The following is a 57,671-nucleotide window of genomic DNA, read 5'->3' as shown; positions in this document are numbered from 1 at the left end:
AAGTACTTAGGTCTTACCAGTGTATGGATGAGCTTGATATCCTCCTGGCAGGCATGTCCTGATACGTGAACATCCTGGAAAATAACATCTGCTCCCTTAACCAGCAGATCGTTGATAACATTCGTTACCGCCTTTTCATTACCCGGTATCGGGTGTGATGAAAAGATAATGGTATCACCGGGTCTTATGCTGATCTTCTTATGCTGACCGCTGGCCATACGACTAAGAGCAGCCATACTTTCTCCCTGGCTACCGGTTGTTATGATAACAGTCTTGTTGTCCGGATAGCTCTTAAGCTGTTCCACATCCACAAGAGTATTCTCAGGGATCTGTATACACTCAAGCTTCTGGGCAATATCTATTATATTTACCATACTTCGGCCTTCTACCGCAACTTTTCTTCCGAACTTGTAGGCCGTATTGATGATCTGCTGCACTCTGTCTACGTTAGATGCAAAGGTAGCAACTATTATTCTTGAATTAGCATGCTCTTCGAATAAAGTATCAAATGTTTTTCCAACAGTCCTCTCGGAAGCGGTGAAACCGGGACGCTCTGCGTTGGTGGAATCACACATAAGAGCCAGCACGCCCTTTTTACCTATCTCACCAAATCTCTGAAGATCAATGGGATCTCCGTAAACCGGTGTGTAATCAACCTTGAAGTCTCCGGTGTGCACAACTATACCCGCAGGCGAATAGATCGCAAGTGCCGCAGCATCTACGATTGAGTGGTTTGTTCTGATAAACTCTACTCTGAAATCACCAAGATTGATAGACTGTCCGAATTTTACAACCTTACGTCTTACCTTCTTAACAAGGCCGTGCTCCTCGAGCTTATGCTCAATAATGCCCATAGTAAGTCTGGTTGCATAAATCGGAACATTAAGTTCCTTCAGAACATAAGGAAGTGCACCAATATGGTCCTCATGTCCGTGGGTTATGACAAATCCCTTAACCTTATCTGCATTATTCTTCAGATAGGTAATATCCGGGATTACAAGATCTATTCCCAGCATGTCGTCGTCAGGGAATGACAGACCGCAGTCCACCACAATAATACTGTCCTCGTAACGGAAGGCAGTAATGTTCATTCCAATCTGCTCCAATCCTCCAAGGGGTATCACCTGAAGTCCTGAAGCATCAATATTCGTTTTCTTTTTATTCAATCGGTTTTCCTCCACATTCTTTACAATAACCGTAGAGTTTCACCTCATGATCGATAGCTTTAAAACCTGTTTTCTTCGATATCTTGAGTTCGAGGTTCTCCATCATGTCTTCCTCGAATTCAAATACTCTTCCACAGTTTACACAAATTAAATGATGATGGTGGTGCTTCTGACTGCCATCCTTTGACAGATGTACCAACTCATAGCGTTCTACTCCATCATCAAAGTTAACCCGATCGATAAGCTGAAGCTCTTTCAATACCTGAACTGTTCTATAAATAGTCGCAAGTCCTATCTCAGGATTCGACTTTTTTACCAAATCATAAATTTCTTCCACGGTAAGGTGTGCATCGGGATTGATTCCCAGTGTTTCAAGCACAGCAAGACGCTGCGTAGTCACCTTAAGACCGCGCTTTTTTAATAAAGCTTTAAATTCTTCGGATGTAAGTATCTCTCTTTGTGTCTTATTATTCTTCAAAATCCACCCCCGGATTTATAATAAGAATTAATCAAGGCCGATATCGTCCTCTTCCAAAAGCTTTCTGAAAACAACCGCAACTGCTTCCAGTTCCTTATCATCTTCTACTATGGTGTAGTTCGCTTCCTCATCACCTTTTTCGGAATCATCTCTTAAAATCAGAGCTTCGCCATCACCATCTTCTACGTCCGTAACCAAAATATAGGATTTTGCTCCTATCACGGTCTGTTCCAACACGAAAAAGTCCACGGGCTCCTCACCCTCCGGACGAAATGTAATTTTTTCCATATTTTGTTTTGCCTCTTTCTAGCCTCTGTTGTCCAGATAATCCTGCAATATGATCTGAGCGGCTATCATGTCGACGTACTCCTTGCGATCGGCTTTCTTTATGCCGACTTCATCCATTATGGCGTCTGCTTCCACCGTCGTAAGTCGTTCGTCCCACATAATAACGGGAAGAGATGTTCTTCTCTCAAGCTTCTCCCTAAATTCTTCAGACAATCCTGAGCGCACTGATTCAGACTGATCCATGTTCAGCGGAAGTCCAAGCACTATCGTCTCGACATCATACTCCTGGATCAGTTCTTCTATACGCGCCAGCGTCTTACGAAGCTTATTCTCTTCTTTTCTACGGATAATCTCCTTGGCCTGAGCCGTTAAAAGCAGCTCATCGCTGATAGCGACTCCCACGGTCTTGGAGCCGTAATCCAAACCCATTATTCGCATTATTTTCTGGACCAGTTGTTGTTCTTAATATACTCTGTGAGCATCTCTTCTACGAGCTCATCACGTTCTACCTTCATGATCAGACTTCTGGCACCCATGTGGCTGGTGATGTAAGTAGGATCACCTGACATGATGTAACCAACAATCTGATTTACCGGATTGTAACCCTTCTCAAGAAGTGCCTCATATACTATTGAAAGTACCTTTTTGACACCAGTCTCCGGCTCAACATCAACCTTGAAAAATTGTGTGTTACCTAAATTCTGATCTGCCATTCACCTTTTCCTCTTTTTTCTTTTTATATCCAAATGTACTCTCAGTACATTTAAAGCCCGTGTCACAAAAACACTTATCGCATATTACATAGTTAATTTAATATTAACCCATAAATATTAAATAAGCAATGTATCGTCAGAAAGGAATTCTTTTATCGTTCCCTCTGTGATATCTCCGCTCTTAATATTTTTATCTGCTGCCACCTGCTCAGGTATGGCAACGCGTACATATCTTGAAGTAAAGCCGATAAGGTATTTACGGCCTTTTATCTCTTCAATGTCTTCCCAAAGGATCTTCTCTGTCATACCGATGAAGTTCTGACGATAGCTCTTTGACTGCTCCTTTGTCATGGTCAAAAGAACGTTACTTCTCTCAGTTTTTTCTCTGTCTGTAAGCTGATCCTCCATCTTTGCTGCAACAGTGCCTTTTCTTGCTGAATACTTGAAAACATGCATCTCATAGAAATTGATATTCTCCACAAATGCTCTGCTCTCTTCAAAGGTCTCCTTGGTTTCTCCCGGGAATCCAACGATTACATCTGTAGTGATGGCCGGCTTATCGTAGGCAAGCCTTAGCTGTCTTACACCTTCTGCATATTCCTCAGCAGAATAGTGCCTATTCATCCTCTTTAAGGTATCGTTACTACCGCTTTGGAGCGATAAGTGGAAATGAGGACAAACCTTGGACAGCGACGCCATTTTCTGTGCGGACTCCTGAGTAATGATTCTGGGCTCAAGAGAGCTTAAACGGATTCTCTCGATCCCTTCAATATCATTGAGCTTCGTGAGGAGCTGTAAAAGCTCGCTCTCACCTCTATCAAGGCCATAGGAACTGATATGGATACCTGTAAGAACTATTTCTTTACAGCCATCCTTAGCAAGAAGCTCAACCTCATTGAGAATATCCGCTTCCTGTCTGCTACGGATCCTTCCTCTTGCATAAGGGATTATGCAATAAGAGCAGAACTGATTGCAGCCGTCCTGGATTTTGATGTAAGCCCTTGTGTGTCCGGGCATCCTTGTAAGCTCCATATCCTCATATCTCTGAGAAGGATCGTTGATATCTGTCATGCAAATTCTTCCGGGGAGCTCTTTTGCAGCAGCTTCTTCCTGTTCTTTGAAATACTCATCAAGGATACTTACTATATCGGCCTTTTTATTGTTTCCGACAATGATATCGATGGATTCATCCTCTTTAATCTTGTCCTTGTCGGTCTCAACGTAGCAACCACAGGCAACAACAACGCTGCCGGGGTTCTTTCTTTTTGCCTTATGAAGCATCTGTCTGCTTTTATGATCTGCTATCTGGGTTACGGAACAGGTATTTATAATATAAATATCGGCCAGTTCATCAAATGCTACAATCTTATATCCGTTTTCTTGTAACTTTTGTCCCATCACATCGGTCTCGTACCTATTTACTTTGCATCCGAGGCTATGCAGTGCGACACTTTTCATATTGAACCTCCATTATTTTTGACGTTTCTATCATTGACTTTTAACGTCCTTCCGTTTACTATTAAGGAAAAGAAGGAGGTATTTGCGCAATGAAAACCGTAAAAATTTCTTTAAACTCTATCGATAAGGTTAAGTCTTTTGTAAATGATATTACAAAGTTTGATTATGATTTTGACCTTGTATCCGGTAGATACGTAATTGACGCAAAATCCATCATGGGTATTTTCTCACTCGATCTTTCAAAGCCGATCGACCTTAACATCCATGCTGAAGATGGCGCCGATGAAGTACTGGCAATCTTAAAGCCATACATGATCTAATCAGATCAATTATCTAGAAAGCTACTGAAACCTGTGACTTCCGTCACAGGTTTTTTTAGTGTAATGTTTTAAACTTCTAACTCTATGATCTCATCTGTATCAAGAGCAGTCTGAACTAATTCATCTATCTTTTCAACAAGACGTTTTTCATGTGCTCTGATAACTTCAAGGCGAGGCTTGGTTACAGGGTGCTTTGCAACAAAGATTGTACAGCAGTCCTCGTAAGGAAGGATTGATGTCTCATATGCACCGATCTTAAGGGAGATGTCTACGATGTCCTGCTTGTCGAAGGCGATGACAGGGCGATATACGGGCATGTCCTGGACAACCTCGTTGGTAGCCATAAGTGACTCCATGGTCTGTGATGCCACCTGGCCGATGCTCTCACCTGTAATAAGTCCGATGCACTTATTCTGAGCAGCAATCATGTCTGCAATTCTCATCATATATCTACGCATGATGATAGTAAGCTCATCATGAGGACACTCTTTATAGATATACATCTGAATATCGGTAAAGTTGATTACGTGAAGTCTTACCTTACCTGTGTATTTTGCAATTACCTTCGCAAGGTCAACAACCTTCTGCTTTGCTCTCTCACTTGTATAGGGCGGAGCATTGAAATAAACAGCTTCTATCTCAACACCTCTTTTAGCTATCATATAGCCTGCAACAGGGGAATCGATTCCGCCTGAAAGAAGAAGCATTGCTTTTCCGCTGGTACCGATGGGCATTCCGCCGGGTCCGGGGATGATCTCTGAAAAGATATTTACCTTCTCACGGATCTCAACACTTATAAGAATATCAGGATTTCTGACATCAACCTTCATCTCAGGATAAGCATCGAGAACCTGAGCACCGATCTCAGCTGCTGCCTCCATTGAATCAAGGGGATATGTCTTATCAACACGTCTGCACTTTATTTTGAAGGTCTTGTTCTTGTCAGGATAAACTCCATCTATGAATTTGATGACCTCCTGTGAAAGGCCGTTTATATCAGGAAGCTTGTTATCTCCGTCTCTCTCAATGCAAACTGCGGGGCAGATACCTGTTATTCCAAATACTGTCTGAAGCGCTGCAACGGTCTCATCAAAATCAAAGCCTGCTGCGTTTAGATATATTCTTCCTGAAACTCTGAATATACTAAATTCGCCTTCACATTTTTCAAGGACTCTCTCCATCTGCTTAACAAGAGCTTCCTCGAAGAGATATCTGTTCTTACCCTTGATACCTATCTCTGCATACTTAATTACAAATGCATGGTACTGCATAATTTCTTCCTTCCTAAAATACATACCACAATGCAGTCCTGTGTTCTCAGGAATACATTAAAACTACTAACGTTAACCTGTAAGCTTCTAAACTCATCTTCTTGCAAACTGTCTGAGCATAGGGACTATCTCAGCAAAAGCCTCTACCGTATCATCTATCTCCTGCTGCGTAGTGAACTCTGACATACTAAGTCTAACTGTACTGTCAAGAAGCTCCTTTGGGAGACTTACTGCCTTCAGTGTAGCAGATACGCTTGGATGATTTGTTGCACATGCGCTTCCTGCAGATACATAAATCTCCTTATCCTCCAGAGCATGAAGCAGAACCTCTGCTCTTACGCCCTTGACAGATACGCTTACTATATGTGGAGCAGTCTGCTTTATTGCAGCATCAAGTTCTTCATCAGAAAGTTCTGAAACATTCTTATCTCCGGCAAAAAGTCCGTTTATTCTGATATCCGGAAGCTTTTCTGTAAGTCCCTTAATCAGTCTCTTCTTAAGAGAATAGAGTTTCTCTGACTTTTCATCAAAATCCTTGTATATCATCTCTGATGCAAGGCCAAGTCCTGCTATTCCGGGGACATTCAGCGTACCTGAACGAAGTCCTGCCTGCTGACCTCCACCATAGCTAATGGGAACGAGTCTTACTCCTGATCTTATATATAAAAAGCCTACGCCCTTAGGTCCGTGAATCTTATGTCCGCTTACAGACATCATATCGATTCCGGCCTGTTTAAGGTTAAAACGGTACTTACCATAGCCCTGAACTGCGTCCACATGGAAAAGAATATCCGGATTTTTCTTGTGGATTATCTGGGCAGCCTCCTCAATGGGCTGTCTTGCACCAATTTCGTTATTAACTGCCATTATGGAAACAAGGATGGTATCTTCTCTGATGGCGCTTTCAAGTTCTGCAAGGTCAATTCTGCCATCTTCTCCTACACCGAGGTAAGTCACTTCAAAGCCCTGTTCCTCAAGATATTTCATTGTATTTAAAACCGCAGGATGTTCAATCGCTGTAGTTATAAGGTGCTTTCCAAGCCTGTGCTTAGCCATGGCGCCGCCGATTATCGCGGTATTATCTGACTCTGTTCCGCCGGATGTAAAAAGAATATCCCTGGCATTTATTTTAAGAGTCTTTGCAATCTGCTCAGCTGCCTGTTTTGTATAATTCTCTGCCACAACACCCATGTGATGCATGCTTGATGGATTACCGTAATCCTCTGTCATTGTCTTAACAACAAGATTGGCTACTTCTCCATAAACCCTGGTGGTTGCGGAATTATCTAAATAAATTTCCATTACCGTTTCCTTACTAATGCCGGTTGGCAATCAATTACAATTCAAACTTCAAAAGTATACATTAACCACGCCAGCATTGTAAAGCCCGCAGTTTCAGTTCTGAGGATTCGCTTACCCATAGTGATTGTCTTAAATCCGCTTTCACCGGCAAAGGCCACCTCTTCATCGGAAAAGCCGCCCTCAGGGCCCACAAAGATTCCAACACTCTCCCCGGGCTTAATACTCTCAATAACCTTCCTGGTATAATCCATACCCTCAGCCATCTCATAGGGAAGGAGCTTTACATCTATCTGCTCAGCATACTTAACAGCTTCCTTATAGGACATTGGCATGGTAACCTCAGGAATAACGCCGCGCTTACTCTGCTTTGCCGCAGCCTCTGAAATAGCATTCCATCTTTTCACTTTAGATGCCGCTCTTTTTTCATCAAGCTTCACAACGCATCTTTTCATGGAAACAGGGATTATCTGATAAGCTCCAAGCTCAACTGCCTTCTGAATGATAAGCTCCATCTTATCTCCCTTGGGAAGCCCCTGGAAAAGATAGATCTTTGAAGGAAGCTCTGCGCCGTTTTCTTTTACGAAACGCAGCTCGCCCACAAGCTGTGAATCCTCAATGGATTCTATACCGAATCTATACTCTTTTCTTCCGGAAAACTCATCCTCTGCTCCGGGAATTCCATCTTCATCCCTGATGCTTACGAAAAACTCCTCGCCCACCTTCATTCTAAGGACGTTTACCATGTGATTGAAATCATCACCGTCTATAATTATTTTCTTTCCATCATCTATAAACTGAGCGCTGTCAGCAAAAAAATGGTACATTTCTATTTCCTTCCATTACTTTTTGGAGATTACTGATACCCATTCTCCCTGTCTTGTCACTTCAAGTATCTCAAGGCCTGCATCCTTGTGAGCCTTTACAATAACTTCCTCTTTTGCCTCGATAATTCCTGAAGTGATGTAAATTCCGCCATCCTTAAGGAGTCCCGGAACAATAGGAGTAAGAGGAACCAGTACATAGGGCAGAATATTGGCAACAACGATGTCATACTTACCGTAGCCAACTTCGTCCTGTACCTTTTTATCGTCTATGATATTGCCGATGATAAGATCAAAATCCTTATCCTCTATATCATTCTGCTTCTTATTATCTGCAACCGCAGGCTCAGAGCAGGGGTCAAGGTCTGTTCCCACAGCATGTCCCGCGCCAAACTTAAGAGCCAGGATAGAAAGAACGCCGCTTCCTGTTCCAATATCAAGAATCTCCTCGCCGCCCTTAACATATTTTCTAAGTGCTCTTATGCAAAGCTGTGTGGTCTCGTGCATACCGGTTCCAAAAGCAGTACCGGGATCGATATGAAGGGTGATATTGGCTTTTTCCTTATCCTTCTCGCTGGGCTCCTCCCAAGACGGAATTACAAGAACATCATCCACAAAAAACTTATGGAAATACTGCTTCCAGTTATTTATCCAGTCCACATCCTCTGTTATATCAACAGATATTGTGCCATCTCCTATGTCGGAGAATTCTCTGAGCTCATCAAGAACTTCCTTGATGTTGGCTTTCATTTCATCCGGGGTTCTGAAAACTTCAACCTCATTGCCGTTTTCATCATACTCATGAAGTGTGAGGATATTCTCATCGCTTACTTCCACAAAGAAGTTGAGGTAGGCAACGCCGTCTTCACCGGGAGCAACAACAGCACAGCTGTCAACTCCGGTCTCTTCATCATCAGCATCCTGGAGATCATCAGTAAACATCTGCTCTTTATCGGCAGCGGTAAGGGGCGCATTATCTTCAATCTGGGCACCCTCAAGGCCGATATCCATCATGCTGCTAACAATGATATCCTCCGACTCCTCATTAGTCCTTATTCTAAACCTCATCCATTTCATAGTTTTCTCCCGTCCGCCTTTAACACATGAATATTCCTCTCAGCTGACGCTCTCGCTCGATCTCGCGCGTAGCGGTACTAAGGCGCCATAATACGGCACCTAAGTACCGACGCGCTCAAACGCAGCTTCGTGAAACATTCATGTTCCAAGGCTGGTATGTGATAAATATATAATATAAATTGTTTGTTACTCGATTATATAGAGGCAGCAATGCTCTCGTAAGGTGAATTTTTTGGTAATCTAAATAAATTAAACCAAAGAGCGTTCGGCGTCGCCTCTGCCGAAACCGCCAAATACTGTGGAATAGTATCCGGGGGTTAAGGTGGTCATTTCAAAAGTTGACTCCACTGAATAGGTGGTGCCGGTTTCTGCTGCTATATCGATGCCCTTTAGGACTTCCATGCAGTGGAGGCCGTACTCTTTGCTGCATCTGTTACTTCTGCCTGCGAGAATTGAGTAGGCAAGCTCTGCTACGCCGACGCCTCTGCTTCCGTAGTGGTCGAAGGGCATGGGCTCTGAAACTTTGTTTTCGCCATTATATCCATGGGTAAAGGGAAGTGTTACCCAGTCGTTCTCTGCCAGCAATATCTCTGTCTTACCGTTAAAAGTATCGGGATTTCCCACCTTCATTATGCCATTCGTGCCGAAGAGCATTATCAGATTCTGCTCATTGTTTATGGTATTTCCATTTACGTGAAGGCTTATAAGGGCTCCGTTTTCGAATTTTAGAGCCGCAGAAACCACATTGCTGCCGGGAATCTGCCAACTGTCCTTCTTTTCATCTGTAAAAAGAAGTTCCCTCTCGTGAACCGGTGCAGGACTTGTAAATGCCCTTATCTCCTTAACAGGTCCAAGAAGAGTTACGAGGGTCGCCACATAATAGATACCTACATCATAGGGAAGGGCTCCGCCATCTTCCTGCAAAAATCTAAAGAGCTCAGAGTTAAGATTCTGATTCCTGTTAATGGAAACAACGCCGCCTGTTACGTCGCCTATCATCCCTCTCTCAAGTGCAAGCCTTGCGGTCTGAGTTCCTGCACCGAGGATAGTATCAGGAGCTACGCCGATGAGAAGATTCTTCTGCTCTGCCAGCTCTACCAGTTCCCTTGCCTGATCCACATCTGTGGTGAACATTTTCTCTGTATAAACATGCTTCCCCTTAAGGAGCATCTTTTTGATTATATCATAGTGGGCAGGAGCAGGAGTAAGTACAACCACCAGCTCGATCTCCGGGTCTTCCGCCACTTCATCTATAGTCATGGCTTTTGGAATTCCGAAAAAACCGGCCTTTTCTTTTGCCTTGTCCACAGTTCTGTTAGCGATTGCCACAAGATCCGTGACACTAAAAAGCTGTGCCAGGTTCCTGATATAGATATCGCTTATCATTCCGCATCCCACAACTGCTGTTTTCAATTTTCTCATTTCGCTCATGCTTCCCCCTTATCAGCTAAAGTTCTGCCTTATCATTTAAAGTTCTGCCATGGTTTTCAATAATAGCACCAAGCTCCGCCTATCACAAATCACTGATGCATCAGCTCATAGCTTACAAAAGCTACATATCTGCTATCCTCTGACCAGGAATTAACATTTATTGACCCCTGTCCACCAAAGAAGGACAACAGCTTTTTCTTATTATTTCCATCATAGTCCATGAGCCAGAGCTCCACGTTCATGTTTGGAAGATGCTCATTAGGATCAAGCTCATCCTTTGCGTAGGAAAGGTAAATTACCCTCTCTCCATCCGGGGACACATGAGGGAACCAGTTATTTCTCTCATTATCCGTCATCTGAGTCAGGTCGCTTCCATCCCGGTTCATTCTCCAAACCTGCATAAGCCCTGACCTTGTGGAGTTCATCCAAATACGCTTTCCATCGGGAGAATACTCAGGACCATCATTAAAGCCGCCCATTGTAACCCTCTTTTCAGAAGGAGCATCCTCTCCCTCTTCCGGAACTTCTATAGTATGAATATCTACCTGCATGCCATCATCCTGCATTCTAAATGCGCAGTAGGCAAGCTCTTTTCCATCAGGACTCCATCCATGCAAAAAGCTGGGAGTATTGGGAGTAATTAACCTTGGCTCGCCTCCCTCAATAGGAAGGATATATATCCTGGATGTAAAGCCCTCTCCCTTTGCCCCGTGGCTTACCGCAATATATTTTTCATCGGGAGACAGCACATGGTCATTATTACAGTTATCGCACTCTCCGCTTGGAATCTCTTTAGTCTCCCCGGAATCAATTTTGTAGCTCCATATTTTTCCTTCAGAATTAAAAATCAGAGTGTCTGTGCTTTTAACCCAGTTAGGCGCTTCTATCACCTTATCGAATTTATGCAGCACCTTAACTTTTCCTGTCACAGTATCAAGGATATTTAAATAGCTGACAGAATCATCCCTGCACTGGGACAGAAATGAAAAGCTCTCTCTGAAATGCTTAAGGTCATCCATGATATCCCCGTCAGAGCTGTCCTGATCGGCAATCTGAATTAGTCCATTAGCCCTTGCAAATTGGAAAACGGAAGCTACATCAAGGTCTCCGTCGCCTATTCTTACTTCCTTATAGCTGCCGTCACTATCCTTCTTAAAATCCTTATAGTGTACCGACTTTACAAGTTCCTTATTCCTCCAAAGAAGAGAAACGGGATTCTCGCCGGCATGCATAGCCCAGCCCACATCCACCTGAGCATAGACTTTACCAAGGCATATCTCAAGCAAATACTCATAGGCACTTAAGCCATTTATCTTTGTTTTTATGTCATCATCTTCGTTATGTATAAGAAGCTGACAGCCTATCTCCTCAAGCCTCTCTGCCAGAGCTCTGTATTCAAAAGCAGCAGCCTGTAAGGCCTCTTTAGTAAGCTCCTTCGGGCTCTTTACAACATACTGCTTTATTCCGTATTTTTTACCAAAAGAGACTATCTTATCCATGTCGGCCATGATGTCTGATGAAAAAAGATGGCATGAATAGACACTGATCCCATATATATCAAACAGCTCAGATAACTTATCATACCTTTCCATTGGAACGATCACATTGTCAAAGCCTTCGATAACATCTACCGAAACACAGGGCTCAGCCAGTTTATAACCGGCATCAGATAACTGCTTTACAGTTTCCTCGCTGCATCCCTTTTTACTGAATACCCCAAATAACATAGCGGAAAATCTCATGCTGACCTCCTATAAAGAACCAAGACAACAGTTTGCAAAAGAAATACGATGTGTCCATATATATGACACCAGACAGATTAATTCGTAAGTAAAATTACCTCTAATAATTTTAGCACAACTCATTATTACTGTCGCTTACCAGGGCATTTAAGGAAGTCATATGAATTCTATTTTTCTACTAAAATACCCATCTGAGGCCTTAACCGCAGATGGGCAGATAATTAGTCATATAAGCAAAGGGGAATTATTTCTTCTTACCGAAGAATCCACCCTTTTTCTTGCCGCCGTTATCGTTATCACCATCGGAAGCTCCTGTGATGGTATCGGCTGCATGAAGACTGTCTCCTGTCTTCTCATCGAACTGCTTAAGAAGTTCCTTTGCTTCCTTAGAAAGCTTGTCAGGAACCTGAACAACCAGAGTAACATAGTGGTCACCACGGATGTCCTTGTTTCTGAGGGTAGGAACACCCTTGCCGCGAAGTCTTACACGGGTATCTGTCTGAGTTCCTGCCTTAACATCATAGAGCACCTTGCCATCAACAGTATCAATAGCTACTGTTCCGCCAAGAGCTGCAATTGCATAAGACATAGGAACTGTTGAATAAATATCATAATCCTGTCTCTGGAAAATAGGATGATCTGCAACAATAACCTCAACAAGCAAATCTCCTCTGGGCCCTCCGTTTCTTCCGGGCTCACCCTTTTCACGGATACGAACGCTCTGTCCGTTATCTATACCTGCAGGAATTGTAACCTGTATTCTCTTGTTGCTTGAAACATAACCTGTTCCGCCGCAATCTGAACACTTATCTTTAATAACCTTACCGCTTCCGCCGCAGTCAGGACATGTCTGAACATTCCTTACTGTGCCAAAGAAGGACTGCTGTGTAAATACAACCTGGCCCTTACCGCCGCACTTAGGACACATCTGTGCTGTTGTGCCGGGCTTAGCGCCTGTTCCTTTACATGTAGGGCAGGGATCCTTGAGTCTAAGATCAAGCTCCTTCTCACAGCCAAATACTGCCTCTTCAAAAGTAATGCGAACGCTGGCTCTGATATTAGCACCCTTGGCAGGACCACTTCTTGCACCCTGGCTTCTTCTGCCACCGCCGAAGAAATCACCAAAGATGTCACCAAAGATATCGCCAAAGTCTGCGCCGCCAAAGTCGAATCCGCCATATCCACCGGCTCCGCCTTCAAATGCCGCATGACCGAACTGATCATACTGACGTCTCTTCTCAGGATCACTAAGAACCGCATAAGCCTCGGATGCTTCCTTGAACTTATCAGCAGCTGTAGCATCACCTGGATTCATATCAGGGTGATACTTCTTTGCAAGTACGCGGTATGCTTTTTTAATCTCATCATCACTTGCACCCTTGCTTACGCCAAGGACCTCGTAATAATCGCGTTTCTGTTCTGCCATGTGTCTCTCCTAAATCTATAATAAAGTTATGCCTGGAATTATCCGGTAATTTACCGGTCTTGAATGAGCCAAGCCATGTGATTACTAAAAGCCCAATCCATAGTACATTATGTATTGGGCATTAGCAATCTTTATATTATTAAACTTTTATTAAATGGTAGCTAAGTGATTATACTTCTCTGTAGTCACCGTCAACTACGTCATCAGCACTGCCATTGTCTGTGCTCTGAGCTGCTCCGCCCATGCCTGACATGTCAGGGCCTGCACCTGCAGCACCTGCTGCTCCCTGTGCATTCTCATAAACCTTAGCAAAGAGTGCCTGAGCATCTGTCATGAGCTTCTCTTTCTGGCTCTTCAATGTATCGATCTCACTGTCTGTAAGCTCGCGATCCTTAGTCTGCTCAAGAGTATCCTTAAGAGCCTTAAGATCATCCTCTACAGTCTGCTTCTGAGAAGCGTCGATCTTGTCACCAACCTCGTTAAGAGCCTTCTCTGTCTGGAATACGAATGAGTCAGCGTCGTTTCTGGCATCGATGCCTTCCTTACGCTTCTTATCCTGTGCCTCGTACTCAGCAGCTTCCTTGATAGCCTTATCGATGTCCTCATCAGACATATTAGAACCGGCTGTGATTGTGATGTGCTGCTCCTTACCTGTTCCAAGATCCTTAGCAGATACGTTAACAATACCGTTTGCATCGATATCGAATGTAACCTCGATCTGAGGAACACCTCTCATTGCCGGAGGGATTCCATCAAGACGGAACTGTCCAAGTGACTTGTTGTCTTTAGCGAACTGTCTCTCACCCTGAAGAACGTTGATGTCAACGGCTGTCTGGTTATCAGCTGCTGTTGAGAATACCTGGCTCTTCTTTGTAGGAATAGTTGTGTTACGCTCGATAAGTCTTGTAGCAACACCACCCATTGTCTCGATTGAAAGTGAAAGAGGTGTTACGTCAAGAAGAAGGATATCGCCTGCACCCTCATCACCTGCAAGCTTACCACCCTGGATACCTGCACCGATAGCTACGCACTCATCGGGGTTGAGGTTCTTTGAAGGCTCATGACCTGTGAGCTGCTTAACCTTCTCTACTACGCAAGGAACACGTGTTGAACCACCAACAAGGAGAACCTTGCCGAGGTCTGAGTAGTTAAGACCTGCATCCTTCATAGCGTTCTGTACAGGAATAGCACTTCTCTCTACGAGGTCGTGGATAAGCTCCTCGAACTTAGCTCTTGTAAGGTCCATATCAAAGTGCTTAGGGCCTTCTGCTGTAGCTGTGATGAAAGGAAGGTTGATGTTGGTTGTTGTTGAAGAAGAAAGCTCCTTCTTTGCCTTCTCAGCTGCTTCCTTAAGTCTCTGCATAGCCATCTTATCGCCAGAGAGATCTACGCCCTCTTTAGCCTTGAACTCTGAAACCATCCAGTCGATGATCTTCTGGTCGAAGTCATCACCACCAAGGTGTGTATCACCGTTTGTTGAAAGAACTTCGATGACACCATCACCGATCTCAATGATTGATACATCGAATGTACCACCACCAAGGTCATAAACCATGATCTTCTGCTCTTTCTCGTTATCAAGACCATAAGCAAGCGCTGCTGCTGTAGGCTCGTTGATGATACGCTTTACTTCAAGGCCTGCAATCTTACCTGCATCCTTGGTTGCCTGACGCTGTGCGTCATTGAAATAAGCAGGAACTGTGATTACTGCTTCTGATACTGTTTCGCCGAGATACTGTTCTGCGTCTGCCTTCAGCTTCTGAAGAATCATAGCTGAAATCTGCTGAGGTGAATACTTCTTACCATCGATTGTACGGCCATTGTCTGTACCCATATCTCTCTTGATAGAAGCGATTGTGTTCTCAGCATTTGTAACTGCCTGACGCTTAGCGGGCTCACCTACGAGACGCTCGCCATTCTTTGTGAAAGCTACGATTGAAGGTGTTGTTCTTGCACCCTCTGCGTTTGCGATAACGGTGGGCTTACCACCTTCCATAACAGCTACGCAGCTGTTAGTTGTTCCTAAATCGATACCTATGATCTTACTCATCTTAATTACCTCCATGAAAAATAGAAAAAATAATTTACTCTTTGATTCGGATTAAAAATCCTTCAACATTTATTTAGCAACGGCAACCATGCTGTGTCTAAGCACTGTGTCGTGGTACATATAACCCTTCTGAAGCTCCTGTGCTACGAATCCTTCCTCAACATCTTCGCTGTCAACCTGCATTACTGCGTTGTGGAAATTAGGATCAAATTCCTTTCCTACAGCTTCGATAGGTGTTACACCAAGATCCTCGATCTGCTTCATGAGCTGCTTGTATATCATGTTCATTCCGTCTGCAAAAGCGGAACCCTTTTCTTCTTCAGGGACTGCAGCAAGTCCTCTTTCGAAGTTATCTATAACAGGAAGTATCTTCTCAAGTACATTGGATGCTCCCTGGTCAAACATCTGCGCCTTCTCTTTATCTGTTCTCTTACGGAAATTCTCGAACTCTGCAAGCTGGCGCATGTACTTATCCTGCATTTCTTCGAATTTCTCCTTGAAGGGGTTCTTCTTCTCCTTCTTACCAAAGAGGCTCTTCTTCTCGCCCTCAGCACCTTCTGCTGCTTCTTCTGTATTGTCTGCTTCTGCCTCTGCGCTCTCGGCCTCAGCTGCCTCTGCAACCTTGTTAGCTGCATCAGCTACCTGTTTAGCCTTCTCAGCTACTTCCTGCTGAAGCTCCTTCGCAGTCTTAGAAGTCTTTTCAGCTGTTTCCTTTTTTACTTCCTTACTCAAAACCGATACTCCTTCTTAATTTGTTACCTGTACTATTCTTTCTTATATAAATCATCCAGAGCTCTCATCATATTCTTAAGTGCTCCGACAACTTTGTCATAATCCATTCGCTTGGGACCGATGATTCCGACGGTTCCTCGCATTCCCTCACCTAAATCGTAGGTAGCTGTAACTACGCTGCAGTCCTTCATGGACTGAACTGGTGACTCATTACCAATGTAAACCTGAATGCCTGTCTCTTCTGTACTGCTCTGCAGTGTGTTCTCTACGAGACTTGTAAGATCGCTCTTCTCTTCGAATGTAGTAATGAGGTCGCTTGCTCTCTCTTTATCAGCAAGCTCGGGATATCTGAAAATATTGTTGGCGCCGCTTGTATAAATCTGAAGGTCTTCATCCTCTGTGATGGCCTCTGCGGCTGCATCTATTATCTTACCAATGATATCGCCGTGGATTCCGGCCTCCTGCTTCATGGCAGCTATAAGACCAAGATTGATATCCTCCACGGAAAGTCCTGCGAGTCTGGTGTTAAGCAGGATGTTCAGCTTCAAAAGATCAGCCTCTGAAAGCTCCTGTTCTATGTCCACCATACGATTCTTGATGACATTTCCCTCTATTACGATAGTGGTAAGAAGGTGTTCCTCGTCAACTTTGGAAAGCTGTGCGAATTTCAGCTTATTCCTCTTGATCATGGGAGCTGAGATCATCGATGCATAGTTGGTATCAACAGCCAGTGTCTTAGCCACCTGCTTAAGGAGCTTCTCAAGCTTCTCTTCTTTATCAAGAAGCATCTCCTTCATGTTCTCAAGCTTCTCTTCCTTCTCGGCAAGCATCTCATCTACGTACACGCGATAACCCTGATCTGAAGGAATACGTCCTGCGGATGTGTGGGGCTGTATTATAAGTCCCATTTCCTCGAGATCTGCCATCTCATTTCTGATAGTGGCTGAACTCAGGTTCAGGTCCGTGTATTTGGAAATCGTTCTGCTGCCTACAGGCTCACCTGTCTCAAGGTAATTGCGTACAACTGCATGAAGTATTTTCTTTTTTCTTTCATCTAATTGCATGCTCTCACCCCTTTTCTAAGTGTTAGCACTCATTCGAATTGAGTGCTAACATCTTCTGTAATTTAAGTTACCACTATAAATTTCAGCTGTCAATATAAAAAGATAAAATAGGAAATTCACTGAATAAGACGAAAAAATCTCCGGTGAGATTCTCACCGGAGATTTACTGTCTGATCATTATATTCTGAAAGATTAAAGATTGAACTCGCCGTTAATGCTTCCGTTAATTACGAAGTAAGCTTTTGTCTCCTCAGGCTTTACATAGATATCAAGAGTCTTGATGTCAGCCTCTTTTCCACCCATATCGTATACATAAACATTCTTTGCATTGTCAGCAAGAGTTGAGTATGTAAATTCCTTATCTGCAAACTGAAGAACGATTGTAGACTTAACAGCACTCTTTGTCTCAGCCTTCTTAGCAGGTGCTTTCTTTGCTGCGGGCTTAGCAGCTGCCTTCTTTGCAGGTGTCTTCTTAGCTGCAGGCTTTGCAGCAGCCTTGGTCTCAGCCTTCTTTGCAGGTGCTTTCTTAGCTGCAGGCTTTGCAGCAGCCTTAGTCTCTGCCTTCTTAGCTGCGGGCTTCTTCTCCTCAGTCTTCTTAGGCTCTTCCTTCTTTGCGGCAGCAGTCTTGGTTGTCGCAGTCTTCTTAGCAGGCGCTTTCTTTGCAGCAGGCTTCTTAGCCTCTGTCTTCTTAGTAGCTGCCTTCTTGGGTGCTTCCTTCTTCTCCTCAGTCTTTGCTGCCTCTGCAGGCTTAACTTCTTCCTTCTTTTCTGCAGCAATTACCGGTTTTTTGATAGTCGCAATCGGCTTTAAAGCTGCTTCTCTCAACTTGTCGTCCGCCATATCTCCCTCTCTTTCCTTGGGGCACAAAGAATTGTGCGCTTTAGCAAATTTTATATTACGTTTTTGAGTTTAGTACAATCACGACAAAAAGTCAACATTTAAGCGCATTTAAGCCCAATTTAATTCTTTCAAGCGCCTTTTTTAGCACATCCATGGATGATGCAAATGAAATTCTCGCATAACCAGGGGCAAAATAAGCACTTCCCGGCATGATCGCCACATGACTTTTTTCAAGAAGATATTCGCAAAGCATGCTGTCGTTTTCAATGACCTTCCCATCTTCTGTAGTAGCGCCAATGTATGACCTGAGATCAAAGAAAGCATAGAATGCTCCCTGAATGTCGTGACACTTAACGCCGGGGATCTCATTTAACCCCTTTACCACAAAGTCTTTTCTCTTTTCAAACTCAGCTACCATCTCGCTTACGGAGTCCTGTGGGCCTGTCAGGGCTTCAACAGCCGCTATCTGAGAAATGCTTGGCGGCGTGGTTGTGGTCTGACTCTGCACTTTTACCGCGGTAGAAATAACATCCTTCCTTGCGCACAGATAGCCAAGGCGCCAACCTGTCATTGAATAAGTCTTGGAAAAACCATTAACGAGAATTACCCTGTCCTTGATTTCAGGGATGGAAGATAATGAAAAATGCTTATTCCCGCTGAAGATAATCTTTTCATATATCTCATCAGATACGATGAATATGTCATTTTTCATAGCGAAATCAGCGAGCTTTCGAAGAGACTCCTCGCTGTAGACAGCACCGGTGGGATTATCCGGGCTGCAGATAATGATTGCTTTAGTATTAGAAGTAACAGCATCTGCAATTGCTTCAAGATCAAGAGAAAAGTCCTCATTCCTCTTTACAAAAACAGGAGTGCCGCCTGCAAGCTTAACAATGTCTGGATAGCTCACATAACAGGGAATGGGGATAATAACTTCGTCCCCATCGCCCACAACGGCCATAATAGCCGCAGAAAGGGACTGCTTTGCCCCGGTGGTGACAGTGACTTCATCCATGGTGTACTCAGCACCGTTATCCTCTTTTACCTTCTTAAGGATGGCTTCCCTTAAGGGGGCAATGCCCCTAGCGTTGGTGTATTTCGTAAAATCATCCTCGATAGCCTTTATTCCCGCAGCCTTTATATTTTCAGGCGTAGGAAAATCAGGCTCACCGACATTTAGCGATATCACATCGATACCGCTTCTCTTCATATCATCAACTCTTGCAAAAAGCGCCGTCGTAGCCGATGCGCTGATATTCTTCATTCTTGAAGACAACTGTGTGCTCATAAGCTTTCCCCTTTAGTCTTTTTTCAACTCCCGCAATTACCTGAATGCCACAAAAATCACAAGAACAAGAAGGCCTAAGGCAATTCTATACCAGCCAAATATCTTAAAGTCGTGCTTTCTGATGTATCCAAGAAGGAACTTTATGATAAGTATGGAAACAACAAATGCCACAACGGTTCCAACCAGCAAAATCGCAAGCTCTGATCCGGAAAAAGCAAGGCCGAACTTAAGAAGCTTAAGAAGACTCGCACCGAACATTACAGGGATTGCCAGGAAAAATGTGAACTCAGCGGCAACAGTTCTTGATACGCCAATCATCAATCCTCCAAGGATTGTGGAACCGGATCTCGATGTTCCGGGAAAAATAGCAGCGATCAGCTGAAATATTCCGATAAGAAGCGCTGTCTTAATATCAATTTTTTCAAGGGAATCAATCTTTGGTTCCTTGTTTTTGTTCTTATTCTCAATAATGATAAAACCGATACCGAAAACGATAAGCGCTATAGCAACGCAGGGGCCGTTATAGAAAAGAGCATCAAATACATCATCAAAGAGAACTCCCACTATAGCAGCAGGTACGCAGGCGATAAGAATCTTGCCCCAAAGTATCCATATATCCTTACGCATAACCCTGTGCTCTTCTCTTGCTTTCTTTGAAAAATCAAAGGGAAATATCTGATTCCAGAAAAGAATCACTACCGCCATTATGGCTCCAAGCTGGATAACAACCAAAAACATCTCCCAAAACTCAGGGGTTACATCCATCCTGACTATTTCATCAAGAAGGATCATATGACCTGTGGAGCTGACAGGCAGCCACTCCGTAATTCCCTCAACAATACCAAACAAAACTGCTTTGATTAAATTCAGCATTACCATGCCTCCTCATACTACTTAGAAATTTTCTAAATAATAGTAGCATATTTTATTTTAAAACAAAAAACAAGGCATCAATTTAAGCTAATAAACTGATGCCCTGTCATTATAGATTTAACCTTTCCTTCTTTAATTCAGATATTTGCCCCTTTAATTTATACAATGCGGCAGGTTCACCGACTGGAACATGCGGGTGTGGTAGTAGTTATCATCATCATTTACATTGAAGAAATCATAGATAACAGGATCCTGATCATCCCAGGTGCAGTCCACGTTGTAATATGCTCCGTCAAGATTAATCACGTTCCATGCATGAAGCTCATTTGCTCCTCTTCCCACGCAGAGATATGTTGGAACTCCAAGCCTTTGCATCAGATACTGGAATGATTTCGCATAACCAGCACAAACAGTATAGTTGTCAACAATTCCGCTGTAGGCACTCTGATCAAGGGAATTATGCTTGTAGGTCAGCTTATCCGCCAGATAATTGTGGACAAAGGCCTCTTTTTCTATAGTTGTAGGAAGAGTGGCAGCTGCTGAAACAACAACCTCCGCTGCTGCGTCAAATTCAAGTCTTGCACTCTGGATATCTCCAAGTCTTTCATAGAAAGTAAGCTCCAGTTTTATGGCAGTTCCGCTAAAATCGTATTCTGTATAAAAAGTTGTATCCAACCAGAAAAGCTCCGGATGATCGTATGCAACACTTGATATTACATTCTCAATATCCAGCATTCCCATCTGCTCCACAGGCTTAAAGGCTGCATTTAAGTCCATGGCGTTGGCATATACCTGCCTGTAGAGAGCTTTTGATTTCTCATCCAGCATATTGTAATAGGGATAAAAAGCCGCATCGAAGCTTAGGCCATCTCCTGTGTTACCATAGCCTGTCTGCCTTGTTATCTGCTCAGCCTGCTCCTTGGAATCAATATCCACAATGTCAGGTTCAAGGTCTACATAATCACTTTTCCCTGTAAATTCCGTGGGAACAACTATAGGCTCGGAAGCCTCTTCGCTTGATGTCTCATCTGCGATAACCACCTGGCTTGGATCAGTTATTGTGACAATGGGCTTAATTTCCTGAGGAGATGCTGCTGCCTCTGTACTCTTAACCTCATTCTCCTCTGCCGTCTCTACGGTTACGCCGCTGCCTTCCTCAGAATCAGCCCCTTCACCTTCTGCGGATGCAAGCTTTTCGCCTTCTTCCCCTTCGCCCTCTTCGCCTTCAGGTTCTTCAACTTTTACGATGATCTCTGGCTCCGGAGCATTTTTCACCGAGGTTGCAAGGTCCACTATCATGTTACTGAATTCAGGACTTGCAATACACATCCCCATAAGCGCAAAAAGACCAAGCATCAGTCCCAGAATGCAATACAAGAAATTCTGGGCGATGTCGACCTTTTTCACCTTTTTCTTTTTCTTTTTTTCCTTTACCTCTTCGGTAACTTCCTTATCTTTTTTCTTAGCCATATTCATTACTTCCCTGTAATTTGTATTTTTAATCCGTTAAAAATAGAGGACACTTGTCCCCAATTAAATTATAGCATCGGCGCCGGATTCCAATTATGAAAAAACACTCATATACATAAAATTATTATAAAATTAGCACTTTATATTTGATTTTTCAGACATTATAATAATTACAAGGGTTATTAAATTTTTCTTATGGAGGTGGCAAATGTATATCGCAATGCACTGTATTAATGCAAACAATGTCCTTCAGGATGAGATCTGTAAATTCTACGGCATCCACTATGACAATATGTATAAATCCTGCGTTATCTCTACAGATCATCAGCATCATGATTTTGTCATTTCCATGACAGAAGAGGATTATAAGGATTTCTATTCACAGGTGATAAAGGCCCTGGCAGAGGATGGCGGTCAGATAATAGAGCTTGTAAAAGGCGATGTTTTCAGATGCCGCAAGAACGAGATACGTCACGGCACCAACCAGAAGTGCGAAATACGACGTCCGTAAAGGCTGCGTAAATCCATATATTTCTCGCTAAAAAAAACGATAAAAATAACTGCCAAAGTACCATATATCAGGTCACTTTGGCAGTTTTAATTTTGCTATGATCAATCAAGATTGGATTTGAAATTTCCAAATATTCTTATGTCGTTTACGGTACACATCAATGCCCACACCACAGTCTTCATATCAGGTCCCGTAAGGTCTCCCGTGAATTCCGCAAAGAACATATACTCCCAGTTGTGCTCAGGAATTGGTCTTGATTCAAGCCTTACAAGGTTTAGGCCGTAAATTCTAAACACCGTAAGGGCTTCATGGAGAGCACCGGCTTTATGGGCCGTCTTAAAGCTTATGCAGATCTTATCTCTTCCCTCTCTAAGCTCAAGCTTTTTGGAGACAACCACGAACCTGGTGGTGTTGTTGGTATTGGTGTTTATCTCCTTCTCGATTATCTTAAGGCCATAGATCTCGGCAGCTCTTGATGAACAGATAGCAGCCTTACTCTTATCCTTAAGCTCTGCAACCATTCTGGCTGAGCCTGCGGTATCGGCCTGGGGTACTCTCTCCCACTCGGGATGATAATTAAGGAACTGCTCGCACTGGAAAAGTCCCTGCTCATGGGAAAAGACAGTTTTAATATCAGATATGTCCGCATCGGGCAGCACCATAAGATTGTGCCTTACCTTAACCGTAGTCTCGCCTACCATATAGCATTCATACTGAGCAAGAAGGTCATAAACCTGACGAATGGCGCCTGTTGATGAATTCTCAATTGGAAGAACCGCATAGTCAGCGCTTCCATCCTGAAGCTGTCTGAAAGTATCCTCAAAATGAACAAGCCCTTCGCTTTTTACATCTTTTCCGAAAAAATCGATGGCTGCCATTTCGCTGTAGGCCCCGGGCTCGCCCTGATAAACCACCCTTGGATTCTCTATGGGCTTTCGCTCTCTTCTTAAAGCCAGATCAAGGGGCTCACAGGCTCCGTTATTTTCCCCAAGCTTTCTGTCAACACGTTCCCTCAGCTGACCAATATACTTTTCGTTTATAATCTGAATCTCGTCTGCCATAATACTCCCGTCCAAAACCTTGTCTACCGTTACTGTTCCTTATCTGCAAGCATTTCCATTTTTTCTATTATACTCTCAACATCTAAAAGAAGCTTCCTCTCAGCTTTGTCCGTGAGAGAATCCTTTATGTATTTATAGATAAATAACGGATAGGATGCTGCCCTGAAATCCATGTTGCCCTTAAAGGATGAGATGAATTCAGGTATTGCCGCGGCGTTAAGCCTTGCATTGTTGTTTAGCTTTATGGTCACTTCGCCGTTCCCGCCCTTAAGCTCAAGGACGTACAAGCTGTGCGCTTTCTCGCGAACAAGGGATATTCTGATAAGATTGTCCACAGACTCTGGTATATCTCCGAATCTGTCTCTTAGCTCATCCCTCATATCATCCCTGTCGCCTTCATTCTCTATACCGGCGATTCTCTTATAAATCTCAAGCTTTTGCTCTTCGTTTACAATATAATCACTTGGAATAAATGCATCCACATCTATATCAACGCTGGTGGTGAACTCTTCGAGATTCGCATCCTTCGTTTCACCCTTCTTACGCCTTACGGCTTCTCCAAGCATCTTGCAGTACAGGTCATATCCAACTGAAGCCATGTGTCCCGACTGGCTTTTTCCAAGAAGGTTACCTGCACCTCTGATCTCTAGGTCACGCATGGCAATCTTAAAGCCGGAGCCAAGATCCGTAAACTCTCTGATAGCTGAAAGTCTCTTTTCAGCCACCTCTTTTAGCAGCTTATTCCTCTTATACATAAGGAAAGCATAGGCTGTTCTGTCAGAACGTCCAACTCGTCCCCTCAGCTGATAGAGCTGAGAAAGTCCCATCTGATCCGCATCATGGATGATCATGGTATTGGCATTTGAAATATCAAGTCCGGTCTCAATGATCGTGGTAGACACAAGCACATCTATATCGCCATCTATGAAATCATACATAATCCTCTCAAGCTCTGATTCCTTCATCTGGCCATGAGCAAAGGATACATTTACTTCAGGAACTAGCTTCTGCACTCTGGCTGCCACATCTGCAATATCATTTACCCTGTTATAAACATAGTAAACCTGTCCGCCTCTTGAAATCTCTCTCGAGATAGCCTCTCTTACCATCTCGTCATTGTACTCACAGACAAAGGTCTGTATGGGACGTCTGTCCTGGGGCGCCTCTTCAAGTACGCTCATATCCCTGATACCCACAAGAGACATGTGGAGAGTTCTTGGAATAGGCGTTGCTGAAAGCGTCAGTACATCGATATTTTCTCGGAGCTTTTTAATCTTCTCCTTGTGGGTTACACCAAAGCGCTGCTCCTCATCCACTATCAATAGGCCAAGGTCCTTATAGGTCACATCCTTGGATAAAAGCCTGTGGGTTCCGATTACGATATCCACAAGTCCCTTCCTAAGGTCCTCCACAGTCTTCTTCTGCTCAGCGGACGTCCTGAATCTGGACATCATGTCAACCCTTACAGGGAAGTCCTTCATTCTCTCTGAAAAAGTATTGTAGTGCTGCTGGGCCAGAATAGTTGTGGGCACAAGAACCGCAACCTGCTTGCCATCCTGCACCGCCTTAAAGGCTGCTCTTATGGCAATCTCTGTTTTACCAAAGCCTACGTCGCCGCAGATGAGTCTGTCCATAATCCTGTCGGACTGCATATCATTTTTGGTATCGGCGATTGCTCCAAGCTGATCCTCAGTCTCATCAAAAGGAAATGCTTCCTCAAACTCCTGCTGCCATACTGTATCCTCACCAAACCTAAAACCGCTGCTGTTTTGTCTCTTTGCATAAAGCTCAACAAGGTCTTCAGCAACCTCTTCAACTGCTGCCTTTACCTTATTCTTGGTGCGCTTCCAATCTCCTGTTCCAAGCTTATTGAGCTTGGGCTTTCTGCCCTTTCCCTCAGCTCCCGCATCACCGCTGGCATATTTTTGAATTACATTAAGACCTGTCGCAAGAACGTAGAGATTACCACCATCTGCATAGCTTATCTTAATGTAATCCCTTACAACCTTGTCGGTCTCGATTTTCTCTATACCCTGATAAATTCCAAGGCCGTGATACTCGTGGACCACGTAATCACCCACGTTAAGCTCAGAGAATCCTGATATCTTCTCGCCGCTGTACTTTGCTTTTCTTCTCTTTTTCTTTTTTCTCTCAGAGAAAATATCACTCTCGGAAATTACAGCAAACTTAATGTCGGTGTACTCAAAGCCCTTAAGAATCCTGCCATAATAGGTCATGATCTCGCCCTTTTCCAGCTCCCTCATGGGATTTTCACTGTAAAAGGAAGTGATCTGATTATCTCTTAAATCATCCACAAGGCGCTTTGCTCTTGTTCTTGAACCGGACAAAATAAGTACCTTGTAGCCATTTTTTATAAAGCTCTTAAGGTCATGAACAAGGGCTTCAAAGCTGTTATTGTAAGGTGCGATACTTCTTGCATGAAGCTCAAAGGTCTGCTCGGGCTCAAACTTATTAAGTCCCTTAGGCGCAGCAAGAGATGCCACAGACACACGTCTTACGCTTCGCATTCTTGCTATGCACTCCTCTGTGGAATAGAGAAGCCCCATCTGTCCAGGGAGCGCGTAGCCATTCTCTGCTCTGTGAACCATGCTCTCTCTGAATTCTTCCTGCACGGCATTTGCATGTTCAAGTACGTGCAACGGCTCATCTATGAAAATGCAGGTTTTTCCAGCAGGGAAAAGTTCCTGCAATGTAACCGTATCATCATAAAAATATCTGATATAGCTCTCAAGGTTTACCTCAAGCTCAAGCTCCAGGAGCTGCTCTTTTAACTCCTCAAAGGAAGTCTTTATGCGGTGAGCTGCCTCTGTCTTAAACTCTGCTCTAAGTGCCTCGTAAACATCCTTGGTTTCTTTTTCAATCTTCTTAAGGCCGCTTCTAAGCTCATCATCTGTAAGGATTATCTCTGTTGCGGGATAAATCTCGATGGACTCCAGCTTATCAATGGATCTCTGAGACATAATGTCGAAGCTTCTGATATTCTCGACATCATCACCCCAGAGCTCGATTCTGTAGGGATTCTCCTCTGTTAAGTCAAAGACATCAATAATATCCCCGCGCACTGAAAACTCGCCCGGGGCACTTACCTGATAGACCTTGGAATAGCCGATGCGAACAAGCTCCTTTGCAAGCTCCCTCTCATTCACGGGCTTTCTTTTATCTATGCTTATTACATTTTCTTTTATTACATCAATTGGAATCTGGGGCGTCATAAGAGACGAGAATGTGGTGACCACCGTAACAGGTCTTCCCTCGATAAGTCTCCTGAGGGCTCTTATTCTCTCCTTCACTATCTCCTTTGAGTGAATGTCAGCCTGATAAAAGATCAGATCCTTTGCTGGATAGACCGTCACATTCCTGTCGTAGAACTTATAGTCTTCAAATATCTCCTTGGCCCTGATGTCACTATAGGTGACGATGATTCTGTATTTAAAATCCTTACTTAATCCGTTTATCAGATGGAGCTTTTGCGAATCTACGCACCCGGCTACTTCCGCGCACGCAAAGGGCTTTTCCAGATATTTATTAAGTTTCTGAAATTCCTCCATCTCGCTAAGCGGGGCTTCGATTGCTCTCATTTAACCTCTTCTCTGTCAGGCTTTACGCCGTTCCACTTATTCATGGCTGCATTAACGTCCTGTTCCATAATGACACTGACCGCATCTGCAGCGTGTTCGATTGCTTCCTTTACATAGACTGTATCTTCATCATCAAAATGTCCAAGAACCCAGTCCACCATGTCTATCTGTCTTGGTCTTTTTCCTACGCCCACTCTGACCCTTGCAAAATCACTGTGTCCAAGCTGCGCGATGATATTCTTAAGACCGTTGTGTCCTCCGGCACTTCCGCCGGGGCGAACCCTTATTATGCCGGGATCAAGCTCAACATCATCAGATAAAACAATAAGCTCTGTCTTTGTATCTATCTTAAAATAATCCGCCACGGGTCTTATGGACTCGCCGCTAAGGTTCATGTATGTAAGGGGCTTTAGCAAAATAACTTTTTCATTGCCAATCCTGCCCTTGCCGTACATGCCTTTAAATTTCATCTCTGTAAGATCTATATCATATTTTTCGGAGAGATAATCTATCACTCCAAAGCCTACATTGTGTCTTGTTCCGTTATATTTTTTCTCGGGATTACCCAATCCTGCAATTAAAAACATATACACCTCTAAACATGAAAAATGGGGAATGACTATTGTCACTCCCCATAATAGCATAGAATTGTTGTTTTAGAATACACTTCCCACACCGGTAACAGGTTCAGGATCTTCAGGTCTTGAATCTATCACCTCATCAGATGCCTCATCATATGCCTTAAGGACTACGTCCTGGATATGCTTCCTGGTGTCTGAATTGATAGGATGCGCTATGTCACGATACTCGCCGTCAGCTGATTTTTTGCTTGGCATGGCAATAAAGAGACCCTTATCACCTTCGATAACCTTGATATCATGGATAACAAATTCATTGTCCAGTGTTATCGATACAATAGCACGCATCTTACCCTGTTTCGCTACTTTTCTTACTCTTACATCTGTAATATTCATCTAAATGAACCCCCTTTTCATTGATGTCAAATTACATAGCGTTCGTTGTTTTCTACAACAATCTTTATGTCGCCTTCGCCTTTATAATATGAGTTTGCCTGGATAGTTCCGTGGCTCTCTACTATACAATTTTCAATGTGTGTGTTGTCTCCGATGTAAACATCATTGAGAATAATAGAATTCTTGATATAACAGTTATTCCCTATGAATGCTCCCTTGAAGACCACTGAATCCTCAACTGTTCCGTTTACGATACATCCGCTGGATACAAGGCTGTTTGAAACCTTAACACCTACATTATATTTTGCAGGCGGCAGATCTACGACCTTGGTGTAAACACCGGGATATTCGTTAAAGAAGAAGTTACGAACTTCAGGCTTTAAGAAATCCATGTTGGTGCGGTAATAATCTTCAACGGAAGCGATGTTGTTCCAGTAGGATTTGATCTTGTATCCGTAGATTCTCTTCATATCCTTGTATCTCACAAGAATATCTCTTACGAAATCAAATCTCTCTTCGGTCTGCGCTTTCTCGATGAGCTCGATGAGCTGCCTGCGTCTTATTACATATACGCCGCAGGAAACAGTGTTGGAGCGGGCCACAACGGGCTTCTCCTCGAACTCTTCGATCCTGCTCTCCTCGTTCATACGAAGAGTACCGAATCTCTCAACATCGATATCGGCTGCGATGTCCTTACATACAACTGTGATATCTGCCTGCTTATCAATGTGATACTCAAGCAGCTTGTTGTAATCCATCTTATATACACAGTCACCGGATGTAATAACTACATAAGGCTCGTGACAGCTCTTTAAGAAGCTGATATTCTGTGCAATTGCATCTGCGGTTCCTCTGTACCAGAGATTGCCGCTGGCCTTAGCTGCAGGTGTGAAAACATAAAGGCCACCCTGCTTACGACCAAAATCCCACCACTTGGATGATGAGAGATGTGTGTTAAGACTTCCCGCATTATACTGTGTGAAAACAGCCACAGTCTGAATGTGGGAGTTGGTCATATTGCTAAGTGCAAAATCTATACTTCTGTAAAATCCGGCAACGGGCATAGCACAAACTGCTCTGTTTTTTGAAAGTTCGCGCATGCGGTTACTTCCGCCACCTGCAAGAATAATTCCAATCGCTCTCACTACCTATCACCTGCCTTATCTAATGTTCTTCCACTTGCAAGACATCCATCCGGATAGTCTTTTTCGGTAGTTACACCGGAGATCATTGTGTTCTTACCAACTGTTACTCCGGAAGGAACAACAGATCTCTCTCCGATAGTTACGATTCCGTCCCTGTAAATTCCGGGCTTGGTCTCATTCTCAACTTCATCACCGTCGCCAAGCTTAACCTTATTGCCAACCTTGACATTCTCGGCAATTACAGCCTTCTCAATGTTACAGTTCTCACCGATCTCGGTTCCGTTCATAATGATGGAATGGCTAACTACTGTGCCCTTACCAATCTTAACTCCGCGGCCTATTACTGAGTTGTGAACCTCACCGTATATCTCAGCGCCCTCTCCGATGATACATCTGGATGTAGAGCTGTCAGGTCCAAGATACTGCGGAGGCTGAACATCATTACTTGTATAAATTTTCCAATACTCTTCATAGAGATTGAATTCAGGTACAATGTCGATTAGCTCCATGTTGGCTTCCCAATATGAAGTAAGAGTTCCTACATCCTTCCAATAACCGTCAAACTCATAAGCATAGAGTGACTGTCCCTTTTCCTTGCAATAAGGGATTATATGCTTACCAAAGTCAAGACCCGGCTGATCCTGATTAGTGATAAGAGCTTCCTTAAGAGACTCCCATGAAAAGATATAGATACCCATGGATGCAAGATTGGAACGAGGCTTCTCGGGTTTTTCCTCAAAGTCTACGATCTTCCTGTCTTCATCGGTGATCATGATGCCGAATCTGCTGGCCTCCTCAATAGGCACAGGCATTACAGCGATCGTTACGTCCGCGCCGTTTGCCTTGTGGAAATCCAGCATGGTCTCGTAATCCATCTTGTAAATATGGTCGCCGGAAAGAATAAGTACATAGTCAGGATGATAATTCTCCATGTACTCAAGATTCTGGAAAATAGCATTAGCCGTTCCGGTATACCATTCACTGTTTGCACTTTTCTCATAAGGAGGAAGAATGGATACTCCACCGATGTTACGGTCGAGATCCCACGGAATACCAATTCCTATGTGAGAATTAAGACGCAGCGGTCTGTACTGAGTAAGCACACCTACCGTGTCTACACCCGAATTGATACAATTACTTAACGGGAAGTCAATGATACGGTACTTACCGCCAAACGAAACTGCCGGCTTTGCCATGTTAGCTGTCAAAACCCCAAGTCTGCTGCCCTGACCCCCTGCGAGCAGCATAGCTATCATCTCTTTTTTTATCATGTTAAGACCTCGATGTTAAATATAAAATTATGTAATGTTAATTAAAACTAATTTTAATCGAGAAAAAATGATTAAAATTCTAAAAAAAGTATAACACATATATGAGCTTTTGACATCCCATTTCCTTAGGATTATACTTTATTAAACCCAAAAATAAGCGTTATTCGATTAATAAAAGGAAGAAATATGTATAAAATAAATTATGAAAACCCAGTAAATGTATATTTCATCGGCATTGGCGGCATCTCAATGAGCGGTCTTGCAAGAATTCTTTTGGACAGAGGATTTAAAGTTTGCGGTTCCGACAGATTTGAATCCGATACCGTAAAGGGTCTTATGGATCTTGGAATAAAAGTTTTCACTCCACAGAGCGCTGAAAATATCAAAGAAGCAGGTCAGATTGACCTTGTTGTTTACACCGCTGCCATCCATCCGGACAACCCTGAATTTGCTCTTGCAAAAGAGATGGGAATCCCTATGCTCACAAGAGCTGAGCTCCTTGGACAGATAATGACTCATTATCACCTGCCTGTAGCAGTTGCGGGAACTCATGGTAAGACCACAACTACAGCCATGGTCAGCAAGATCATGCTTGAAGCATCTCTTGATCCCACAATTACCATCGGCGGTAATCTTAAGGATATAGGAGGAAATGTCAGAATCGGTTCCTCTAAGTATTTTGTTACCGAGGCCTGCGAATATACCAACAGTTTCCTTAGCTTCTTCCCGGGAGTAGGAATTATATTAAATGTAGATGCTGATCACCTTGATTTCTTCAAAGACCTTGATGATATCCGAAATTCATTCCACAAATTCGCAGCACTTATTCCGGCCGGCGGAACCCTGGTTGTAAACGGCGAGATTCCAAAGCTTGATGAGCTCACCGAGGACCTTTCCTGTAATATTGTAACCTACGGATTTGCGGACAGCTGCGACTACTATCCTACCGATATCAGTTATGACAGCTTCGGAAACGCTTCTTTCCACTTAAATAGAAAAAACGGCGAAGGCTTTGACGTTACACTGAAGGTTCCCGGAAAGCACAACATTGGAAATGCTCTTGCATCTGCTGCTGCCGCTGACTGCTTTGATATAGAAGATTCTCATATCGCAGCAGGTCTTAATTCCTTCACAGGCACGGACAGACGCTTTGAATACAAGGGTACAGTGGATGGTCTTACAATTATTGATGACTATGCGCACCATCCCACAGAGATTGCCGCTACCTTAAGCGCAGCTAAGAATTATCCCCATAAGACTCTGTGGTGCGTATTCCAGCCCCACACCTTTACAAGGACCAAGGCTCTTATGGATGAATTTGCAAATGCTCTTCTTCCTGCAGATAAGCTTGTTATCGCTGACATATATGCGGCACGAGAGACCGACAATCTTGGAATAAGCTCCCGTACCCTTAAGGAAAAAATCGAGTCTCTTGGACATGAATGCTACTATTTTCCGTCCTTTGAAGAAATCGAAAAATTTCTTTTGCAAAATTGCACGAAGGATGACCTGTTGATAACAATGGGGGCAGGAGATGTTGTAAACATCGGCAATGACCTGCTTGGAATATAATTTTCCACTCTTTCCACTTACTTTTTACACAATTTAATGTAATCATCGTGTGGATAACAAACCGCCGGCTTTTCATTCAAAGACATGTGAAAATCGGCGGTTTCTTTTAATTCAGAGCATTAAATAATCCACGTTATCCACATTGTCCACATTTGCGGAGATTCGCCACTGGCCTTGGTTTGCCGGCATTTTTATCGTCATTTTTCCCATTTTCATAAATAATCCACAATGCTATAATGCATTTCGAAAGAAATTTGAAGTAAGTGGGTGATGAGAAAAGATGATGGGGCGAGTAATTATTAATCCTAATAGCAGTGTGTCCAGCACTGAGCTTTCCAATATTTTTATTGATGAATATCTTGCGGCAGCAAATGACGCGGAGATAAAGGTTTATCTTTATCTTCTTAGAATGATGTGCGCAGGTCAGGCTACAAGCGTATCTGACCTTGCCGACAAGTTTAACTATACAGAGAAGGACATTATTCGTGCGCTTAAGTTCTGGGAGAACCAGGGGCTCATGGCTCTTGAGTATGACGGAATAGGTCAGCTATCAGGTATTCATATGCAGGATATTGTTCCTAAGAAAACGGCAAAGACCGTTCTGCACACAGTTGCACCGGCAGAACCTGTAGTTATTCCCAAAGAGACCAGGAAAAAGGTCGTAAAGCACAAAGACAATCCGCAGATGCTCTTTGTAGCCGAGCAGTACTTTGGAAGAACTCTTAATCCTACAGAGATCAAGACAATCTACTACATTCAGGATGAGCTTGAATTCTCAGAGGATCTTATCGACTATCTCCTTCAGCACTGCGCATCAGCAGGCAAAAAGGATTTCGATTATGTAAGAAAGGTTGCTCTTAACTGGCATGAGAAAGGGATCACTACTCCCGAGAGCGCAAGAGCCGAGAGCACAGCACACAAAAACGCATATTCAATCATGCGCGAGCTGGGAATGCAGAATGCTCCCACCCGCACAGAGCTTAACTATTTTGATAAATGGCAGAACACCTATGGTTTTACACTGACTGTAATTACCGAGGCATGCCGCAGAACCGTACTTCAGACTCAGACTAAGAGACTGCAGTACTGCGATGGAATTCTTCGCAAGTGGCACGAAAGCGGAGCACACACAATTGAAGAGATTCAGAAGCTTGATGATGAATTCGGCAAAACAGCAAGACAGAATTCTTCTAATAATAACGGACCTATTAAGTTCGACAATATCAAATTCAACAGATTTAAACAGAATGATTACAATCTTGAAAGCTTAGAAAGCCAGCTTCTGGATAACTGATCATCTGATTAAATATGGGAGGAGGGACATGTTTTGGCTCTAACAAACATCCAGTATGATGAGATAATGCATGATTATGAAAACCGCAGAAATTATCATCGCAATGAGCTAAACACAAAGATCAGGGAAATCGAAGATCATGTTCCCGGATATCTGGTGCTTTCGCAGTCCACCGGAAGTATCAGTGCAGACTTTGGTAGAAGGCTGCTTCTTGGCGAAAACCTGCGCAGGGGAAAGCTTCACGAGATGCTTGCAGATGTTGCCACCAGGAAGAAGCAGCTTCTTACCGAAGCCGGCTATCCTGCAGATTACCTTGATATGAAGTATGACTGCCCTATCTGCCGTGACACAGGCTATGTGAACGGTGAGAAATGCTCATGCTTCAGACAGCGCATAATCGAAAGACTCTATGCGCAATCCAACATCAGAAAAATGACAGAAAGCGCTAATTTTAGCGTTTTATCTGAAGAATATTACCATGGCGAGGATCTGGAAAGATTCCGAGGTGCGGTTCGAACTTCGAAAGATTTTATTAAGAATTTTGAAAGTTCCTATCCAAATTTATTCTTTTATGGTACAGTGGGTACTGGAAAATCGTTCCTGTCTGTCTGCGTAGCCAAAGAGATACTGGACAAAGGGCATTCTGTGCTTTATTTCAGCGCGGTTTCATTATTTGCTCTTCTGCAGACATACTCTTTCGATTTCAAAAAATCCGAAGAGCTTAGTACGCTCTACGACGACCTGTACAACACAGATCTTCTTATTATTGATGACCTGGGTACCGAGCACATTACCAATAACTCTATACCTCAGCTTTTTAGCTGCATCAACGAAAGACTTTTGAGAAACAGGTCCACGATTATCACCACCAACCTTTCACTGGACGATATTAAGGCCATGTATTCTGACAGAGTATTCTCCAGAATCGCAAGCTCATATCGCGTGTGCAAGCTTACCGGTGACGATATTCGAATTCAAAAGAAAATGCAGTTTAAGAATGGAAAGTGAGGAATTCTTCTAATGCCAAGAAGAGAAGAAAAGCGCAACCTTGAAACCATCCCCGTAGGTTCTTTGGGGATCATTCCGCTTGAGGGCTGTCAGTCCCTTGGAGAGAAGGTAGACTATTACCTTGTAAAGTGGCGTGAGGAACGTGAGAACGAGCATAAGGGCAGCCTTGCATTTACAGGCTATGAACGTCCTTCCTACTTGTTGAAAGCTCAGGTTCCGCGTTTTGGAAGCGGCGAAGCGAAAGGCGTAATCCTTCAGTCAGTTCGCGGTGACGACCTCTATATCATGGTCGATGTTTGTAACCATTCACTTACTTATCAGCTTTTTGGTAAAGAAAACCACATGTCTCCTGATGATCATTATCAGGATCTCAAGAGAATAATTGCTGCTGTAGGCGGTAAGGCTAGACGTATCACTGTTATCATGCCTTTCCTTTATGAGAGCCGTCAGCACAAGCGCACATCAAGAGAATCTCTCGACTGTGCAATCGCACTTCAGGAGCTTGTAGGCATGGGTGTTGATAATATCATCACATTCGATGCTCACGATCCCAGAGTACAGAACGCTATCCCTCTTAACGGATTTGAAACTGTACGCACAACATATCAGTTTATAAAAGCACTCCTTAGAAATATTAAGGGACTTCAGATCGACTCAGACCACATGATGGTAATAAGCCCGGATGAAGGCGGTATGAGCCGTGCAATCTATCTTGCTTCAGTTATGGGCCTTGATGTAGGAATGTTCTACAAGCGCCGTGACTACACACAGGTAGTTGATGGAAGAAATCCCATCGTTTCACATGAGTTCCTTGGAACATCTGTTGAAGGTAAGGACGTTATAATTGTTGATGACATGATCTCATCAGGTGAGAGCATGATCGATGTAGCAAGAGCTCTTAAAGAGAGAAAGGCAGCTCACATCTACGCATTCTCAACCTTTGGTCTTTTCACCAGCGGTCTTGAGATCTTCGATAAGGCTTATGAAGAAGGACTTATCGACAGAGTACTTACAACCAACCTCATCTATCAGACACCTGAGCTTCTTGCAAGAGATTGGTATATCAGCTGCGATATGAGTAAGTACATCGCTTACCTCATCGATACACTTAACCATGATGCATCAATCAGCGATCTTCTTAATCCTGTTGAGCGTATCAACAGCATTATTGCAAGATACAACGCAGGCGAGCTTACTGAGTAATCTCAGAAAAACATTTGCAGGACTTCTTAGTTCCCGGCAAACATAAAGACAAAATAACGGAGGACCATATCACTTAGCTGTGATATGGCCCTCCTTTTTATTCTCTCTATATTATCAATTGTTCTGAACCTGCATGTAGGTTACGAAATGATTACCGTTATTTTGGAAAAGTGTGGCGGTATCATTTCTTCCAAGCTTGTAAACTTCTCCCTTAGTTGGCTCAAGTAGCACAGTATTAAGATCGTTAAAGCCTATGATCATCATACTGCTTCCGTCATTCATGGTAGCCATTACAGGAATATCCTGATTAACATAGTAAAGCATGGCCTCCATGGGACATCCGTCAAGATCAAGGATTCTGGCTGATACCAGATTATCTCCCAGGATATCAAGAGTAGTTTTTCCCTGATCCAGCATAGACTGAACATTTACGCTTATACCCTTGTGCTGAAGAATAAGGTCAAGGCAAACTGCTGTGGAATTATCCCCGGGCATATTCTCCCACTCCTCTGCCAGATTCGTAATATACATGATCTGATTTGCTTTAAGGAGATTACCTCTGTACCAAACATATTTGCCATAATCATCAACAACTACGCCGGGATTATTATAAGCATCATTTATGGCATCCGAAGGATTATCGCAGATGCTCATTGCTCCGTCCATGTTGTAGACATAGTAATAAGGACTTGCATCCATATTTCGGTCGCTGGCTGCGATTACTTCCCTGCTGCCCTCATACAAAGTCATATTCGGTGTAACAGATCTCAGTGTCTTAACATTCATGTTGCTCTTAAGCATGATCTCAAGAAGATTCTTATAATCCTCTGTCGCTGCCACAGTCAGATAATTACTGCCCTTCTCTGTCTTTATGGTGCTCATTATCTGATCGTCCATCACGCTTTCAAAAAGCTCAGTCTCAGGATTCCAATTTGCCCTGTTTATCCTTATGACGTTATCTTCAATGGATACATTGGTAACAAGGGCTTCGCCGGGATTATAGTTCTCAAGAATACTGCCCTCACTGTCAACGATGCATATCTTGTACATTCCATAGATGAGTGAACCCATCTGATCGCTGTGGACATCGGATTCATGGACAAGGCCATAGGTCAGATCCTCTCCCATAAAGCCAAGAACTCTGATGAAATCTCCCGCTTCAGCTTCAATCTCAGACTGTGCCTGCGTGGAGAGATCCATGATATTAACTGTTTTCCTGTCCTCATCCTGCCATGCAATACTGCTGCCTGACTGAGAGATACAATATCTGTCATCTGAGATATTCTCGATAAGCTTCTTCTGCTCTCTGGTGGACAGATTAACCATATAAACATTTCCTTCAAGCATGAAGAAAAGATTACCGCTTGTTCCCGCATAGAGCATCTTATCGTTATAAGCCTGCAAAATATCCTGATGGAAATTTACTGGAATGAAGACCTGCTCCTCAATGGTGTTCAACTGAGAATCATATCCGTAAACCGCTATTCCCACTTTTCCCTCGTGGTCGCCGCGATTCATGTATCCCGAGACTGCAAACTGCACATTTCCTGTCTCATCCACATTCAGGATATGGATTCTGTTAGCCTGCCATCTTGTGCGCTCATCATTGTATTCATCATTATAAAAGCCGAAGGCCAACGCCATCTTATTGTCAGTACTGTTATAGACGTAAAGTCTGTCCTCGCTGACAAAAGCTACAGCGTTACCGCCATCACTCTCCTTAAAGGGGAGATTACTGTCTGAAATCCATAGATTTATAACATTATCGGAAAAATCAGACTTATCGCCGTTAAATACATAATTCATCTTCCTGTCATAGCCAAGAAGGTATATTCTGTCTGTGGTATATCTTACGCGGAAGTTCTCTGTGACGTTGTAGAGCTTATCTTCTCCCGCTTTTGTTTTCTGAATAAGCTGATAATAGAGCCTAAGTACCGCTGTTTGAGAATGAATATCCGACACCTCAATAAGCGGCTCTGTATGGGATGTGATATTAAGATCGCCCCAGGTTACCTGATCATAACTGCTGTGAATAGTCACATGACTAAAGGTGGTGTTATCTCCATCAGAGTTAGATTCCAGATACTTGGAAAGCTCCTCTGTGGAACCCTGCTTATCAAAGGTCATGTTGTGGAAATCTGTGACAAACTTAATCTCATCTGATACATTATATTTTTCGCCTGTTTCAGACCAGATAATTCTCGTGTAATAGCGCACCGGCTCATCATTTACATTACATAGCATAACCAGCATGTATTCCTGATTTGCATCAATCAGATCCTTAAGCTGGAATGATCCCGTGATGATATCGTCCTTCTGAGTGATGTTTGTAATATCGGAATTCTCAACAAGACCATCTCCCGATACCTGTCTCACCTCAAAGCGAAGCCCTGAAATGAAAGTACCGTAGGTATTCATATTAAAAGCAATGTTTCTTCCGGCATCAATTGGAAGCACTGTGCCTCTTACGTGGTTTACTTCAAGCTCCGAGGAGTATCCATGAAGTAAATTGATCTCTTTTCCGCTTTCTAAAAAGGAAATTGTGGGAAATGTAGGAGCACCCATCTGAGCTGTCATGTCCACAGTCTCTTTATTACTGAAGTGTCCTATTATGAATAACGAAAGCACAAAGACGGCAATCGTATAAAAAATCTTGATTATTGTTTTCTTCATTTCTATAAGCACCCTAAATCAATTGACTTATGCGTGTCATCGCGGTAATATTTTTCTAACCTAAAACCGTTTCTTAATAAAAAGCGCAAATGCGCAGATTGGGGGAATTATGGACCACCCAGTACTTTATCGTAAACGTGTTATTCCAAACGAATGCATCCTGCTTAAGGATGATCACATTCTGCAATGCGACGAAAATACTATCGTCACGTCCTGGAACGCAATCCATCCGCGTTCTGATCTGTCCCATGGATATTCCTGCTACTACCTGAAAAGAGGCTATAAAATAAGCAAATTCTACAGAGCTGACTCCACTCTTATGTACTGGTACTGCGACATTGTGGATTATCAGCAGGGCCCGGAGGAAAACTCCATCCTGACCTTTGACCTTCTTGCAGACGTAGTTATTTATCCCGATGGAAAAATCCGAATCCTTGACCTTGATGAACTCTCAGAAGCCTTTGAGCAAAAGCTTATCGATGAACGCCTTTTGAAAAAAGCGCTGACTTCTCTGGGGGACCTTATGGATGCCATTTATGAAAACAGCATCTCTGCCCTGGAAGCTCCCATAATCAAGGCCATTTCACAGAATACCTGATTTTAGTAAAATACATGTCCGCCAATGTTTATGCCGGTAAGTCCCGGTATCGGAGTTCTGAAATAAACGCAGTTACCTACGTTTGTGACTCCGCTCATGGCGGCATCTGCTGCCTGATAACAAGACTCTGTTGCGCTTCCGTTTGCAAGCGCAAGTGCAAGACGTCCGCTTCCCACAGGTGAAAACTGGCTTGACTGATAAATAACGCCAACCACGGTATCCGGATATACGGAACTGAGCACTCTGTTGATTACAACTGCGCCGACTGCAACCTTGCCCTCATAGGGCTCGGCGCCGGCCTCACAATATATCAGATTTGCAAGAAGGTATCTGTCGCCCTCTGCAAATGTGACCTCAGAAATATTTCTCCACTTGGAACTCTTTGCCAGCTTTGACAATCTGATTTCTTCTGCCAGCTTGGCTTCCAGCTTTTTAACATCATCACTTTGTGACTCTGCAAGCTCCTCAAACTCTCTTGCTTTATTTTCTATGGACTGAGCTTCTTCCTCCGCTGTTGAAATATCCTGCTTGTACTTTTTGATATTTCCGCTTGTGGAACTGACAAGTCCTGAAACACGGCTCTGCTCTGCTTCTACCTGGACTTTATATTCATCAAGCTCAGCCTTCTCGTTATTGAGCTTATCCTTTTTATCCGAGATATCCTCGCAAGTCTGCATATATTCCTCTAACATTTTTCTGTCATATGCAGACAGAGCTTTAATTAGATCCTTCTGATTAAGGAAATCTCCAAAGCTCTCATTTCCAAGCAGCATATCATAAAGAAGAACATCCTGATTCTCATAAATGAACTGAACTCTCTTTTTCATGGATGCATACTGGGCGTCCTTGGTATCAATAGCAACCTCAAGCTCCGCCTCGGTATTGGCAATCTCATTTTCCTTATCATCAATCTTGTTTTCAAGATCAGTCAGGTTATTACTAACCTCTGTGAGCTGCTCATTAAGATCGTCCAGCTTGTTCTCCAGCTGACTTTTTTGTTTATTAAGATTACTGATATCTTCTTTTTTGTCGTCCAGCTGATCCTTGGTATCACTCAGCTGACCTTTTGTGTCTTCAAGCTTCTGCTTCGCTTCCTCAAGCGCCTTTTTGGTAGCCTCCGTCGCTCTGACATTTATTGAATAATTGGCAGATACGCCAAGAAGCCCCAGTAAAAGCAGACAGCTTAAGACTCTCCCCGGAAACTTTTTCACAACGTCTCCCCTTTTACTAAATAGTATCGACCTGCACTTCTGCAACTGACGCAGCCGTGCATGGTCTCACACTTAAATCTCTATATGGATATTCTTCCCGGATCTCTGGTAGGGATAATATTTCACACCGGCTGCATCAAACATTCTCTTAGATGCTCTTGTTGCAGCTGAAGATGCGTATTTGTCGCTGTCATATACAACAGTGCGGATGCCTGCCTGAATAATAGCCTTGGCACATTCATTGCAAGGGAAAAGAGAAACATAAAGCTTAGCACCCTCTAAGCTTCCTCCCCTGTAATTAAGGATCGCGTTTAATTCGCTGTGAGTTACAAAAGGATACTTGGTTGAAAGCTCATCCTCTCCGTCTCTCTCCCAAGGAAAATCGTCATCATCACAGCCAACAGGAAAACCATTGTAGCCCATGGACAAAATCTTATTGTCGCCGCTGACAATACAGGTCCCAACCTGTGTGCTGGGATCCTTGGATCTCATAGCCGCAAGCTTGGCAACTCCCATGAAATACTCATCCCAGGAAATATAATCCTCCCTTTTCATATCACTCCTCCATATCTGTTATCTCTGATATCCTTCGTGAATGCTTTTCAAGGCCTGAGAAAGGTGTATTTAAGAATGTATCTACGATATCAACCACCATATCAGGACCTATAAGTGCTCCGCCCATGGCAAGCACATTTGCATCATTGTGCTCTCTTGTAAGTCTTGCTGAATGAGGCTCGCTGCAAAGAGCGCATCTGATTCCCTTAACCTTGTTGGCAACTATTGAAATGCCGATTCCGGTGGTACAGATAACGATACCCTTTTCACACTCGCCACTGGCAACAGCCTCTGCTGCCTTTTTTCCAAAAATAGGATAATCGCAGGAATTAGTATCATAGGTACCAAAATCCTTGTATTCGATTCCTTTCTCCTCGAGATATGCGATTACAACCTGCTTGCAGTCATATCCGCCGTGATCACTTCCAAGTGCTATCATTTTTTCATCCTCCTCTATTAGCTATGGCAGGCGTATCTAAACCTGCGCATCACTTTTACATTTATCGCTCAGACTCTTACAACCTTGTGTCCTGCTGCCTTTAAAAGTCTGTTCATAATGGCCTGCCCGATACCTGTATCATCAAAGCTCTCTGAAAACATCAGATTAACTTCCTCATCATCGAACTGCCTAAGAATACTGAAAAGATTATGAGCTATCTCCTCTTCATCATCCCTGCTGCCGGCGATTTTTACTATATCGGCATTATACAGGGGAGCTGACTCACTGGTTGCTATGACTCCTGTCTTTAATCCCTGCCCTTTAGCCTTTTTAAGCTCGCCGTTTATATACTCTGCTACCTTCTGGGAATCGCCCTCAACTATAGTAAGGTCTCCCTTTGGTGCGTAGTGTCTGTATTTCATTCCCGGAGCCTTGGGTGCTGCCTTGGAATTGGCATCAAGGATTGTCTTATCAACACTGACATCTCCAAGAAGCTCAGTAAGATTTTCTTTTGTAATATACCCGGGTCTGAGTATCATGGGCACATCCGAAGTGAGATCAATAATAGTGGATTCAAGTCCTATTCCCACTGCTCCGCCGTCTATTATCATCTCAACCCTGCCGCTTAAATCCTCCACGCAGTACTTAGCTTCTGTGGGGCTTGGTCTTCCTGATATATTGGCGCTTGGTGCTGCAATATATCCACCCGCGCATCTTATAAGCTCTGCTGCTATCTTATTGCTTGGCATTCTGATAGCAACTGTATCAAGTCCGCCAGTGGTCTCATAGGGAACCGCATCGGATTTATTCATTATCATTGTAAGGGGCCCCGGCCAATACTTCTCGGCCAGCTTATATCCCGCATCCGGAATCTCTTTTACTATCTTTTTTATGGATTCCATATCCGCTACATGAACTATAAGCGGATTATCTGAAGGTCTGCCCTTTGCAGCATAGATTTTCATTGAAGACTGGGGATTAAGTGCATCGCCTCCAAGTCCGTAAACCGTCTCTGTGGGAAAAGCCACAAGACCGCCATCTTTAATAATACTGCCTGCCTTTTTTAAAACTTCAAGGGCACCCTCATCTATATTTTCTTCGTCAATTACTTCAACTATTGTATCCATTGTACTTCTTTCTAACAGGATCACTGCGCCATATAAGCAGCAATTACATCCCATACTTCGGCATTCTCAAAACCAAGGGCCCACTCAGCAACGCCGGCGATTCCTGCTGCCTGCATTACACTAAGCTTAACCTCTATGGAACGGGATTCCTCATTCCACAGTTGAATAAGTGCACCGTTTGAATCCGTTACTTCACCGTAGTACTGGCATGTCTCCTCATCCCAGTTCATCTCCATGCCATACTGATTGATAATATTTGTGGCACCGTCCATGTGAAGAGCCTTACTTGAAACCTCTCCGCCTGATGTAGTCCACACTCTTGTATAGAAAGGAATGGCATTTACAAGTTTTTCTGCAGGAACCATTGTAAGAGCCTTCTCGATGCCTCCCTGAACATAGCCGATAGAAGCAACTGAGCCGGCTTCATCAGATCCGCCGTAGTGCTCATCATAGCCCATGATCACCACGTAATCGGCAATCTCGCCCTGCTCCACAAGATCATAATGATCATTAAAATCCATAGGTACATAATCATCTATTGAGAAAACAAGGCCGTTCTGCCTGCAGGCTACGGAAAGTTCTCTCATAAACTGCAGATAATCCGGTCCGCAGCTTTCATTTATCTGCTCTAAGTCCGCATTGATACCATCAATCTCATATTCCTGTGCATAAGCAATGAGCTGCGAAATCACATTCGCTCTGGATGCTTCATGAGACAAAATTGCCACAGTATCGATCTGGTTACCGGAATTAAAATTATCAAGAACGCCCCAAACCTGCATTCCGTTAGCATGGGCTGTAGATACATAATCCCTTGTGGCATAACTTACAACTGTACCTTCGTTATCACTTATGGTAAACCATGTAGGCGCAAGTACATTCAAAGATTTTGTAGGCGCAATCACTCCGTCAATTGTTGCATTACCGGCAGCTCCTGCAATAGGATGGAATCCAATATTCACCTTGCCATCAAGTCTTACAGTAGTATAGTCTTTAAGACCAGCCGGTGCAGGCAGGCTTCCTGCAGCTGTCTCAATGGGGCTTTCTGCAAGTCCTTCAGGATTCTCTGCCTCTATGGCAGCCTTGGTAACTTCGCCGGTGCCCATAAAATCAAGATACTTATTCTCAACGTAACCCTTGTGAGCATCCCAGGTGATGATCTCAGACCATTCATCCATCTGGTTGGTAACAACGGCCATTCCGCCTTCAACATAAGAAACAACATCGCTCTTTATACCGCCAAGTACGCGAACAGCTGTCTTTTTCTTTACCTTAGCAAGAGTCTGCTCATAGCTTCCTGCGTAAAGTCTTATTCTGTCAGGCGAAGCAAATACCTGATAGTCCAAATCTGTAAAGGCCTTTAAATAGCCAAGAGCGATGTAGAGCTTTTCTCCATCCACATAGGAAATAGTATAGCCTGCATCTCCGCTCTCACCATTTGTGGAAGTCCAGGAAGACTCACCAATTTTTGTGGTATAGGTGGCACTTGGAGTAGTATAGAAAAGCGTCTGATCTGCCTCGCCGTAATAGAACTTATTACCCTGAACGCTCTTTGCCAGATTATAATCGAGGTAATAAACACCGTCTTTTTTTACTGCCTTATCCTCTAAAACAGAATCGTTATATATAATAGCCACATCCTGCTCACTTGAAATTCCATAATATTCGTTTAGATCTGCCTGAGTCTTGGAATATGAAAATTTCTCGATTGCTATCTGTGCCCCGTAAATCAGTCCAATAATTAAAATAAGGGCGATTATAATAATCACCGGCATAACTTTCTTTTTCATTAATAAAACCAGCTCCTTCCAATCGCCCTACATTATATCATAAATGAATATATAATAGCCATTTAATTGAGGTTACAGGCGCATAATTACGCGCAAAAACGCTTTGGGTGGGGACCTGCCGCAAATAACGCGTTGACTGAATTTTCTAAGGGGTCAGGTTTCTTTTCCATAAGGAGTTTACGTGATAATTTCCCAAACCCGGCATAAGTCTGAATACTGTGCCAAAACACATTCCCGCCTGTAAACCTTCTATTAAATTGACAACTGGTGCCACTGCAGTACCGAATAAATAAAAATAATTAATATTCCGCCATAAAAACGGATAGTTTGTGTTTGAATTATTAAAAAAATTTCGGTGATTTCTCTCCAACGATTGTTGGATGAGCTTGTAAGACATTCCACCAGATACGGTGAAACGCTGTAAAATCAATCTGTAGTTATCATGCCTCCTCCCCCGATACTGTGTCGCAGAGGCACCACGGTTTTGTACTATACACGACGCCGATAACAAAATCAAGCATCTTAATCAAAATTTAATTATTTTCTAAGAATTGGGCTTATATATGAAATTTTAAAACATGCCGATACATCTATTGACACACATCAACGTTTCCTTTAATATTCTACTAATTACTTAATAATTTATGTTATTTAGGGAGGGCATCGCATGAAAATCGAACGCGTTAATGATTATCAGATCCGATGCACACTTACAAAAGATGATCTCGCAAGCAGACAGCTCAAAATAAGCGAGCTTGCGTATGGAACAGATAAAGCAAAAGACTTATTCCGCGATATGATGCAGCAGGCTAATTACCAGTTTGGCTTTGATGCAGAAGATATCCCTCTTATGATTGAGGCTGTTCCGATAAATTCAGAGTGCATCGTTCTTATAATAACAAAGGTTGAAGATCCTGAAGAACTTGATACCAGATTCGCCAATTTCTCACCTGCTCTTCAGAGCGAGGTTTCAGGCTCATATACTGAAGAAGAGGAGGACGGTGATACAGATATCATGAATCTCTTTAAAAAGCTTAGAGATGCTGATTCAGCTCCTGCTGAAGGAACTGCCAAGAGATCGCCTAATCAGATGAGAACCGCAGGAAAACCTGCTGCTGCAGATCCCTTCTTCTTATTCTCATTTGGATCCATGCATGATGTGATGAATTTCTCAGCAATGAATAATGCAGAGGTGAGTGTCCGCAATACTCTTTACAAGAGCGATAAGGATGGCAAGCTTTTCCTTCTCATCCATCCCGACGGAGCATCTGCAACTACTCTTAAGAAGCTGTGCACAGTTCTCTCCGAGTATGGTAAGCCAGAGACATCTTCATCCATCAGCGAACAGTATTTTAATGAACACTATCAGATAATCATTAAGGATGAAGCTATACAGAAGCTTGCAGGCATCTGATACTTGTCTTCATCGCATTTAAACAATTTCATTTATGACATTATAAAAGCTCCGGCGATTTCTCGCCGGAGCTTCTTTTTGCTCTCAATCTGTTTTTGTCAGATTAGTTATCATAGAGAGTAACGAGCTTGTTCAGGTATGCAAGACGCTCCTGAGCATTCTCCTTGGACTTAGCATAGAGCTTCTGTGCTCTCTCAGGATTCTTGAGCTTAAGTGAAAGGTATCTAACCTCACCGTCAAGGAAGTCCTGATACTCCTCTGTAGGAGCCTTGCTGTCAAGTGAGAACTTCTTCTCTGCTGCAGGATTGAATCTGAACATATGCCAGTAACCTGTAGCAACTGCCTTCTTCTCTTCGTCCATAACCTTGTTCATGCCGGCCTTAAGACCCTGGTTGATACAAGGAGCATAAGCGATGATGAGTGAAGGTCCCGGATATGCCTCTGCCTCTGCGATTGCCTTAAGTGTCTGGTTCATATCAGCACCCATAGCGATCTGAGCAACATATACATAACCATAGCTCATTGCGATAGAAGCGAGATCCTTCTGCTTGATCTCCTTACCACCTGCTGCGAACTGTGCAACAGCACCTGTAGGTGTAGCCTTTGAAGACTGTCCGCCTGTATTTGAGTAAACCTCAGTGTTAACAACGAGAACGTTTACATCCTTACCGGAAGCAAGTACGTGATCGAGACCACCGAATCCGATATCGAATGCCCATCCGTCACCACCGAAGATCCACTGTGACTTCTTAGCGGCAAAGTCTTTATTCTTAACAACATACTTAGCAGCATCTGAGCTGTCGCCTGCAAGTGCAGCTACGAGCTCTTCTGTAGCAGCTGTGTTTGTTGCGCCGTTTGTAAATGTATCGAGATACTTCTGAGCAGCATCCTTAGCAGAACCGCCTGCTGCAACGATCTCTTCTACCTTCTCCTTGATAGCATCACGGAGAGCGTTCTGTGCAAGAACCATACCGAAACCAAACTCAGCATTATCCTCGAACAGTGAGTTATCCCATGCAGGACCCTGACCCTTAGCATTTACTGTGTAAGGTGTTGAAGGTGAGGAGTTACCCCAGATTGATGTACATCCTGTAGCGTTAGCAACGTACATTCTGTCACCAAAGAGCTGAGTAACAAGCTTAACATAAGGTGTCTCACCACAACCTGCGCAAGCGCCTGAGAACTCAAGGAGAGGCTGCTTGAACTGTGAACCTCTGATTGTTGTCTCTTTAAGCTTCTCAACAACTTCTGTCTTAACAGGAGTCTTAACAGCATAGTCGAAGTACTTCTGCTCATCCTTATTATCAGCGATAGCACCCATCTTAAGTGTCTCGCCGGCCTTGTTACCAACGCAGACATTAGCACATGAGCCACATCCTGTACAATCAAGTGCAGAGATAACAACTGAGAACTTGTATCCGGGAACTCCGTTGAGATCCTTTGTCTGAAGTCCTTCAGGAGCATTTGCAACTTCTTCATCTGTAAGAGCAACTGTTCTGATTGCAGCGTGAGGACAAACGAGTGAGCAGAATCCACACTCTACGCACTTTGTAGCATCCCACTTCGGAACGTTAACTGCAATACCTCTCTTCTCGAATGCAGCAGATCCACTAGGTGTAGAACCGTCAACATAAGGAAGAAGGTCAGAAACCTTAAGAGTGTTACCTTCCTGAGAATTAACCTTGGACTGGATGTTGTTAACGAAATCAACAACGTCCTTACGATCGCCCTTAGCTTCTGTGAACTCAAGACCTTCGTCCTTAGCGTCCTTCCAGCTTTCAGGAATCTCAACCTTGATAAGGTTCTTAGGATCAGCACCGGCATCGATAGCATCCCAGTTCTTCTTAACGACATCTTCACCCTTACGGCCGTATGTCTTCTGAGCAGCATCCTTCATGAACTTGATCGCATCTTCTTCAGGAATGATCTTTGTGATGTTGAAGAATGCAGACTGAAGGATTGTGTTAATTCTTGTAGGACCCATACCTACTTCAACACCGATCTTAGAACCGTTCATGATATAGAAGTTGATCTTGTGGTCATACATGAACTTCTTAACCTGTCCGGGAATCTCAGTCTCAAGCTGATCTACTGTCCAAGGGCAGTTAAGAAGGAATGATCCTCCATCAACAAGCTCCTGAACCATGTTGAACTTGCGGATATATGAAGGATTGTGGCAAGCTACAAAGTTAGCCTTCTTGATGAGGTAAGTTGACTTGATAGGAGTCTTACCAAATCTGAGGTGAGACATTGTAACACCGCCTGACTTCTTAGAGTCATAATCAAAGTATGCCTGAGCATACATGTCTGTGTTATCACCAATGATCTTGATGGAGTTCTTGTTAGCACCAACAGTACCGTCAGCACCAAGACCCCAGAACTTACAGTTTGTTGTTCCCTCGGGAGTTGTAACAAGGGGAGCACCTGCATCAAGTGAAAGATGTGTTACATCATCATTGATACCGATTGTGAACTGTTCCTTATCTGTGTTGTTGTAAACAGCAACGATCTGCTCAGGAGTAGTATCCTTAGAGCCAAGACCATAACGTCCGCACATAACAGGAACTGACTCAAACTTAGTGCCCTTAAGAGCTGCAATAACATCAAGAGCAAGAGGCTCACGGTAAGAACCGGGCTCCTTTGTTCTGTCAAGAACTGCGATTCTCTTAACACTTGCGGGAATAACATCAACAAGAGCCTTAGCATCGAAAGGACGATAAAGTCTAACCTTTACAACGCCGACCTTCTGACCCTGCTTAGCAAGGTAGTCGATTGTCTCCTCGATTGTATCGTTTACGGAACCCATAGCAACGATGATTGTCTCAGCGTCTGCTGCTCCGTAGTAGTTAAAGAGCTTGTAATCTGTTCCAAGCTTAGCATTAACCTTGTCCATGTACTTCTGAACAATTGCAGGAAGCTCATCATAACCTGTGTTGCAAGCTTCTCTTGCCTGGAAGAAGATATCAGGGTTCTGAGCTGAACCCATCTGACGAGGATGATTCGGGTTAAGAGCGTTAGCCTTGAACTCGTCAATTGCCTCGTGATTAACCATCTCATCGAGATCCTTGTAATCCCAAACTTCGATCTTCTGGATTTCGTGTGAAGTACGGAAACCGTCAAAGAAATTAATGAAAGGAAGTTTTCCTTCGATAGCAGCCATGTAAGATACAGGTGTAAGATCCATAACCTCCTGTACGCTTGAGCTGCAGAGCATTGCAGCACCTGTCTGGCGGCATGCATAAACGTCAGAGTGATCACCGAAGATATTCAGCGCATGTGAAGCTACGCAACGAGCTGATACGTTGAATACGCCGGGAAGTCTCTCACCAGCTACTTTGTAAATGTCAGGGATCATAAGAAGAAGTCCCTGTGATGCAGTGTAAGTAGATGTAAGAGCACCTGCTACAAGAGATCCGTGTACAGCACCTGCTGCACCTGCCTCTGACTGCATTTCTGTGATCTGTACTGTACGACCGAAGATGTTCTTCTTGCCGGCAGTAGCCCACTCATCAACATGCTCAGGCATAACTGATGAAGGAGTGATCGGGTACATGGCAGCAACTTCAGTGAACGCATATGATGCATATGCAGCAGCTTCGTTACCGTCCATGGTTTTCATGTTTCTTGCCATTTCTATTCCTCCTACCTTTAATAGTGTATTGTAATCATAGGGGCAAAGAAAAAACCGGAATTCCTACGATTACTTGGTCTTGGATTCCCAGGATAGGCATGTTAAGCTTTTACACACCTATGCCGTAAAATCGCTAATGTACGCACTACGCGCAATTTAAATTCTAACATTGTGATTTCGCAAAGTCAACGAATTCAAGCCATTTCTAAGGCCTTCAGAATGATAATTTTTCTAAACAAAATAACGAAAATATAAAAAGAATAAATCTTTTATAAACAAACGCTTCATTGATAAAAGTTATCGCTAAATTGCTTGCGTAAAATATTCAATTATATTATCATAGTCTCTGTAGTAGGTAATACTGATTGGCAGCGGCATCTGCCGATCCTAAAAGTATTACAAACTTTTTATTCAGGAAGGAGATTTTTGATATGGCATACGTTATTAGTGATAGTTGCATCAGCTGCGGTTCTTGTGCAGGTCAGTGCCCTGTTTCTGCTATTTCTCAGGGTGACACACAGTTCAACATCGATCCTGATACATGCATCGATTGCGGTTCTTGTGCAGCTCAGTGCCCCGTTTCAGCTATTTCACAGGGCTAATTGCAAATTGCAAATGTAAACAAGAAAATCCGAAGCTTTCGCTTCGGATTTTTTATTGCCCTCATCCGTCAGCTTCGCTGACACCTTCCCCCAGAGGGAGAAGGCTTTTCTTTTCCCTGCCTTCCCCTTGGGGGGCTTTTCTTTTCCTTGCCTTCCCCTTGGGGGAAGGCTTTTCTTTTCCCTGCCTTCCCCTTGGGGGGAAGGTGTCACGAAGTGACGGATGAGGGGATATTATTCTTGACCACTTCTTCTGTATGACGGCTCAAGATTTGCAAACTTCGTAAATTCAGGAAGCCATGCAAGCTCTACTGTTCCTATCGGGCCGTTTCTCTGTTTTGCAATGATTATCTCGGACACACCTTTTCTGTCGGTATCCTTATTGTAATAATCATCTCTGTATATGAACATAACCATATCTGCGTCCTGCTCGATGGCACCGGACTCACGAAGGTCAGACATCATAGGTCTGTGATCAGGTCTTGACTCAACCGCACGGGAGAGCTGTGACAGTGCAACAACGGGTACGTTAAGCTCACGGGCAAGAGCCTTCAGTGCTCTTGAAATCTCTGATACCTCCTGCTGTCTTGACTCAGCAGAACGCTTACCGCTTCCGCTCATAAGCTGCAAATAGTCGATCATTATGATGTGCAGGTTGTGCTCCATCTTGTACTTACGGCACTTTGACTGAAGCTCCTGGATTGAGATACCCGGCGTATCATCAATGATAAGATTGGATCTTCCGATGAGATCCGCACTCTCAATCAGGTTCTCCCAGTCCATATCTGTCATGTTACCGGTACGGATGTGCTGCGAATCAACGTGTGATTCCATGGACATAAGACGGTTTACCAGCTGCTCCTTTGACATTTCCAGTGAAAATACCGCAACGGTTTTACCCTGATGGAAAGCCATGTGCTGAGCGATGTTAAGAACAAACGCCGTTTTTCCCATGGAAGGACGGGCTGCGATAAGTATCAGATCCGAAGGCTGGAAGCCTGCTGTCTTATAATCAAGATCAGTAAATCCTGTGGCAAGACCTGTAACTGTTCCCTGCAGTTTACTTGCCATCTCAATCTTATTGAGGGCGTTCATGACTATCTCACTTATGGGCACGAACTCGCCGCTGTTACTAAGCTGCGTGATGCGGAAAATTTCCTTCTCCGTATCATTCATAAGTGCCTCAAGCTCTGTGCTGTCCTGGAAACAATTATTTATAATATCCTGGCAGGAATGAATAAGCTCTCTGAGCTTACTCTTATCGCGAACTATCTCCGCATAATATTTCACATTGGCCGAGGTGGGAACACTACTTGCCATCCCAAGGATGTAATCCATGTTGTACACCTGCGGCGGCGCATTCTTCTCTTTTAAATGATTCTGAAGCGTCACATTATCAACAGGCGTTCCATCTTTATAAAGCTCTACCATCGCTTCAAAAAGCATACCCAGCTGCCTGTTGTAGAAGTCATCCGGATGCAGCATCTCTGATGCAACCTGAATGGCATCCCTGTCTATCAGCATAGCTCCCACAACCGACTGCTCTGCCTCAAGACTGTTTGGCATTGTGCGCTGTACTAAATTCTCTTCGGGCATTTCTTAAGCCTCCGTAACAGAAACCCTGAGGATTGCAGTAACCTGAGGATGCAGCTTTACAGGCACCTCAGTTGTACCAAAGGAACGGATAGGTTCAGGCAGCTGAACCTTTTTCTTATCAAGGCTAAGACCGCACTGCTTCTTTGCCTCAGCAACGATCTCCTTGGAAGAAACAGAACCGAAAACTCTTCCGCCCTCGCCTGCCTTCATGGTAACCTTTACGTTAGCCTTCTCTATTTCTTTTGCAAGCTCCTTCATGCTCTCAAGAAGCTCCTGGGCCTCTTTTTCCTCGCGCTTTTTCTGATTCTTAAGATCATTCAGATTAGCTTTATTTGCTTCAACGCCCAGCTTTTTAGGTAAAATGAAATTGGATGCGTATCCATCACTTACCTTAACAATATCTCCCTTTTTTCCAAGAGACTTAACGTCCTCTAACAAAATTATTTCCATTATCCTTCTCCTCCAAACTTTTATATCAGCTCGCCTGCTTCGATCATCGCATCAAGCTGGTTCTTTACCATTGTTATAGCTTCATCAACGGAGATTCCTTCAAACTGACAGCCTGCGGAACTGATATGTCCGCCGCCTCCAAGCTTCTCCATGATGATCTGTACATTTACTTCGTCAATGGATCTGGCACTTACATATATCTGATTCTGATACTGGGTACATGTAAAGCTTGCCCTTACTCCCTTGATATTAAGGAGCTCATTGGCAGCCTGAGCCGCAATTATAGTAGGACTCTGCAGATCATTTGAATCACAAACAGAAATCGCATAGGCTCCGCGATAAATCTCTGCCTGACTTACAGCATCGGCTTTTGCCTTGTACTCTGTAGCATCCTCTCTGAAAAGCTTCCTTACTCTTGTTACGTCAGCACCGTTTCTTCTAAGAAAAGCAGCCGCTTCAAAGGTACGTACACCTGTCTTATTCATGAAATTATTGGTATCAACCATAATTCCGGAATACATACTGTCAGCTTCTTCGGGCCTTATCTTTACAGCTTCATCAATGTACTGTAAAACCTCTGAAACCATCTCGCAGGCACTTGATGCATAGGGTTCAACATAAGAAAGAGTGGCATTTTCAATAACTTCCGTACTCTGTCTGTGGTGATCAAGCACAACTATAGTCTTACAGAACTTGAGAAGTTCAGGACACTCAGTTATGCTGGGCTTATTTACATCCACAACCACAAGAACCGCATTATTACCTGCAATATCAATGGCCTGCTGATTATTAATGATCATATCCTGCTCGTATTCAGGATTACCTTTGAAAAGATCAACCAGCGGCTTCATGGAATTAGTCACATCATTGAGAACTATGTGGCACTTTCTATCCAAAGTCTTAGCTATTCTGTAGATACCAACGGATGAGCCAAAGCTGTCAACATCACCGATTCTGTGACCCATAACAATAACGGTATCCTTACTGTTGATGATCTCCTTAAGGGCGTGAGCCTTAACTCTGGCCTTAACTCTGGTACTCTTCTCAACCTTCTGACTCTTACCGCCAAAGTACATGATCTCATCAGGAGTCTTAACAACCGCCTGATCTCCGCCTCTACCAAGAGCAAGGTCTATGGCGTTACGGGCAAATTCATAATTCTGAGAATAGGACAGACCATCAAGTCCCATACCGATACTAAGCGTAACTGCCATCTCATTACCGATATTTACAGTCTTAACATCCTCTAAGATATCGAAGCGAACTTCCTTCAGATACTGCGCCGATTTCTTGGGCATTACAATGAAGTACTTATCCTTCTCAATCTTCTTGGCAATACCGTCACAGGTGGCGATATACTTATTTATTTTTCTGTCTATAAGCGCTGTCAGCAAAGATCTCCTAACTTCCTCTACGCTTTCAAGAGCTTCGTCGTAGTTATCAATATAGATAAGTCCCGCTGCAAGACTCTGTGAATCAACCTCATTGATTGCAAGTCTGAGGGCTGTCTCATCAAATAAATAAACCGCTATAAGGAAACCTTCATATCCGGAAGCATCGATAATATCGCTGTTTGCAGCCATCTCATCAAGGGATATCTTTTTCATCTTAAGGACATAGGAGTTATCCTCAAAGGTAACATCCTGATGCACCTCTTCCTCTCCCTCCGGGAATTTGTCCGTAGTTATATTAGGGAAAAGTGCTGTTATGGATTTATGGAATCCCTTCTCCTGATGAATAGCCTTCTCAAAAGCTGTATTTGTCCAAACAACTCTACCCGAATCATCAAGCAGTGCATGAGGCAGATCAAGATCTCTTAACAATCTCTTCTGAATCTGTCCATACTCCGTGGCAAAGCTTATAAGCTCGTTCATTATGATGGGCTTGTTATAAAAATCCAAATAGATAACAGCCATAAAATACAAAAGCGCAAAAGCCGCCACAATCAGTCCCGCCGTAAAATCAACCGTCAGGACAGCTATCGTAACAAGCGCCAGAAGTATTCCAAGATAGATGAAAATATATAGAAATGTCTTGAGTTTTCCTTTAAGCCTAATTCTGTTTTTCTGCATATTCCTCTCCATCGTAAAGCGTGAGGTACCGCTATTTTTACTTATATATGATAACACAGATTTTAATTTCGAGGAAACTTACTTTACTCTTCTAAATTTCTGCATTTTTAATTTTACTTCCTAAGGTGTACAAAAAAAGACACTCAATAGAATAAATCTAGTGAGTGTCTCTATAATCACTTGAAATAGCTATTGCTATTACTCTGCCTCGTAAGGCATAAGTGCAAGATGTCTTGCTCTCTTAATAGCAGATGTAAGCTCTCTCTGGTGCTTTGCGCAGTTACCTGTGATACGTCTGGGAAGGATCTTGCCGCTCTCAGAAACGAACTTCTTAAGCTTTGCTGTGTCCTTGTAATCGATCACATTGTCTTTTCCACAGAATACGCAAACTTTCTTTCTTCTGTGCATACCACCTTTTCTTCTTACAGGAGAATCGGTTCTATCAGACTTATTGAAAGCCATTGTGGTACCTCCTTATCAAATTCAGTCAACAATGCCATAAAGGCATTTATAAATCAATAACTTAATTGAACGGAAGCTCTTCGTCGATTCCATCAGGAATATTGATGAATCCATCACCTGAATCCTGGCTGCTGTTACCGCCATCGAAAGGTGCTGCGGGAGCTCCGCCTGAGAAGCCACCATTTCCGCCTGCAGCATTCTTACTCTCTGCAAACTCGTGCTCCTCTACTACTACGTCAGTAGTGTATACCTTCTGACCGTCCTTATTGGTATAGCTACCGGTCTGGATACGGCCTGTGACGCAAATCTTTGTACCCTTTCTAAGATACTTCTCAGCAAACTCTCCGGTACGGCCGAATGCAACACAATTGATGAAGTCAGCAGTCTGACCATCCTGATTGTTGTTACCTCTGCCTCTGCGATCTACAGCAAGTGTGTATCTCGCAATTGCCATTGAATTCTCCCCCTGAGAATATCTAACATCGGGGTCTCTTGTTAATCGTCCCATCAGTATAACTTTATTCATATCTTCGTCCTCTTTCTCTTAGGCCTCGTTCTGCTTAACGATAAGATAACGAATGACGCCATCGACGATACGGACACGCTTCTCGATTTCAGCAGGTGCAGTACTCTCTGCATCGAAATGAATGAAATAGTAGAAGCCCTCATTCATCTTGTTGATCTCGTAAGCAAGCTTCTTCTTGCCCCATTCATCAACATCTGTAATCTGTCCGCCGAATCTCTCGATCAAAGCCTTGCACTTGTCAACAGCTGCTGCTCTTGCGTCGTCTTCGATCTTAGCGCTAACGACTACGGCTAACTCATATTTTGTCATGCTTTCTTTACCTCCTTTTGGTCTCTGGCTACCGTTTACATTACGGTAACAAGGAAATTATCACAGAGATATACTTTAGCACAACATCCTATTTATTGCAAGCGATATTATTCAAAAAAACCTCAATTTATGATAGTCAGAACCTTCCCTAAATTAACTGACAAATCATATTATTAAGTAATCCACAGCTAGTGCAGATTCCTGAGATTTCATTTAAAGAGACATACTTTTTAGAGTTGTCCCAGTACTTCTCCAATAGGCCCCTGGATTACCAGATCTGCCTGCCCGTCTCTTGTGGTGGCCTGCTTATTTATAAGTACCAGCTTATGTCCTCTGTAATAATCAATAAGTCCTGCTGCAGGATATACAACCAATGATGTTCCGCCAATTATGAGTACGTCTGCATTTGCTATATAATCCACTGCTTTACTCATGATAGACATATCAAGGCCTTCTTCATATAAAACCACGTCAGGCTTTATTCTGCCGCCGCATTCGCAATAAGGAACGCCTTCGCACTCTGCCATGAAATCAAAGTCGTAGAACTTACCGCATCTCTCACAATAGTTCCTGTGGACGCTGCCGTGAAGCTCAAGCACTTCTTTGCTGCCTGCAGCCTGATGTAACCCATCGATATTCTGAGTGATGACAGCCTTAAGTTTGCCCTGCTTCTCCCATTCTGCCAGCTTAAGATGAGCTTTGTTGGGCTTAATTCCTTTAACAAGAAGCTTATCCTTATAGAATCTGAAGAATTCCTCCGGCATTCTCACATAAAAGCTGTGACTAAGCATCTGCTCCGGAGGATATTTATAATGCTGATGATACAGACCATCCTCACTTCTAAAATCCGGAACACCACTTTCCGTGGATACACCAGCGCCTCCGAAAAAAACTATGTTGTCAGATCCGTCTATTAGTTCCTTAAGTTCTCTGATATTTTCATCCATAGCCATCGCCTTCCTTATGAAAAACTACCACTACTACAACAGAAAAACTTTATAACTTAATTTTCTTATCAGAATCCAGCCTTCTTAAGAAGATCTGCCAGTGATGTGGTTGCTTCACCTTCGCTCTCAAATTCAATCTTCTCTTCAGTGATCTCAGTTGCTGCCACATCCTGAAGTGCCTTCATGCTAAGACTGAGCTTACCATCCTTAATAGCTGTAACTTTAACCTTTACTTTATCGCCAACCTTAAGAACTGCGCTGGGATGAGCAATTCTCTGATTTGAAATCTGAGAAATATGTACAAGTCCTGAAAGTCCGTTTCCAAGATTGATGAAAGCACCGTAGTCCTGAAAACTTTCAACAGTACCTTCTGTAACAAGTCCTACCTGTACGTTAGAAACCTTCGCAGCTCTCTCCTCATCAGCCTTCTCTTTAAGAATCTCCTTAGCAGACATAACAAGCTTCTTATTTGTCTCATCTGCTGTGATTACTCTTACCTCAAGCTTCTTATTTACGAAGTCATCAAGATCAGCCTCTTCAACATAATTAAGAGAAAGCTTTGATGCAGGAATAAATCCTCTGATTCCTTCAAGGAATGCTACAACGCCGCCCTTAACAGCTTCAATAACTGTAACAGTAACATTCTGGTTAGAATCCATCATCGCTTTAAGCTTATCCCAGGCAAGAACCTTGGTAGCCTCTTTCTTTGAAAGAAGAATATTTCCGTTTCCATCATCTGTCTTTACAACAGTAGCAGAAACCTCATCTCCAACCTTCACATCAGTTCTTATAGAAAACTTCGGATCATCTGAGAAATCCTCTGCCTTTATAACACCCTGAGTGAAATACTTAATATCTAACAGAACTTCAGACTCATCAACTCCGATTACTGTACCGGTAACAATGTCACCCTCAGAAATCTGTCTGAATGATCTGTCTATTTCATCCTTAAAATCTTCCATTGATTCCATTTTGTAATTCCTCCCCAAACTAAAAAGATTATTGACCTACAATCAAAATTATACACCGACTAAATTGTCTTAACATCTATTTTTTAATGCTATCTCGCATTTATCTTCCAAATTCATACAACAAAAAAGCCTTAAACATCGAAATGACATTTAAGACTAATTAGAGGTGCCAGTCGGATTTGAACCAACGATCAGGGAGTTGCAGTCCCACGCCTTACCACTTGGCTATGGCACCATATTAAATTTGATGACTCCGACGAGGCTCGAACTCGTGTTACCGCCGTGAAAGGGCGATGTCTTAACCACTTGACCACGGAGCCGTGTCCCTGTAGTACAGGTTATTTCGGATTTCTCCGTATTGTAGCTCCCCAAGTAGGACTCGAACCTACGACACTTCGGTTAACAGCCGAATGCTCTACCGACTGAGCTATTGAGGATTATTAATTACTTTATCCGTACCTTCAAAACCGAACACTGAATTATTCCATCTTATTCCAAATCTTTTTTTTTTTTTTCTTTTTGGACAAGCCCTCGACCTATTAGTACACATCAGCTGAACATGTTACCATGCTTACACCTTGTGCCTATCTACCTCATAGTCTCTAAGGGGTCTTACTCCATAATGGAGGGATATCTCATCTTGAGGGGGGCTTCACGCTTAGATGCCTTCAGCGTTTATCCCTTCCGGACTTGGCTACCCAGCCTTATGCATCTGGCGATGCAGCTGATACACCAGCGGTCCGTCCATCCCGGTCCTCTCGTACTAAGGACAGCTCCTCTCAGATATCCTACGCCCGCGCCGGATAGGGACCGAACTGTCTCACGACGTTCTGAACCCAGCTCGCGTACCGCT

The 57,671-nt window shown here is 43.3% G+C and carries 50 protein-coding genes, 3 tRNA genes and 1 rRNA gene (1 of these 54 running past the window's edge); 9 read left to right on the top strand and 45 right to left on the bottom strand.

What is annotated here, in order from left to right; all coding sequences use genetic code 11:
• From G603_RS0105660 to mtaB, 6 genes are all read right to left on the bottom strand, one after another.
• Positions 1-1,166 carry the 5' portion of a ribonuclease J gene (locus G603_RS0105660; RefSeq protein ID WP_026524813.1) on the bottom strand. 517 nt of this gene lie to the left of the window's left edge, so the window shows 1,166 of its 1,683 coding nt (coding positions 1-1,166); the start codon lies at positions 1,164-1,166; the stop codon falls past the left edge of the window.
• A complete protein-coding gene (locus G603_RS0105655) occupies positions 1,159-1,644 on the bottom strand; it encodes a Fur family transcriptional regulator (RefSeq protein ID WP_242834841.1) in 486 nt (161 codons plus the stop codon). Before G603_RS0105655 ends, G603_RS0105660 begins: the two co-directional genes overlap by 8 nt.
• Positions 1,645-1,671: 27 nt before the next feature.
• Complete coding sequence (locus G603_RS0105650) at positions 1,672-1,932, bottom strand: DUF1292 domain-containing protein (RefSeq protein WP_026669585.1); 261 nt, start codon at positions 1,930-1,932, stop codon at positions 1,672-1,674.
• A gap of 18 nt (positions 1,933-1,950) precedes the next feature.
• Positions 1,951-2,370, bottom strand: coding sequence for a Holliday junction resolvase RuvX (gene ruvX, locus G603_RS0105645; RefSeq protein ID WP_026669584.1), 420 nt, complete (start codon positions 2,368-2,370; stop codon positions 1,951-1,953).
• Positions 2,370-2,645, bottom strand: a complete 276-nt coding sequence (locus G603_RS0105640) for an IreB family regulatory phosphoprotein (RefSeq protein WP_026496050.1) — start codon at positions 2,643-2,645, stop codon at positions 2,370-2,372. The genes ruvX and G603_RS0105640 overlap by 1 nt, the downstream gene beginning before the upstream one ends.
• 117 nt (positions 2,646-2,762) lie before the next feature.
• Complete coding sequence (gene mtaB, locus G603_RS0105635; protein WP_026669583.1) at positions 2,763-4,103, bottom strand: tRNA (N(6)-L-threonylcarbamoyladenosine(37)-C(2))-methylthiotransferase MtaB; 1,341 nt, start codon at positions 4,101-4,103, stop codon at positions 2,763-2,765.
• 89 nt (positions 4,104-4,192) lie between these two features.
• On the opposite strand from mtaB, the gene G603_RS0105630 reads away from it, so the two are divergent.
• Entirely contained in the window at positions 4,193-4,423 is a 231-nt protein-coding gene (locus tag G603_RS0105630; RefSeq protein WP_026496052.1) for an HPr family phosphocarrier protein, read from the top strand.
• A gap of 68 nt (positions 4,424-4,491) precedes the next feature.
• Here G603_RS0105630 and thiI read toward each other — a convergent pair whose 3' ends face one another.
• From thiI to G603_RS0105560, 14 genes are all read right to left on the bottom strand, one after another.
• A complete protein-coding gene (thiI, locus tag G603_RS0105625) occupies positions 4,492-5,694 on the bottom strand; it encodes a tRNA uracil 4-sulfurtransferase ThiI (protein ID WP_026669582.1) in 1,203 nt (400 codons plus the stop codon).
• A 93-nt stretch (positions 5,695-5,787) separates the two neighbouring features.
• The gene (locus G603_RS0105620; protein WP_026669581.1) at positions 5,788-6,996 is read right to left on the bottom strand and encodes a cysteine desulfurase family protein; all 1,209 of its coding nucleotides are present in this window, start codon (positions 6,994-6,996) and stop codon (positions 5,788-5,790) included.
• 41 nt (positions 6,997-7,037) lie between these two features.
• Positions 7,038-7,820: an RsmE family RNA methyltransferase gene (locus tag G603_RS0105615; protein ID WP_026669580.1), complete on the bottom strand. Its 783-nt coding sequence runs from the start codon at positions 7,818-7,820 to the stop codon at positions 7,038-7,040.
• Between the two features lie 15 nt (positions 7,821-7,835).
• Positions 7,836-8,894, bottom strand: coding sequence for a 50S ribosomal protein L11 methyltransferase (gene prmA, locus G603_RS0105610; protein WP_026669579.1), 1,059 nt, complete (start codon positions 8,892-8,894; stop codon positions 7,836-7,838).
• 249 nt (positions 8,895-9,143) lie between these two features.
• On the bottom strand, positions 9,144-10,325 hold the full coding sequence (locus G603_RS19365; protein WP_051207522.1) for a Gfo/Idh/MocA family protein: 1,182 nt from the start codon (positions 10,323-10,325) through the stop codon (positions 9,144-9,146).
• A gap of 89 nt (positions 10,326-10,414) precedes the next feature.
• On the bottom strand, positions 10,415-12,067 hold the full coding sequence (locus G603_RS21905; RefSeq protein ID WP_081669842.1) for a TIM barrel protein: 1,653 nt from the start codon (positions 12,065-12,067) through the stop codon (positions 10,415-10,417).
• Positions 12,068-12,311: 244 nt separating this feature from the next.
• Complete coding sequence (dnaJ, locus tag G603_RS0105595; protein ID WP_026669577.1) at positions 12,312-13,493, bottom strand: molecular chaperone DnaJ; 1,182 nt, start codon at positions 13,491-13,493, stop codon at positions 12,312-12,314.
• A gap of 169 nt (positions 13,494-13,662) precedes the next feature.
• On the bottom strand, positions 13,663-15,543 hold the full coding sequence (gene dnaK / locus G603_RS0105590; RefSeq protein ID WP_026524824.1) for a molecular chaperone DnaK: 1,881 nt from the start codon (positions 15,541-15,543) through the stop codon (positions 13,663-13,665).
• A 69-nt stretch (positions 15,544-15,612) separates the two neighbouring features.
• Complete coding sequence (gene grpE, locus G603_RS0105585) at positions 15,613-16,275, bottom strand: nucleotide exchange factor GrpE (protein ID WP_026669576.1); 663 nt, start codon at positions 16,273-16,275, stop codon at positions 15,613-15,615.
• Positions 16,276-16,307: 32 nt separating this feature from the next.
• The gene (gene hrcA, locus G603_RS0105580; protein WP_026669575.1) at positions 16,308-17,339 is read right to left on the bottom strand and encodes a heat-inducible transcriptional repressor HrcA; all 1,032 of its coding nucleotides are present in this window, start codon (positions 17,337-17,339) and stop codon (positions 16,308-16,310) included.
• Between the two features lie 192 nt (positions 17,340-17,531).
• The gene (locus G603_RS22280; protein ID WP_155832626.1) at positions 17,532-18,179 is read right to left on the bottom strand and encodes a DUF6465 family protein; all 648 of its coding nucleotides are present in this window, start codon (positions 18,177-18,179) and stop codon (positions 17,532-17,534) included.
• Between the two features lie 91 nt (positions 18,180-18,270).
• Complete coding sequence (locus G603_RS0105570; protein WP_026669574.1) at positions 18,271-19,467, bottom strand: pyridoxal phosphate-dependent aminotransferase; 1,197 nt, start codon at positions 19,465-19,467, stop codon at positions 18,271-18,273.
• Positions 19,468-19,503: 36 nt separating this feature from the next.
• Complete coding sequence (locus tag G603_RS0105565; RefSeq protein ID WP_026669573.1) at positions 19,504-20,340, bottom strand: undecaprenyl-diphosphate phosphatase; 837 nt, start codon at positions 20,338-20,340, stop codon at positions 19,504-19,506.
• A 153-nt stretch (positions 20,341-20,493) separates the two neighbouring features.
• Positions 20,494-21,810 (bottom strand): transglutaminase domain-containing protein, encoded by a 1,317-nt coding sequence (locus G603_RS0105560; protein WP_026669572.1) that lies wholly within the window; start codon positions 21,808-21,810, stop codon positions 20,494-20,496.
• A 208-nt stretch (positions 21,811-22,018) separates the two neighbouring features.
• On the opposite strand from G603_RS0105560, the gene G603_RS0105555 reads away from it, so the two are divergent.
• On the top strand, positions 22,019-22,321 hold the full coding sequence (locus tag G603_RS0105555; RefSeq protein WP_026669571.1) for a hypothetical protein: 303 nt from the start codon (positions 22,019-22,021) through the stop codon (positions 22,319-22,321).
• A 101-nt stretch (positions 22,322-22,422) separates the two neighbouring features.
• On the opposite strand, the gene G603_RS0105550 is transcribed toward G603_RS0105555, so the two are convergent.
• The 6 genes from G603_RS0105550 to G603_RS0105525 form a co-directional block, all read right to left on the bottom strand.
• Positions 22,423-23,382, bottom strand: coding sequence for a prephenate dehydratase (locus G603_RS0105550; protein ID WP_051207520.1), 960 nt, complete (start codon positions 23,380-23,382; stop codon positions 22,423-22,425).
• Positions 23,383-23,411: 29 nt separating this feature from the next.
• Entirely contained in the window at positions 23,412-26,981 is a 3,570-nt protein-coding gene (gene mfd / locus G603_RS0105545; protein ID WP_026669569.1) for a transcription-repair coupling factor, read from the bottom strand.
• On the bottom strand, positions 26,978-27,568 hold the full coding sequence (gene pth, locus G603_RS0105540; protein ID WP_026524833.1) for an aminoacyl-tRNA hydrolase: 591 nt from the start codon (positions 27,566-27,568) through the stop codon (positions 26,978-26,980). The genes mfd and pth overlap by 4 nt, the downstream gene beginning before the upstream one ends.
• Positions 27,569-27,637: 69 nt before the next feature.
• On the bottom strand, positions 27,638-27,955 hold the full coding sequence (gene spoVG, locus G603_RS0105535; RefSeq protein WP_026524834.1) for a septation regulator SpoVG: 318 nt from the start codon (positions 27,953-27,955) through the stop codon (positions 27,638-27,640).
• A gap of 26 nt (positions 27,956-27,981) precedes the next feature.
• The gene (glgD, locus tag G603_RS0105530) at positions 27,982-29,100 is read right to left on the bottom strand and encodes a glucose-1-phosphate adenylyltransferase subunit GlgD (protein WP_026524835.1); all 1,119 of its coding nucleotides are present in this window, start codon (positions 29,098-29,100) and stop codon (positions 27,982-27,984) included.
• Positions 29,100-30,371, bottom strand: a complete 1,272-nt coding sequence (locus tag G603_RS0105525) for a glucose-1-phosphate adenylyltransferase (RefSeq protein WP_026669568.1) — start codon at positions 30,369-30,371, stop codon at positions 29,100-29,102. Before G603_RS0105525 ends, glgD begins: the two co-directional genes overlap by 1 nt.
• Before the next feature lie 186 nt (positions 30,372-30,557).
• Here G603_RS0105525 and murC point away from each other — a divergent pair, with 186 nt between their 5' ends.
• The 4 genes from murC (at position 30,558) to G603_RS0105505 (ending at position 35,448) form a co-directional block, all read left to right on the top strand.
• The gene (murC, locus tag G603_RS0105520; RefSeq protein ID WP_026669567.1) at positions 30,558-31,943 is read left to right on the top strand and encodes a UDP-N-acetylmuramate--L-alanine ligase; all 1,386 of its coding nucleotides are present in this window, start codon (positions 30,558-30,560) and stop codon (positions 31,941-31,943) included.
• A gap of 280 nt (positions 31,944-32,223) precedes the next feature.
• Positions 32,224-33,237 (top strand): DnaD domain protein, encoded by a 1,014-nt coding sequence (locus G603_RS0105515; RefSeq protein ID WP_081669841.1) that lies wholly within the window; start codon positions 32,224-32,226, stop codon positions 33,235-33,237.
• A 33-nt stretch (positions 33,238-33,270) separates the two neighbouring features.
• Positions 33,271-34,245 carry an ATP-binding protein gene (locus G603_RS0105510; protein WP_026669565.1) on the top strand — a complete coding sequence of 325 codons (975 nt, stop codon included), beginning with the start codon at positions 33,271-33,273 and terminating at the stop codon, positions 34,243-34,245.
• A 12-nt stretch (positions 34,246-34,257) separates the two neighbouring features.
• Positions 34,258-35,448, top strand: coding sequence for a ribose-phosphate pyrophosphokinase (locus G603_RS0105505; RefSeq protein ID WP_026524840.1), 1,191 nt, complete (start codon positions 34,258-34,260; stop codon positions 35,446-35,448).
• Positions 35,449-35,562: 114 nt separating this feature from the next.
• On the opposite strand, the gene G603_RS0105500 is transcribed toward G603_RS0105505, so the two are convergent.
• A complete protein-coding gene (locus tag G603_RS0105500) occupies positions 35,563-38,121 on the bottom strand; it encodes a hypothetical protein (protein WP_026669564.1) in 2,559 nt (852 codons plus the stop codon).
• 109 nt (positions 38,122-38,230) lie between these two features.
• Between G603_RS0105500 and G603_RS0105495 the strand changes: the two genes are divergently transcribed.
• A complete protein-coding gene (locus G603_RS0105495; RefSeq protein WP_026524842.1) occupies positions 38,231-38,719 on the top strand; it encodes a DUF402 domain-containing protein in 489 nt (162 codons plus the stop codon).
• A 2-nt stretch (positions 38,720-38,721) separates the two neighbouring features.
• Here the strand turns inward: G603_RS0105495 and G603_RS0105490 are convergent, their stop codons facing one another.
• The 5 genes from G603_RS0105490 to G603_RS0105470 form a co-directional block, all read right to left on the bottom strand.
• Positions 38,722-39,930: a cell wall hydrolase gene (locus tag G603_RS0105490; RefSeq protein WP_026669563.1), complete on the bottom strand. Its 1,209-nt coding sequence runs from the start codon at positions 39,928-39,930 to the stop codon at positions 38,722-38,724.
• 72 nt (positions 39,931-40,002) lie between these two features.
• Positions 40,003-40,485, bottom strand: a complete 483-nt coding sequence (locus G603_RS0105485) for a deoxycytidylate deaminase (protein WP_026524844.1) — start codon at positions 40,483-40,485, stop codon at positions 40,003-40,005.
• Between the two features lies 1 nt (position 40,486).
• Positions 40,487-40,924, bottom strand: coding sequence for a ribose 5-phosphate isomerase B (gene rpiB, locus G603_RS0105480; RefSeq protein ID WP_026524845.1), 438 nt, complete (start codon positions 40,922-40,924; stop codon positions 40,487-40,489).
• Positions 40,925-40,992: 68 nt separating this feature from the next.
• Positions 40,993-42,051, bottom strand: coding sequence for an L-threonylcarbamoyladenylate synthase (locus tag G603_RS0105475; RefSeq protein ID WP_026669562.1), 1,059 nt, complete (start codon positions 42,049-42,051; stop codon positions 40,993-40,995).
• Positions 42,052-42,071: 20 nt separating this feature from the next.
• Positions 42,072-43,841 (bottom strand): glycosyl hydrolase family 18 protein, encoded by a 1,770-nt coding sequence (locus tag G603_RS0105470; protein WP_026669561.1) that lies wholly within the window; start codon positions 43,839-43,841, stop codon positions 42,072-42,074.
• 667 nt (positions 43,842-44,508) lie between these two features.
• Between G603_RS0105470 and G603_RS0105465 the strand changes: the two genes are divergently transcribed.
• Complete coding sequence (locus G603_RS0105465) at positions 44,509-45,255, top strand: adaptor protein MecA (RefSeq protein WP_026669560.1); 747 nt, start codon at positions 44,509-44,511, stop codon at positions 45,253-45,255.
• Positions 45,256-45,358: 103 nt separating this feature from the next.
• Here G603_RS0105465 and nifJ read toward each other — a convergent pair whose 3' ends face one another.
• Positions 45,359-48,886 (bottom strand): pyruvate:ferredoxin (flavodoxin) oxidoreductase, encoded by a 3,528-nt coding sequence (gene nifJ / locus G603_RS0105460; RefSeq protein ID WP_026669559.1) that lies wholly within the window; start codon positions 48,884-48,886, stop codon positions 45,359-45,361.
• Between the two features lie 431 nt (positions 48,887-49,317).
• On the opposite strand from nifJ, the gene G603_RS0105455 reads away from it, so the two are divergent.
• Positions 49,318-49,488, top strand: a complete 171-nt coding sequence (locus G603_RS0105455) for a DUF362 domain-containing protein (protein WP_026496855.1) — start codon at positions 49,318-49,320, stop codon at positions 49,486-49,488.
• Positions 49,489-49,719: 231 nt separating this feature from the next.
• Here G603_RS0105455 and dnaB read toward each other — a convergent pair whose 3' ends face one another.
• From dnaB to G603_RS0105390, 12 genes are all read right to left on the bottom strand, one after another.
• A complete protein-coding gene (dnaB, locus tag G603_RS0105445) occupies positions 49,720-51,081 on the bottom strand; it encodes a replicative DNA helicase (RefSeq protein ID WP_026524850.1) in 1,362 nt (453 codons plus the stop codon).
• 3 nt (positions 51,082-51,084) lie between these two features.
• Positions 51,085-51,531 carry a 50S ribosomal protein L9 gene (rplI, locus tag G603_RS0105440; RefSeq protein WP_026524851.1) on the bottom strand — a complete coding sequence of 149 codons (447 nt, stop codon included), beginning with the start codon at positions 51,529-51,531 and terminating at the stop codon, positions 51,085-51,087.
• Between the two features lie 20 nt (positions 51,532-51,551).
• Positions 51,552-53,603, bottom strand: a complete 2,052-nt coding sequence (locus G603_RS0105435; protein WP_035792204.1) for a DHH family phosphoesterase — start codon at positions 53,601-53,603, stop codon at positions 51,552-51,554.
• A 198-nt stretch (positions 53,604-53,801) separates the two neighbouring features.
• The gene (rpsR, locus tag G603_RS0105430) at positions 53,802-54,065 is read right to left on the bottom strand and encodes a 30S ribosomal protein S18 (RefSeq protein WP_022763528.1); all 264 of its coding nucleotides are present in this window, start codon (positions 54,063-54,065) and stop codon (positions 53,802-53,804) included.
• Positions 54,066-54,126: 61 nt separating this feature from the next.
• Positions 54,127-54,591, bottom strand: coding sequence for a single-stranded DNA-binding protein (locus G603_RS0105425; RefSeq protein WP_026524853.1), 465 nt, complete (start codon positions 54,589-54,591; stop codon positions 54,127-54,129).
• 18 nt (positions 54,592-54,609) lie between these two features.
• On the bottom strand, positions 54,610-54,900 hold the full coding sequence (gene rpsF, locus G603_RS0105420) for a 30S ribosomal protein S6 (protein WP_026524854.1): 291 nt from the start codon (positions 54,898-54,900) through the stop codon (positions 54,610-54,612).
• Positions 54,901-55,130: 230 nt separating this feature from the next.
• Entirely contained in the window at positions 55,131-55,847 is a 717-nt protein-coding gene (locus G603_RS0105415; RefSeq protein WP_026524855.1) for an NAD-dependent protein deacylase, read from the bottom strand.
• A gap of 68 nt (positions 55,848-55,915) precedes the next feature.
• Positions 55,916-56,818, bottom strand: a complete 903-nt coding sequence (locus G603_RS0105410; protein ID WP_026669557.1) for a S1 RNA-binding domain-containing protein — start codon at positions 56,816-56,818, stop codon at positions 55,916-55,918.
• Positions 56,819-56,982: 164 nt separating this feature from the next.
• Positions 56,983-57,053: transfer RNA gene (locus G603_RS0105405), tRNA-Cys, on the bottom strand.
• A 13-nt stretch (positions 57,054-57,066) separates the two neighbouring features.
• Positions 57,067-57,138 (bottom strand) — tRNA-Glu (locus G603_RS0105400).
• A 44-nt stretch (positions 57,139-57,182) separates the two neighbouring features.
• Positions 57,183-57,255: transfer RNA gene (locus G603_RS0105395), tRNA-Asn, on the bottom strand.
• 82 nt (positions 57,256-57,337) lie between these two features.
• A 23S ribosomal RNA gene (locus tag G603_RS0105390) occupies positions 57,338-57,671 on the bottom strand; the annotation flags it as partial.

Source organism: Butyrivibrio sp. AE3006 (assembly GCF_000424165.1).
Lineage (GTDB): Bacteria > Bacillota > Clostridia > Lachnospirales > Lachnospiraceae > Butyrivibrio.
The sequence above is the reverse complement of the archived record's forward strand: the minus strand, read 5'-3'. Positions and strand labels throughout refer to the sequence as shown.

What these genes read in the sequence shown, in the direction of transcription:
- G603_RS0105650 (WP_026669585.1), bottom strand. Translation starts at nt 1,932, where the DNA reads ATGGAAAAAATTACATTTCGTCCGGAGGGTGAGGAGCCCGTGGACTTT.
- ruvX (WP_026669584.1), bottom strand. Translation starts at nt 2,370, where the DNA reads ATGCGAATAATGGGTTTGGATTACGGCTCCAAGACCGTGGGAGTCGCT.
- G603_RS0105640 (WP_026496050.1), bottom strand. Translation starts at nt 2,645, where the DNA reads ATGGCAGATCAGAATTTAGGTAACACACAATTTTTCAAGGTTGATGTT.
- mtaB (WP_026669583.1), bottom strand. Translation starts at nt 4,103, where the DNA reads ATGAAAAGTGTCGCACTGCATAGCCTCGGATGCAAAGTAAATAGGTAC.
- G603_RS0105630 (WP_026496052.1), top strand. Translation starts at nt 4,193, where the DNA reads ATGAAAACCGTAAAAATTTCTTTAAACTCTATCGATAAGGTTAAGTCT.
- thiI (WP_026669582.1), bottom strand. Translation starts at nt 5,694, where the DNA reads ATGCAGTACCATGCATTTGTAATTAAGTATGCAGAGATAGGTATCAAG.
- G603_RS0105620 (WP_026669581.1), bottom strand. Translation starts at nt 6,996, where the DNA reads ATGGAAATTTATTTAGATAATTCCGCAACCACCAGGGTTTATGGAGAA.
- G603_RS0105615 (WP_026669580.1), bottom strand. Translation starts at nt 7,820, where the DNA reads ATGTACCATTTTTTTGCTGACAGCGCTCAGTTTATAGATGATGGAAAG.
- prmA (WP_026669579.1), bottom strand. Translation starts at nt 8,894, where the DNA reads ATGAAATGGATGAGGTTTAGAATAAGGACTAATGAGGAGTCGGAGGAT.
- G603_RS19365 (WP_051207522.1), bottom strand. Translation starts at nt 10,325, where the DNA reads ATGAGCGAAATGAGAAAATTGAAAACAGCAGTTGTGGGATGCGGAATG.
- G603_RS21905 (WP_081669842.1), bottom strand. Translation starts at nt 12,067, where the DNA reads ATGAGATTTTCCGCTATGTTATTTGGGGTATTCAGTAAAAAGGGATGC.
- dnaJ (WP_026669577.1), bottom strand. Translation starts at nt 13,493, where the DNA reads ATGGCAGAACAGAAACGCGATTATTACGAGGTCCTTGGCGTAAGCAAG.
- dnaK (WP_026524824.1), bottom strand. Translation starts at nt 15,543, where the DNA reads ATGAGTAAGATCATAGGTATCGATTTAGGAACAACTAACAGCTGCGTA.
- hrcA (WP_026669575.1), bottom strand. Translation starts at nt 17,339, where the DNA reads ATGCAATTAGATGAAAGAAAAAAGAAAATACTTCATGCAGTTGTACGC.
- G603_RS22280 (WP_155832626.1), bottom strand. Translation starts at nt 18,179, where the DNA reads ATGGCGGACGACAAGTTGAGAGAAGCAGCTTTAAAGCCGATTGCGACT.
- G603_RS0105570 (WP_026669574.1), bottom strand. Translation starts at nt 19,467, where the DNA reads ATGAGCACACAGTTGTCTTCAAGAATGAAGAATATCAGCGCATCGGCT.
- G603_RS0105565 (WP_026669573.1), bottom strand. Translation starts at nt 20,340, where the DNA reads ATGCTGAATTTAATCAAAGCAGTTTTGTTTGGTATTGTTGAGGGAATT.
- G603_RS0105560 (WP_026669572.1), bottom strand. Translation starts at nt 21,810, where the DNA reads ATGGCTAAGAAAAAAGATAAGGAAGTTACCGAAGAGGTAAAGGAAAAA.
- G603_RS0105555 (WP_026669571.1), top strand. Translation starts at nt 22,019, where the DNA reads ATGTATATCGCAATGCACTGTATTAATGCAAACAATGTCCTTCAGGAT.
- G603_RS0105550 (WP_051207520.1), bottom strand. Translation starts at nt 23,382, where the DNA reads ATGGCAGACGAGATTCAGATTATAAACGAAAAGTATATTGGTCAGCTG.
- mfd (WP_026669569.1), bottom strand. Translation starts at nt 26,981, where the DNA reads ATGAGAGCAATCGAAGCCCCGCTTAGCGAGATGGAGGAATTTCAGAAA.
- pth (WP_026524833.1), bottom strand. Translation starts at nt 27,568, where the DNA reads ATGTTTTTAATTGCAGGATTGGGTAATCCCGAGAAAAAATATAACGGA.
- spoVG (WP_026524834.1), bottom strand. Translation starts at nt 27,955, where the DNA reads ATGAATATTACAGATGTAAGAGTAAGAAAAGTAGCGAAACAGGGTAAG.
- G603_RS0105525 (WP_026669568.1), bottom strand. Translation starts at nt 30,371, where the DNA reads ATGATAAAAAAAGAGATGATAGCTATGCTGCTCGCAGGGGGTCAGGGC.
- murC (WP_026669567.1), top strand. Translation starts at nt 30,558, where the DNA reads ATGTATAAAATAAATTATGAAAACCCAGTAAATGTATATTTCATCGGC.
- G603_RS0105515 (WP_081669841.1), top strand. Translation starts at nt 32,224, where the DNA reads ATGATGGGGCGAGTAATTATTAATCCTAATAGCAGTGTGTCCAGCACT.
- G603_RS0105505 (WP_026524840.1), top strand. Translation starts at nt 34,258, where the DNA reads ATGCCAAGAAGAGAAGAAAAGCGCAACCTTGAAACCATCCCCGTAGGT.
- G603_RS0105500 (WP_026669564.1), bottom strand. Translation starts at nt 38,121, where the DNA reads ATGAAGAAAACAATAATCAAGATTTTTTATACGATTGCCGTCTTTGTG.
- G603_RS0105495 (WP_026524842.1), top strand. Translation starts at nt 38,231, where the DNA reads ATGGACCACCCAGTACTTTATCGTAAACGTGTTATTCCAAACGAATGC.
- G603_RS0105485 (WP_026524844.1), bottom strand. Translation starts at nt 40,485, where the DNA reads ATGAAAAGGGAGGATTATATTTCCTGGGATGAGTATTTCATGGGAGTT.
- rpiB (WP_026524845.1), bottom strand. Translation starts at nt 40,924, where the DNA reads ATGATAGCACTTGGAAGTGATCACGGCGGATATGACTGCAAGCAGGTT.
- G603_RS0105475 (WP_026669562.1), bottom strand. Translation starts at nt 42,051, where the DNA reads ATGGATACAATAGTTGAAGTAATTGACGAAGAAAATATAGATGAGGGT.
- G603_RS0105470 (WP_026669561.1), bottom strand. Translation starts at nt 43,841, where the DNA reads ATGAAAAAGAAAGTTATGCCGGTGATTATTATAATCGCCCTTATTTTA.
- G603_RS0105465 (WP_026669560.1), top strand. Translation starts at nt 44,509, where the DNA reads ATGAAAATCGAACGCGTTAATGATTATCAGATCCGATGCACACTTACA.
- nifJ (WP_026669559.1), bottom strand. Translation starts at nt 48,886, where the DNA reads ATGGCAAGAAACATGAAAACCATGGACGGTAACGAAGCTGCTGCATAT.
- G603_RS0105455 (WP_026496855.1), top strand. Translation starts at nt 49,318, where the DNA reads ATGGCATACGTTATTAGTGATAGTTGCATCAGCTGCGGTTCTTGTGCA.
- dnaB (WP_026524850.1), bottom strand. Translation starts at nt 51,081, where the DNA reads ATGCCCGAAGAGAATTTAGTACAGCGCACAATGCCAAACAGTCTTGAG.
- rplI (WP_026524851.1), bottom strand. Translation starts at nt 51,531, where the DNA reads ATGGAAATAATTTTGTTAGAGGACGTTAAGTCTCTTGGAAAAAAGGGA.
- G603_RS0105435 (WP_035792204.1), bottom strand. Translation starts at nt 53,603, where the DNA reads ATGCAGAAAAACAGAATTAGGCTTAAAGGAAAACTCAAGACATTTCTA.
- rpsR (WP_022763528.1), bottom strand. Translation starts at nt 54,065, where the DNA reads ATGGCTTTCAATAAGTCTGATAGAACCGATTCTCCTGTAAGAAGAAAA.
- G603_RS0105425 (WP_026524853.1), bottom strand. Translation starts at nt 54,591, where the DNA reads ATGAATAAAGTTATACTGATGGGACGATTAACAAGAGACCCCGATGTT.
- rpsF (WP_026524854.1), bottom strand. Translation starts at nt 54,900, where the DNA reads ATGACAAAATATGAGTTAGCCGTAGTCGTTAGCGCTAAGATCGAAGAC.
- G603_RS0105415 (WP_026524855.1), bottom strand. Translation starts at nt 55,847, where the DNA reads ATGGATGAAAATATCAGAGAACTTAAGGAACTAATAGACGGATCTGAC.
- G603_RS0105410 (WP_026669557.1), bottom strand. Translation starts at nt 56,818, where the DNA reads ATGGAATCAATGGAAGATTTTAAGGATGAAATAGACAGATCATTCAGA.